The organism is Maribacter aquimarinus (assembly GCF_047345505.1).
Taxonomy (GTDB): domain Bacteria; phylum Bacteroidota; class Bacteroidia; order Flavobacteriales; family Flavobacteriaceae; genus Maribacter.
Map to the genome: position 1 here is coordinate 1 of NZ_JBLFEO010000023.1, position 57,671 is coordinate 57,671.

The 57,671-nt window shown below is 48.2% G+C and carries 35 protein-coding genes and 1 tRNA gene (1 of these 36 running past the window's edge); 19 read left to right on the plus strand and 17 right to left on the minus strand.

The window, feature by feature from the left end; all coding sequences use genetic code 11:
* Nucleotides 1-788: 788 nt before the first annotated feature.
* The gene (locus ACKWCC_RS14810) at nt 789-2,429 is read left to right on the plus strand and encodes a carboxypeptidase-like regulatory domain-containing protein (RefSeq protein ID WP_413996735.1); all 1,641 of its coding nucleotides are present in this window, start codon (nt 789-791) and stop codon (nt 2,427-2,429) included.
* Between the two features lie 219 nt (nt 2,430-2,648).
* Here ACKWCC_RS14810 and ACKWCC_RS14815 read toward each other — a convergent pair whose 3' ends face one another.
* The 5 genes from ACKWCC_RS14815 to ACKWCC_RS14835 all read right to left on the minus strand — a co-directional run bounded on the left by ACKWCC_RS14815 (nt 2,649) and on the right by ACKWCC_RS14835 (nt 7,359).
* Nucleotides 2,649-3,611 carry a 2-hydroxyacid dehydrogenase gene (locus tag ACKWCC_RS14815; protein WP_413996736.1) on the minus strand — a complete coding sequence of 321 codons (963 nt, stop codon included), beginning with the start codon at nt 3,609-3,611 and terminating at the stop codon, nt 2,649-2,651.
* 676 nt (nt 3,612-4,287) lie between these two features.
* Nucleotides 4,288-4,548: a UPF0175 family protein gene (locus tag ACKWCC_RS14820; protein ID WP_413996737.1), complete on the minus strand. Its 261-nt coding sequence runs from the start codon at nt 4,546-4,548 to the stop codon at nt 4,288-4,290.
* Nucleotides 4,549-4,692: 144 nt separating this feature from the next.
* Nucleotides 4,693-5,181 (minus strand): VOC family protein, encoded by a 489-nt coding sequence (locus ACKWCC_RS14825; protein WP_413996738.1) that lies wholly within the window; start codon nt 5,179-5,181, stop codon nt 4,693-4,695.
* A 4-nt stretch (nt 5,182-5,185) separates the two neighbouring features.
* A complete protein-coding gene (locus tag ACKWCC_RS14830) occupies nt 5,186-6,349 on the minus strand; it encodes a mandelate racemase/muconate lactonizing enzyme family protein (protein ID WP_413996739.1) in 1,164 nt (387 codons plus the stop codon).
* A gap of 125 nt (nt 6,350-6,474) precedes the next feature.
* Nucleotides 6,475-7,359 (minus strand): sugar phosphate isomerase/epimerase family protein, encoded by an 885-nt coding sequence (locus tag ACKWCC_RS14835; RefSeq protein WP_413996740.1) that lies wholly within the window; start codon nt 7,357-7,359, stop codon nt 6,475-6,477.
* Between the two features lie 352 nt (nt 7,360-7,711).
* Here ACKWCC_RS14835 and ACKWCC_RS14840 point away from each other — a divergent pair, with 352 nt between their 5' ends.
* Both ACKWCC_RS14840 and recQ read left to right on the plus strand, forming a co-directional pair.
* Entirely contained in the window at nt 7,712-8,044 is a 333-nt protein-coding gene (locus ACKWCC_RS14840; protein ID WP_413996741.1) for a single-stranded DNA-binding protein, read from the plus strand.
* A gap of 715 nt (nt 8,045-8,759) precedes the next feature.
* The gene (gene recQ / locus ACKWCC_RS14845; protein ID WP_413996742.1) at nt 8,760-10,850 is read left to right on the plus strand and encodes a DNA helicase RecQ; all 2,091 of its coding nucleotides are present in this window, start codon (nt 8,760-8,762) and stop codon (nt 10,848-10,850) included.
* A 227-nt stretch (nt 10,851-11,077) separates the two neighbouring features.
* On the opposite strand, the gene ACKWCC_RS14850 is transcribed toward recQ, so the two are convergent.
* The 3 genes from ACKWCC_RS14850 to ACKWCC_RS14860 form a co-directional block, all read right to left on the minus strand.
* The gene (locus tag ACKWCC_RS14850) at nt 11,078-12,700 is read right to left on the minus strand and encodes a Gfo/Idh/MocA family protein (protein ID WP_413996743.1); all 1,623 of its coding nucleotides are present in this window, start codon (nt 12,698-12,700) and stop codon (nt 11,078-11,080) included.
* Between the two features lie 145 nt (nt 12,701-12,845).
* Nucleotides 12,846-13,328, minus strand: coding sequence for a DoxX family protein (locus ACKWCC_RS14855; RefSeq protein ID WP_413996744.1), 483 nt, complete (start codon nt 13,326-13,328; stop codon nt 12,846-12,848).
* A 179-nt stretch (nt 13,329-13,507) separates the two neighbouring features.
* Nucleotides 13,508-15,145: a hypothetical protein gene (locus tag ACKWCC_RS14860; RefSeq protein WP_413996745.1), complete on the minus strand. Its 1,638-nt coding sequence runs from the start codon at nt 15,143-15,145 to the stop codon at nt 13,508-13,510.
* Nucleotides 15,146-15,638: 493 nt separating this feature from the next.
* On the opposite strand from ACKWCC_RS14860, the gene ACKWCC_RS14865 reads away from it, so the two are divergent.
* On the plus strand, nt 15,639-17,003 hold the full coding sequence (locus ACKWCC_RS14865; protein ID WP_413996746.1) for a TrpB-like pyridoxal phosphate-dependent enzyme: 1,365 nt from the start codon (nt 15,639-15,641) through the stop codon (nt 17,001-17,003).
* A gap of 209 nt (nt 17,004-17,212) precedes the next feature.
* On the opposite strand, the gene ACKWCC_RS14870 is transcribed toward ACKWCC_RS14865, so the two are convergent.
* The gene (locus tag ACKWCC_RS14870) at nt 17,213-17,698 is read right to left on the minus strand and encodes a hypothetical protein (protein WP_413996747.1); all 486 of its coding nucleotides are present in this window, start codon (nt 17,696-17,698) and stop codon (nt 17,213-17,215) included.
* 222 nt (nt 17,699-17,920) lie between these two features.
* Between ACKWCC_RS14870 and ACKWCC_RS14875 the strand changes: the two genes are divergently transcribed.
* Entirely contained in the window at nt 17,921-19,579 is a 1,659-nt protein-coding gene (locus tag ACKWCC_RS14875) for a solute:sodium symporter family transporter (RefSeq protein WP_413996748.1), read from the plus strand.
* 369 nt (nt 19,580-19,948) lie between these two features.
* On the opposite strand, the gene ACKWCC_RS14880 is transcribed toward ACKWCC_RS14875, so the two are convergent.
* From ACKWCC_RS14880 to ACKWCC_RS14895, 4 genes are all read right to left on the minus strand, one after another.
* Nucleotides 19,949-20,851, minus strand: a complete 903-nt coding sequence (locus ACKWCC_RS14880; protein WP_413996774.1) for a histone deacetylase family protein — start codon at nt 20,849-20,851, stop codon at nt 19,949-19,951.
* Between the two features lie 561 nt (nt 20,852-21,412).
* Entirely contained in the window at nt 21,413-22,684 is a 1,272-nt protein-coding gene (gene serS, locus ACKWCC_RS14885; RefSeq protein ID WP_413996749.1) for a serine--tRNA ligase, read from the minus strand.
* A 188-nt stretch (nt 22,685-22,872) separates the two neighbouring features.
* Entirely contained in the window at nt 22,873-24,192 is a 1,320-nt protein-coding gene (locus ACKWCC_RS14890; protein ID WP_413996750.1) for an HTTM domain-containing protein, read from the minus strand.
* A gap of 43 nt (nt 24,193-24,235) precedes the next feature.
* The gene (locus ACKWCC_RS14895) at nt 24,236-25,165 is read right to left on the minus strand and encodes a bifunctional riboflavin kinase/FAD synthetase (protein WP_413996751.1); all 930 of its coding nucleotides are present in this window, start codon (nt 25,163-25,165) and stop codon (nt 24,236-24,238) included.
* 53 nt (nt 25,166-25,218) lie between these two features.
* Between ACKWCC_RS14895 and ACKWCC_RS14900 the strand changes: the two genes are divergently transcribed.
* Nucleotides 25,219-29,001, plus strand: coding sequence for a reprolysin-like metallopeptidase (locus tag ACKWCC_RS14900; protein ID WP_413996752.1), 3,783 nt, complete (start codon nt 25,219-25,221; stop codon nt 28,999-29,001).
* Nucleotides 28,998-29,684 (plus strand): hypothetical protein, encoded by a 687-nt coding sequence (locus tag ACKWCC_RS14905; protein WP_413996753.1) that lies wholly within the window; start codon nt 28,998-29,000, stop codon nt 29,682-29,684. Before ACKWCC_RS14900 ends, ACKWCC_RS14905 begins: the two co-directional genes overlap by 4 nt.
* A 6-nt stretch (nt 29,685-29,690) precedes the next feature.
* Here the strand turns inward: ACKWCC_RS14905 and pth are convergent, their stop codons facing one another.
* The 3 genes from pth to ACKWCC_RS14920 all read right to left on the minus strand — a co-directional run bounded on the left by pth (nt 29,691) and on the right by ACKWCC_RS14920 (nt 32,262).
* Nucleotides 29,691-30,257 (minus strand): aminoacyl-tRNA hydrolase, encoded by a 567-nt coding sequence (gene pth / locus ACKWCC_RS14910; RefSeq protein ID WP_413996754.1) that lies wholly within the window; start codon nt 30,255-30,257, stop codon nt 29,691-29,693.
* 363 nt (nt 30,258-30,620) lie between these two features.
* A complete protein-coding gene (locus tag ACKWCC_RS14915; RefSeq protein WP_413996755.1) occupies nt 30,621-31,262 on the minus strand; it encodes a 50S ribosomal protein L25/general stress protein Ctc in 642 nt (213 codons plus the stop codon).
* A 58-nt stretch (nt 31,263-31,320) separates the two neighbouring features.
* A complete protein-coding gene (locus ACKWCC_RS14920) occupies nt 31,321-32,262 on the minus strand; it encodes a ribose-phosphate pyrophosphokinase (RefSeq protein WP_413996775.1) in 942 nt (313 codons plus the stop codon).
* A gap of 179 nt (nt 32,263-32,441) precedes the next feature.
* Between ACKWCC_RS14920 and ACKWCC_RS14925 the strand changes: the two genes are divergently transcribed.
* From ACKWCC_RS14925 to ACKWCC_RS14935, 3 genes are all read left to right on the plus strand, one after another.
* Nucleotides 32,442-32,522, plus strand: a tRNA-Leu gene (locus ACKWCC_RS14925).
* A 725-nt stretch (nt 32,523-33,247) separates the two neighbouring features.
* Nucleotides 33,248-34,435 (plus strand): aldose epimerase family protein, encoded by a 1,188-nt coding sequence (locus ACKWCC_RS14930; protein ID WP_413996756.1) that lies wholly within the window; start codon nt 33,248-33,250, stop codon nt 34,433-34,435.
* Nucleotides 34,436-34,551: 116 nt separating this feature from the next.
* Nucleotides 34,552-34,680 (plus strand): hypothetical protein, encoded by a 129-nt coding sequence (locus tag ACKWCC_RS14935; protein WP_413996757.1) that lies wholly within the window; start codon nt 34,552-34,554, stop codon nt 34,678-34,680.
* Here ACKWCC_RS14935 and ACKWCC_RS14940 read toward each other — a convergent pair.
* The gene (locus tag ACKWCC_RS14940) at nt 34,677-38,744 is read right to left on the minus strand and encodes a hybrid sensor histidine kinase/response regulator transcription factor (protein WP_413996758.1); all 4,068 of its coding nucleotides are present in this window, start codon (nt 38,742-38,744) and stop codon (nt 34,677-34,679) included. The genes ACKWCC_RS14935 and ACKWCC_RS14940 overlap by 4 nt on opposite strands.
* A 373-nt stretch (nt 38,745-39,117) precedes the next feature.
* On the opposite strand from ACKWCC_RS14940, the gene ACKWCC_RS14945 reads away from it, so the two are divergent.
* The 9 genes from ACKWCC_RS14945 to ACKWCC_RS14985 all read left to right on the plus strand — a co-directional run.
* On the plus strand, nt 39,118-39,948 hold the full coding sequence (locus tag ACKWCC_RS14945; protein WP_413996759.1) for an AraC family transcriptional regulator: 831 nt from the start codon (nt 39,118-39,120) through the stop codon (nt 39,946-39,948).
* Nucleotides 39,949-40,173: 225 nt separating this feature from the next.
* Nucleotides 40,174-43,170 carry a SusC/RagA family TonB-linked outer membrane protein gene (locus tag ACKWCC_RS14950; protein ID WP_413996760.1) on the plus strand — a complete coding sequence of 999 codons (2,997 nt, stop codon included), beginning with the start codon at nt 40,174-40,176 and terminating at the stop codon, nt 43,168-43,170.
* Between the two features lie 25 nt (nt 43,171-43,195).
* Complete coding sequence (locus ACKWCC_RS14955) at nt 43,196-44,785, plus strand: RagB/SusD family nutrient uptake outer membrane protein (RefSeq protein WP_413996761.1); 1,590 nt, start codon at nt 43,196-43,198, stop codon at nt 44,783-44,785.
* Between the two features lie 90 nt (nt 44,786-44,875).
* Nucleotides 44,876-48,226 carry a VCBS repeat-containing protein gene (locus ACKWCC_RS14960; protein ID WP_413996762.1) on the plus strand — a complete coding sequence of 1,117 codons (3,351 nt, stop codon included), beginning with the start codon at nt 44,876-44,878 and terminating at the stop codon, nt 48,224-48,226.
* The gene (locus tag ACKWCC_RS14965; RefSeq protein WP_413996763.1) at nt 48,210-48,797 is read left to right on the plus strand and encodes a hypothetical protein; all 588 of its coding nucleotides are present in this window, start codon (nt 48,210-48,212) and stop codon (nt 48,795-48,797) included. The genes ACKWCC_RS14960 and ACKWCC_RS14965 overlap by 17 nt, the downstream gene beginning before the upstream one ends.
* Nucleotides 48,794-52,144, plus strand: a complete 3,351-nt coding sequence (locus ACKWCC_RS14970; protein ID WP_413996764.1) for a VCBS repeat-containing protein — start codon at nt 48,794-48,796, stop codon at nt 52,142-52,144. The genes ACKWCC_RS14965 and ACKWCC_RS14970 overlap by 4 nt, the downstream gene beginning before the upstream one ends.
* 38 nt (nt 52,145-52,182) lie before the next feature.
* Nucleotides 52,183-55,446, plus strand: coding sequence for a VCBS repeat-containing protein (locus tag ACKWCC_RS14975; RefSeq protein ID WP_413996765.1), 3,264 nt, complete (start codon nt 52,183-52,185; stop codon nt 55,444-55,446).
* Nucleotides 55,446-55,841 (plus strand): TonB-dependent receptor, encoded by a 396-nt coding sequence (locus tag ACKWCC_RS14980; protein ID WP_413996766.1) that lies wholly within the window; start codon nt 55,446-55,448, stop codon nt 55,839-55,841. The genes ACKWCC_RS14975 and ACKWCC_RS14980 overlap by 1 nt, the downstream gene beginning before the upstream one ends.
* A 237-nt stretch (nt 55,842-56,078) precedes the next feature.
* On the plus strand, nt 56,079-57,671 hold the 5' portion of the coding sequence (locus ACKWCC_RS14985) for a beta-L-arabinofuranosidase domain-containing protein (protein WP_413996767.1). 543 nt of this gene lie beyond the right edge of the window; the window shows 1,593 of its 2,136 coding nt (coding positions 1-1,593); it begins with the start codon at nt 56,079-56,081; its stop codon lies beyond the right edge, outside the window.

Consider the following 57,671-nt stretch of genomic DNA (forward strand, 5'->3'; position numbering starts at 1 on the left):
GAACTATTTCCATCTCTATGGTATCTTTGTCGAGTACTTTGTACATGGGCTATGGGATTTATGTTTGGCGACACAAATGTCCGTAGCCCTATCTTTCGATCCAAAAAAAGTTTAAATCACTTCATAGTAGAGATGCGTTAAACCAAATTGATTCTTTCAAAACTATAACAAATATGGTACATACAGGAAGTTGTTCTATTAATTGATTTGATTTGGATATTTTGGAGAAACCCGGAAAGCATCAACACCGGATGATACCTATTTGGCCCACGTCCTCCCTTTGGTATACCGTTACCAGTTCTGCCAGCGCTTGGCCAGGTACAACGGCGACCCCGGTACAAGGCACCTGAACTGATAGAACCAGTTTGCATAGCTGCTATTTGCACAGCTGCCCGCCCGCAGCGGCCTGAGCGACATTTGCCACTGCCAGGTGGCACAAATATGGTGGTATGGATGCTCAACAAATCCAGGAGCTTAAGTGATTGCAACAAGAGAATCTTCGTTTAAAACAGATATACGCAGATTTGAGTTTAGATCAAACAAGAGCCCGATCAGAAGTCTTCCGGGAGGGTCATAACCAAGATCACCACACAAAAATCGCTCGGCTGGAAGGGTCCGAACCAAGGTTTTAACGATTTTTACAAAAAGGGCCAGCCCTTTTTGTAAAACAATTCCTTAATTTAAACACGGTGTGGAAAAGGGTAAGTCCTTGCCCTTGGGTTTACCAATGAGCCAAAGAACCAGCAAGTAAACCAGCGTTGGTCAGAACCATATAGGTTCATGCCGTTATGGACAACATTAAGAAAGGAGGGTTGGGCCAAATGAAAGCGACATCTACATTTTTTATGTTTTCAATCTTCTTGTTTCTTGTCACGGGCGCCATGTCTCAGCAAGACAAGGATTTCGTTTCTGGAGTATTAAAGGAAAAACACGGTCAAAATCCCATTCCCTTTGCCACATTGCGCTCAAAAGAAAAAGCCATTGGTGTGATAAGCAATCAAGATGGTGGTTTTCGCATCCCAAAATATTTTTTGGAAGAAGGCAAAATACTTGAAATTTCTTGCTTGGGCTATAAGACTCGCGAAATTGATCTATCCACTTTAAAATTAGGGGAACAAAACATCATTTACCTAGAGCGGGAAGCCATCACATTGCACGAGTCCGTTATTGTTGGCAAACGCAAAAATCCTCCAAGCCCACGTAAGATCATTAAGAGGGCTTTTGAAAGAATTCCCCAGAACCATCCAATTTCTCCATTTGGTTATGTTGGCTATTATAGAGACTATCAACTAAAAGATGGGGAGTATATTAATTTGAACGAGGCGCTCTTGAACATATGGGATAAGGGTTGGGCAACGAATGATTTAGAGGCTACGAAAATTCAAATTTATGATTACAAATCAAATATGGATTTTAGAAGGGATACCCTATCCATTAAGCCCTATGATTATATCTCTAGGGAAAAAGTAATTGAAAATGCTTATCTCTTTAATTTTGGTGGCAATGAGGTGAGCATACTCAGAATTCACGATGCGGTGAGAAATTTTAACGTAGCTACCTATTCTTTTGTGAACATACCGCAAAAGGGAATACTTAAGAACCATTCGCTCACTAGGCTTAGGGACAAATCCATAGATGGTGAGCCCATGTATGTCATCTCTTTAGAAAAATCGAACGCCGAACTTGACACTTCAGAATTTCAAAATGCGCCAAAAACCCCAAGGTATGGTGCAATTGGAAAAATTTATGTTTCTAAAATGACATATGCCATCCATAAATTGGAGTATCGGGTATTTGAAAACCACAGCAGTGCCCGCAGCAAGGCATCACCAAGGTTGATTTTTGAAGTTGATGTGGAGTACAAAAAACGCAATGATAAAATGTATCTCAATTACATTTCTTTCAATAACAGCTTTACGCTTCAAAAATCGCTCTTCAACATAGAAGAAATAAGTCTGGACAAAGAGCAAAAATGTTTTGATCTGCGCTTTAACAAATCGCCCGTAAGGTTCATCGATTGGTCCCAAAAAAATTTTTATGTACGATTTAAAAAGAGAAAGGTGAAGATAAAAAAAATGGAAGCGACCCCTAAAGGATACATGCTTTACCCGGATGTGGAGGTATTTAACGAAATACAAGAAGAGCTTACATCGCTGTATGGAGATAGTCAATATTTCCCACCCGATATTCTTGAATTTCAATTTGTTAATCTTACGGATGCCCATGGAAATGAAATAAATTCATTTTATTCCGAGGAGTACAAGCAGTATAGGGAGTTTTTTACCCAAAAAATACAAGAGCATAACGGATTGGATATGCCTGCCAACACCTTGATGAAAAAGGATGTTCCACTCTCATACGGGCAACCTATTTTTAAACCTACCAATTTTGATGAATTTTGGATGAATACCCCTTTGATTACGGAATAGTTTTACCCAAGGTATATTGGCAATGGTTGTGCCACGAATGTTGTGGAAACGAAAATGGTATTGTATTGGCCAGAGGTAGGACGCCAGGACATAGGACGAAAGACCAAAAATAGGTCCGATCACAAACACCGGAAAGCTAAGTTTCTAAAATTCTTGGAACCACAAATATAATGGTAGCACCTTGGAAATTAAGGTGTTGTTGGCCTGCCCCGAGCCAGTTTACAAGAAACCCAATGCCGCCCTATTGAAAACACAGTTTTCCTGGGCCTGTTCCCCACGCAAAAGCGCCAAGGTGTTTTCTACGGTTACCCGGCACATATAGGCGTAAGTGGTTGCCGTGAGGCTGCCCACGTGGGGCGTGATGTAGGTATTGGGATGTTTTGTAAGTGGTTCGCCGGTTTCCGGAGGTTCCACGGCCAGTACATCTGCCGCAAAACCCGCCAATTTTTTATGCTCCAAGGCGGTCACCAAGGCTTTTTGATCAATGATGCCGCCCCGGGCGGTATTGATCAGCAAGGCCGTGGGCTTCATCAGGGCCAGTGCCTTGGCATTGATGAGGTGTTCCGTTTCCGGGGTCAGCGGAAGGTGCAGGCTAATGCAATCTGCCGTTTTCAGTACTTTTTCAAAAGGGGCAAAAGCATAGGGGACATCTTCTTTTTCCGCACTCCAGTAGATAACCCGCATCCCCATGGCATGGGCAATGCGGGCCACCTTTTTCCCGATGTTGCCCATTCCCAAAATGCCCAGGGTCTTCCCGTGGATCTCATCTCCTTGGTAGCTGCCCCTTTGCTGCCATTGGCCTTCCTTTGCCATGGTAATGGCGTTGTACAGGTTGCGTTGCAAAACCAATAATAGGGAAATGGTATGCTCGGCAATGGTATTGGCGTTGGAGTTGGGGGCGTTTACCACTTTAATGCCCCGTTTGGTGGCTTCGGCCACATCAATGTTGTCCAGTCCCACGCCACAACGGGCAATGATTTTCAGCTCTGGCAATTGGGCCATCAGGGCCGCCCGCACCTGACCTTTGCCCCGGGTGATGATGGCATGGACGTCATTGTTCTTGATGGCGGAGGCCAGGCTCTCGGCATCAAAACCCGTGATGATTTTAACGTCTGCCGCACCTTCCAATAGGTGCATGGCTTCATCGGCAATGGTTTCCAAGAGGAGGATGGTGTGGGTCATGTCTTAGAATCTTTTGTGATATGGGGTTTGTGCGTTTTAAGGGTTCTTTTTAAGGCGAAAGGGTACTTGTCTTGTTTTGTTTGCAATTGGACTATGAATCGCTTTTAAAGATTTTCAGGTAACATCATTTTTTTTGGCCCGAATGGACTTCGACTGCGCTCAGTCTGACATTGCATTTAAGACGGCACGCCATCAGTACTAATGCCCATCTGAATTTCGGGCAAGTCAGGCCGTCCAAAACACCTATTCGAACAATTCAATCCATTGCCCTCTGATTTCAATACACCGAAAATGACCAAATCCAATCTCACTTCCCGTGGTACAGGGTGGCATCCTTGGTCTTGTAGCCCCTGAAATCGTTTCGGCCGGAGACGTAGATCCCTTCTTTGAACAGTTCGTCCTCGAATATTTTTGGGTCTATCTCGGCATCCGGGGCACAGGAGATCTCTATGGGATGGCCTTAGGATCTCAATGCTATCCAACCAATGTCGGAAATCCCCATGCTCATGGCACGCCCAAAATAAGCCAAAGATCAGTAAGGTTTTGGTTTGCGTATCCTTGGTTCATTGTTTTTTTCCAGTATGGCGTTTAGTAGTTTTAGCCCGTAATATCTTTCGTTTTTCAATAGTTTTTGAAAAAATGGCACCTGCATCGGCAATTACAAGTCCATTTTTCATCAATGTAATTTTTCGCTATCCTTTATAACGTCCTCTTCCGTTAAACTGGAAATGGAAATACTGTTTTTGGAGAGTTCTTTTTCAAATTCAAACCGCGATAATCCAGAAAGTTGACTGGCTTTACCGATGGTCAGTTTATGGGCTTTATAGAGCTGCATTGCCAAGATGAGTTTAATGCGGCTTTTTAATTCTTTCTCCGATTCGTTGAGCGCCAAAAGAATATCACTTGGAAAGTCAATTGAAATTGTCTGAATCGCCATAACGTCATGATTTTTAGTAAATGTAATGATTTTGCAAGCGCATCTGTTTCCGTAAAGGGTTTTGTGGCGCATTGTGCCATAAAATGATGTCCTTGTGGGTTTCTGATGCTGGCATATGAAGTGCATCATTGGGCAAGAAAGGGCTCACTTCCCGTGGTACAGGGTGGCATCCTTGGTCTTGTAGCCCCTGAAATCGTTTCGGCCGGAGACGTAGATCCCTTCTTTGAACAGTTCGTCCTCGAATATTTTTGGGTCTATCTCGGCATCCGGGGCACAGGAGATCTCTATGAGATTGCCCGATGGGTCGCGCACAAACATTTGTATGGGGCCGTCCGGTAATTGGCGTACGTGTCCCCACGGTTTTATGTCAATGACCCCAAGTTCCTTCATCCTAAAGAAAATGGCATTGATATCATCCACTTGCACACAGATATGTCCTCGGAAGGAGTAGCTGTCCTCCCATTCCGTAAGGTGCAGTTGCTGGGTTTCATTGAACTTGAAAAAGGCCGTGGGATAATCAAAAAGAAAGGCCGGGATGGGTTCCAGTCCCAGTTCGTGCTCATAGAATTTACAGGCTTCCTCCAAGTTGCTTACAATGAGGGCCACGTGGTTGATCTGAATTGCTTTTGCCATGATGTTATTGTTTAAATTCGTTTACAAAGTCCCAGTTCGGGGTCAGCCCTAGGCCCGGTCTGTCCGGTTCGGGGAGCATGCCGTTTTCGTCCACGCCTATGTGCTCCTCCACCAGGTCGTACATCATTGGGTTGCCCCCCAGGGAAAACTCGATCACATTGGCCGCTGGCGATGCAAAGGCCACCGATGCGCCCGCCATAAAGGAAAAGGCGGATCCCCAGCAATGGGGCGCCAGTTCCAGCTGATGGGTGTGCGCCAGTTGGGCCACGCGCATGGATTCGGTGATGCCGCCAATAATGGCACAATCGGGTTGTAGCACGTCCAGGGCGCGTTCGGCGATCAGGTCACGCACATCGAAGGCGGTGTATTCGCTCTCACCGGCCGCAATGGGTATATGGGTGCTGGCACGGACTTCTGCCGTGCCGATCTTATGGTCCGGATTTATGGGCTCTTCAAACCAGTAGAGGTTGCAATCTGCCACGCCCCGGCAGAACTGCTTGGCCTCCGGCACGCTAAAGGTGCCGTGGGCGTCGGTCATTAGCTTAATGTGGTCCGGCAGGGCTTCCCGTGCCGCTCTTACCCGCTCTATGCTGGCCTGTACGTTCTTGTCCATGATGCCCACCCGCATTTTTACGCCAGAAAACCCTTTTTTGGTGTAGGACAGCAATTGCTCCCCAATGGCGTCCGCTTTTGCCCAGCCACCACTGGCATAGGCCGGCATTTTGTCCCGGCAGCTACCTCCCAAAAGTTCCACCACCGGTGCGCCCAAGGCCTTGCCCTTGAGGTCCCACAGGGCGGTGTCTATGCCGCTCATGGCGGAAACGGTTAACCCGCGTCTGCCCAGAATGGGGAATTTTCTTCCCCGGGAAAGGGCGTAATGATCACGGGTGCCGTTATAGATATGTTCCCAGATCCTGGAAATGTGCCGGGCGTCCTTTCCCAATAAAATGGGCTTGATCTCATGTTCAATACAGCTCACGATACTGGCACAAGATCCCGAGGAGCCCACGGCGGCCTTCGCCTCGCCAAAACCCTGTAGGCCGGAATCGGTGGAGACCACTACCAGGGTCATGTCAAAATGGGTCAGCAGGCCATAATCCGAAAAATGTTGTTTTTCCTTGGGAATGGGGCATCGCAGCCAAAAAGCTTCCACATTGGTTATTTTCATACTTCTATTTTAGAATCAAGACAAGAGTCAAGACTAATTTATTTTAACTACCCACTACCCACTACCCACTACCCACTACCCACTACCCACTACCCACTACTTACTAAAAACCACCCCCTATCAACCTATAAAAAAGGCTTCAAGGTATCCACGGACCTTTTGGTTAACATGGAATAAAATGCTTCCGTTACCGCAGAGCTGCCGTGGTCCTGCAAAAACTTGAGCTGTTCGTCGCTGAGGCCAACCGGGGCCGTGTCTATGGAATTGGGATAGGGATTGGCGGGCGTTCTGTCCATGGGCGGGCAAAATTCCACCGAAAGCACATCGTCATAACCTATTTCATTGAGTGTCTGCATGATCCGTTTCCAGTCCAGATGGCCCATACCGGGCGCCATCCGGTTGTTGTCTGCCACGTGAAAATTTACCAGTCTCTTGCCCACCTGTCTAATGGTCTCGAACATGTCCGCTTCCTCAAGGTTCATATGGAAGGTGTCCAGGCACACCCCACAATTGGGGCCCACCGCTTCGGCCAGGGCCAAGGCCTGCGCCCCGCGATTGATGAAGTAGGTTTCAAACCTATTGATCGGTTCAATGCCAATTTTGAGTCCGTTCGCCTCGGTGTAGGCATAGACTTCCCTTACCCCTTCCACGGCCCATTCCCATTCCTCTTCGGGCCGTGCATCCGGGACAATTTTCCCCACGGTGGCCGGGACCAGGGAAATGACGGTGCCCCCAACTTCCTTTACCATTTTGGCAACATCCAATACGTACTGTACGGACATGGCCCGCTGCGCTTTGTCCTTGGCCAGCATGTTGCGCTCTTCCAGCATCAGCGTTACCGATCCCCAACATTGAAGGCCGTAGGTGTTCAACAGTGCCTGTACTACCTCGGGGTCATAGTTTTCCGGGGTGCCCTGCAGCTCCAAATGGGTGTACCCCATCGCGGCGATCCGTGCCATGGTGTCTTCCAGGGATTCGGCGCGCATCCAGTTGTGTATGGCTAATTTCATTGCATTTTCAATTTTTAGGTTTCACTGTTGGAAAGATACTTGAAAAAAGGGAAATGGCCCACGGATGGGCACGGGCGTTTTGGGCCGTTTGCCCAAGTTTGGGCCCTGACGTGGTACGGAAGTTTTGGGTATGATATGTTTTCAGGTCGAATTCAGAAGAAATATTTACATAGACCACATCATTTTAAAAAACTGATAATCAATTAAAAAAACATTTTTAAACGACAACAAACGAATACAAGTGAAAGTAATCATTTCCCAACCGACTCTTTTTTGGAACGGTTCCTATGTTTGCCCTGTTGCGTCAAAGCGGCGCCACAATCCAATAGTTAATCTTTTAAATCTTTGTATTATGAATGCTTTAAAGAACAGTGTACAGTTGATCGGAAACTTGGGCCAGGACCCAGAAATCGTGACCTTGGATGGGGGCGCAAAGCTCGCCAAATTTTCCATTGCCACGAGCGATAGTTACAAGAATGCCGCGGGCGAGAAGGTGGAAGATACCCAATGGCACAATATCGTGGCCTGGGGCAAGACCGCGGATATTGTGGAGAGCTATCTCACCAAGGGTAAACAAGTGGCCATTGAGGGCAAGTTGATGCACCGTTCCTACGAGACCAAGGATGGCCAAAAGCGCTACGTTACCGAAGTGCGCTGCAATGAGTTGCTGATGTTGGGGAAGTAGGGATTGCTTTGTCAGTCTGAGCGCAGTCGAAGACCTTGTTAGCAGGGATGGCGCTTCGACTGCGCTCAGCGTGACAGCCGGTCCCTTGCCGGTCATCAAGCCTTTGGGAGACCATAAACGGTTTTTTAGGTGGCGCACGGTTCTTCAAGAGGTGGGTTGCACTATTTTTTGTCAGTCTGAGCGCAGTCGAAGACCTTGTTAGCAGGGATGGCGCTTCGACTGCGCTCAGCGTGACAGCCGGTCCCTTGCCGGTCGGCAAACCTTTGGGAGACCATAAATGGTTTTTTTGGAGGCGCACGGTTCTTCAAGAGGTGGGTTGCACCATCTTTTGTCAGTCTGAGCGCAGTCGAAGACCTTGTTCGCGGGGATGGCGCTTCGACTTCGCCCAGCGTGACAGACGGTCCCTTGCCGGTCATCAAGCCTTTGGGAGACCATAAACGGTTTTTTAGGTGGCGTACGGTTCTTCAAGAGGTGGGTTGCACTATTTTTTGTCAGTCTGAGCGCAGTCGAAGACCTTGTTTGCGGGGATGGTGCTTGGACCGCGCTCAGCGTGACAGCCGGTCCCTTGTCAGTCTGAGCGCAGTCGAAGACCTTGTTAGCAGGGAGGGCGCTTGGACCGTGCTCAGCGTGACGGCATTTCCTTTGTCGGTCAGCAAACTTTTGAGGGATTTTTAATGGTTTTTTTGGTGCACGAACAATCCTTATTTTTACCCCTATGACAACCACCGTGGAAGAAAAGTTACTGCCCTTGTTAAAGACCCATTTTGGGTATGATTCCTTCAAGCCAAACCAATTGGCCATCATTGAAGACGTTTTGGCAAAAAAGGATGTATTGGCCATCATGCCCACGGGCGGCGGAAAATCGCTTTGCTACCAGCTTTCTGCCCTGGCCCTGGACGGTACGGCCGTTGTCATATCGCCCTTGATCGCCTTGATGAAAGACCAGGTAGATGTGCTTAGGGCCAACGGAATTGCAGCGGCCCACTATAACAGCACCCAATCCCAGGAACAGCAACAGGAAGTATTTTCCAGCCTACAGCAGGGAGCACTGAAACTGCTCTATGTGGCACCAGAAAGTTTGGGGGCCTTCCATTCCATTTTTGAGCGCATCAACATCAATCTGTTCGCGGTGGACGAGGCCCATTGCATCTCTTCCTGGGGGCACGATTTTAGACCGGCCTACACCCAATTGGGCAATTTAAAGGAGCGTTTCCCGAACATTCCCATCATTGCCCTTACCGCCACCGCGGACGATACTACCCAAGAGGATATCGCCCATCAACTCAAAATAACCGAAGGAGCACGCCACTTGGCTTCCTTTAACCGGCCCAACCTCTTTTTGGAAGTACGGCCGGCCCAAAACCGCATCAAACACATTCTGGAGTTTTTGGACGAAAGGCCCAATGAGAGCGGCATCATCTATTGCCTCAGTCGCAAGAGCACGGAGAAACTGGCCGAAAAACTACAGTTGGCCGGCTACGCGGCAAAAGCCTACCACGCGGGGCTATCTCCCTTGGAGCGCACCCAGGTGCAAGAAGAGTTCATTACGGACAAAGTGCCCATTGTTACCGCCACCATAGCCTTTGGCATGGGCATAGACAAGAGCAATGTACGGTGGGTGATCCATTACAACCTGCCCAAGAACGTGGAGGGCTACTACCAGGAAATTGGCCGGGGCGGCAGGGACGGCCTGCCCGCCCACGCCTTGCTTTTTTATAGTTATGCCGATGTGGCACAATTGAAACGCTTCATTGCCGAGAGTGAGAACGCAGTGGTGGAGCATGCCAAGCTCCAGCGGATGCAGCAGTTCGCGGAGGCCCTGAGCTGCAGGCGCATTGCCCTGCTCAATTATTTTGGGGAAGAGGTTGTGGAGGGCTGCGGCAATTGCGACATCTGCCTACGGCCGCCCGCGTATTTCAACGGCACCGTCCTGGCCCAGAAGATCCTCTCGGCCGTGGCGCGCCTCAAGGAACGGGAACCCATGGGCACCGTCATAGATGTCTTGCGGGGCGCGCGCAATGCCCAGGTGTACGATAAGGGCTATCAACACATAAAGACCTATGGCGCCGTTCCCGATGTTTCTTGGGCAGACCTGCAACAATATGTGGTGCAGTTGCTTAACCAAGGGGTGCTGCGCATAAACTTCAGGGAAGGCTCCCGGCTGGAGCTCACCCCTTTGGCCAAGGAAGTGCTCTTTTCCAAAAAGACCATTGAACTGGCGGTATTGGAGAAAGATGTTGAACGTAAAAAAGTGGCCCGCAGCGGGCGTGCCCCAACGGGGGATCTGTTCGAGAAGTTGCGGCTGCTGCGCCAACGCCTGGCCTGGGAGCAGAACGTGCCCGCCTATGTTGTTTTTGGCGATGCCAGTTTAAGGGACATGGAAGCCAAATTGCCCCGGAACGAATCCGAGTTCATGGACATCACCGGAGTGGGGCAGGCAAAATTGGAAAAGTATGCGGATGTCTTTCTAAGGGAAATCGCCGCCCACAAACCGGCCAAAAGGAAGTCTAAGGTGCCCACCCACCAACAATCCCTTCAATTGTACAGGGAGGGTTGCACCGTGCAGGAAATTGCCGAGAAGCGCGAACTTTCGGAGAACACGGTATATGGCCATTTGATGAAGGTGCATGCCGAAGGGGAGGAGCTGGACCTGCACCAGTTTTTGGGCAAGCAAGAACTGCTCGATCTGGAAAAGGCCAAGGAAGCCCTTCCGGATGCGCAGGGCCTACGTGAGTATTTCGAATTTTTTGAGGAAAAGGTGCCCTATTGGAAAATAAAACTGGGACTCTATCTCTTGGATCATTGATTGGCACCGCCAAAGGGTTTGATACTCCGAGGCTTGCCCCGAGGTAGTTTATTGAACCGGGGCCACGACCCATACCGTGTTGCCATGGAACATTGGCAGACGCATGCTTGGTAATGCCGCACGGGCCAAGCCCCAATAAAGATCTCAGTTGGCCTTCCTTGCCCAGCGGCCATAAAAAACCGCCCGTGCCATGCGTTGCAGGGCGGTCTTCATCAACGATCAAAAACTCAGCTCACCCGTATATATGCTTTACGGGGCGGCTCATTGGAGAGCAGAACGGCGTCCAGGTCCACCCCTTCCATAGGTTTTATGATTTGCTGTTCCTTGTCCCACTCAACGCGGCGCCCCAGTTTCCAGGAAACACCGGCCATATGGGCCGCAATGGCCTCTTCAAACCCCTCTTGTATGCCGCAGCTCACTTTGTCCCCGTTTTTAATGGCCCCCAACCATTCGCGCAGGTGCAAAAAGGTGGAATCCACGCGCTTGCCGTTCACATAGGTCCACATCAGCCCCTTGTCCGCAAAGTACTGTGAGGTGGCAGAGGCTATGGCATCCGGGACATTGGCCCCTGGATCATACTGGTAAATGGGAATTGCCGGACTCATTTTGCCTTCTTCCAAAAGCTTGCCGTAGCGGGTGCTGGAACGGTCCGGCCAAATGGTGAGTCGGTTTCCGAGCTCCATGGTGGCATCGTGGCCCATTAAGATGGTGGGGCGGCTAAACCCATTGCCCAAGGTGGCACTGTAGCAGAAGGTCATGCCCTTTTCCTTGCCTTTCTTTTGGCTGCTGCCCAGGGTAAAGTTGGGGTATTCCATGTTCACTTGGAGCACGTCGGGCACGTTTCTGCCGTCATTGTGGGTATAGACCCCGCCAGAGGCCATCACGGATTCAGGAATGCCCATTTTTAGCACACAGTTTAAACGGTCATAGTCGTGGGTGAGCAGATCGCCCGAAAGCCCGGAGCCATAGGCCCACCACTTTCGCCATCTAAAGAAATGGTTTTTGTTGAAGGGCACTTCCGGGGCATTGCCCAAGAACTGTTTCCAATCCACGGTGCGTTCGTTGGCCTCTTCCTCTATGGTATAGTTCCAGGCCCCATTGTCATCGTTTCGGTTGGTATTGGTCTGTATCAGGGAAATATGGCCCAGGGTCCCCTTGTTAACGATGTCCTCCGCGGTTTTAAAGCTCAGGGTCTGCCGGTGCTGGTGGCCCACGGCAAAGACCGCACTGGAATTTTGGGCCGCTTCGCGCAGCGCATAGGTCTCGGCAATGGTGTGGCTCATGGGTTTTTCCAGGTACACGTGCACGCCGTTGTTCAGCGCCTCAATGGCCATGGGGGCGTGCCAGTGATCTGGGGTGGCTATGATCACGGCATCCACATCGCCACTGCGGAGCATGTCCTTATAGTTGGTGTAGCGCACCATGGCACTGTCTTCCGTGTTAAAGGATTCCAGGGCCTTTTCTGCACGTACGTCATAGATGTCGCAAATGCCCACCAAGGTCACGTTCAGTTTTTCTTGGTTGTTAAAATCCTCCAGTCCCGTATGTTTGGGGTTTTCCTCCTTTAGTTGTGCCATGCGTTCCTTCCATCCTTTAGTGGCAAAGCCCAGGGAGCGGCACAACTGTTCGCCGCGAATGCCAAAACCAATGATGCCCACCTTTATGGGGTCACCGCCAAGGCCCCCAAAGGCGTTGGGCAGGGAGGGCTGTATGTTCAGGGTCTCCAAAATTTCCGAGCGCTTGCGGGCCTTGCCCACGGTATTGGCTGCCCCGGCGTACCAGACGGCGCCCAAAATGGGCAGTCCGCCCAATCCTTTGATCAAATCTCTTCTCGTCCACTTCATGTCCATAGCTTCAAATTAATACATTTTACCATTCCTTACGAAGGCCAGTGTTTATGTTTTTTAGGTTGATGAATCATCGTTTCCATCACGGGCACCATGGCGGTGGCTCACTTTTTTTACTTTCCATCGGCAAAAAGTGCGGTGGCCATCATCACCCTTGAACCGTTTCCACCGCTTTCTTTTTTTGAAACACGGCCAATCCAAAATACTGCCCCGTGGGATAGAGAAAGAGCAGGATACAGGCCACCATCTCTATCAGGTTCTTGTTCACAAACCAATAATTGCCCTCCACGTTCACCTGGGGCAGCCCCGGGAAGGAGGGATGCGCCAAATAGTACATGGCCAACAACCCTATGCCCACAAGGGCGCCCACACGCTCATAGAGGCCGAACAACAAGGTAATGCCCACAATGACCAGGGCGGCCATGTTCAAATTGTTGATCCACGGCAAAACGCCGTCTCCCAGCATAAGGTTAAAAAGGGGTTTAAAAGGTCCTTGGGCAGAGGCCAGGTAGCCGTAGGCTGTCCAGCTGGGGTCATAGAGCTTTACCACCCCTTCGTACAAAAAGTGCCACCCTATGAGAATGCGCAATACGGTGACCGTGGTGGTTATTTTTTTGTCTTTAGCGTGCATGATGGCAGTGGGTTTTATAGGGTTGTTCTTTAGGTTCCATGTTTTGTGCCGAAATCCTTTTGGCCCAAAACCTCCATAAAGATACCACCCAAAAGAAACATAATACCTGACATTCGTCAGCTTTAGGGGAGGTCTGTTTTTTAGGTGGATTCCAGTCGCCCGTGAATAGACCGGCAGCATTACAGAGCCAACTTTTGGCGGTAGTGTTTCTTGATCTGTCCGTTGGCCAGCAAATAGGGTATAAAGGCAACCACCGCTATCACAAATGGTAAAATGCCAAGAACCCCTTTATCCCGTGTCCAGAAATCCACGGGAGCAATATAGGGCATGGCATCCCTTAGTTTTTTCTGTTCCGCTATTTTCGCGAGCTTCCGAACGTGTATGATCTGAAAACTTGGCGCTTGGTTCTGCTGGGTCTTATTGCTACGGATAAGGGCCATATCCTGGGTGTCCATCGGTTTTTGATGCTTAGGCCTAAGGCAGAACAGATGGCGATCGCCACAATTTCGTGGGGTATTGATCCTATCTTCAGGCATAAGGATAAACGGAATGGGTAAAAAATGGGACGCAAAGGCCACATCAGGTTGAAAGCGATCGCCATAACTTCTAATTTGCTGTTCCAAAGTGGCATCGTCCACACCCAACAAACTGGCCTTCGCCTTTTCCCGCATGGCCTCGGATACGTCCGTGCTTTTGGCAATGGCCCCACTGATCGCCCTACGGTAGTCTTCCAAGATCTTGGCCGATGCCGGCCTGTGCCCCAGCAAAACGCCCGGTTGCACCTGAGATGCCCGCATGATGATCTTATACTCTTCCACCGTAAGTAGGAACGGACGGTTGTTGTGGCCGAAACTGACATCAACATAGTCAAACGGTTCGGTGGGTCTCAACACCTGACGTCCATAGGTGCTATCTTCCGTAAAAAGGGGCAAACCGCGTTCCGCAAGCGTTTCGGCATCCATGGCTTGCCCCAAATTCAATTCCGCTTCCAGGTGCATCACCGTGTTTTCAAGGGCTTGTGCCTCTTTATTGTTGTTTTCCAGTTGAGTGGCAAGGTAAATGGACCCAAAAATGCCCACAATGGCAGCTACGAAAGCGAAGGCCAACCAAAAATGATGTCCCCTGATAAGCGGCAATCCCTGTCTTACATCTTCCTTAACGCTGAGCGGCCCGCAGGAAAGTGCTTGGTATTGGTAGTCTTGAAAGCGGCTCATTTTTGTGCCTATGTTTCTTATTCGGTACAGATAGCTAAAGGCGGTATTGGAGGCATCTTTACGCCTTACGGCCCATAAGGATAATTTTGGCAGCAGTTCTCCATCTTTGAATATGGGATAAATGTAGGGTTGCCAGTGCGGGGGTATTTGAAAGTGGGTATTGTTGAGTTTGTACACCTTTTCGGTATGGTCCACAGGGTCTATCTGAATTCCCAATTGTCCCGAAAGTTCCACCGCCTCCAAATGCTTTAGGGACAACCATATTTTTGTCCGTTTTGGGTAGCGTTTCCACGTTAAGGCGATAAAGCCCAAGGAGAGCAGTATGGGAATTCCAAAGCGTACCAAACCGGATAGTAGGGGCGACGAAATCAATGTGCCCAGAGAAATCCCGATCAGAAGCAATAGGCCCAAAAGAATTGAAAATACAATGGCCAAATAGGAAACATAGTCTAGCAAGGCCAATATCCGAACCCAGTTCGATTTTCGAACGTAGTGCGTTTCATCTTGGGTAAGGGGTCGTGTTTGCCCCACCTCGGCTTCTGCCGTGGTTATGAAAACAGAAAAGCTATCCCTTGTTTTTTCAGGGTTTGGGGGTTCTGTCATGGGGTGGGTGGTTCTTCTGTTTCATTATGTGGTTAAAAAGCAGAACCCTTAAGATAATGGTTGCTCCATAAAATTTGCAAACGTTAGGATTAAGGCTGTAATTGACAATAAAGAGGAATGAATGTTATTGGAAAAATTAATAGGGTTAAGATCCTTTTATTCATTTTATCTAAAAAAAATATAATCCAAAGATAGTCGTAATTACCCTGGGATAAAAAGTGGTGCCCACCCAAAACCAAAGGGCAAGGGGTTTGTAAAATACCAACTTACTGCACTACCTTTACAGACGTGCAAATCACCATCACAAAGATAGGGCCCGCTGCCGCGAACTGTTGAAAGGGGGCCCCGTAAATGGCCATGCCCAAGGCAAGGGATGCGCAATGACAGCGAACGCTTTGGATGGGGATGCCGTGAGCCGGATCTTTTGAAATGCACCATTGGCGCTGGCCAAGGGCTGGCTTGCCCAACGGATAAATGGAACAAACCAAATGACATGAAGAACAGAAAAATTATTTTGAGTGAAAGGGAAATCCCGGAAAAATGGTACAACATAGTGGCCGATATGCCCAACAAGCCCCTGCCGCCCCTGCACCCCGCGACCAAGGAGCCCATAGGTCCGGAAGCCCTTGGCCCGCTGTTTCCGGAGGAGTTGATCAAACAGGAGGTTTCCACGGAAAAATACATTGACATCCCCGATGAGGTGCGCAACATCTATTCCATCTGGAGGCCCACGCCCCTCTACCGGGCCTATGGACTGGAAAAAGCCCTGGACACTCCGGCCAAGATCTACTACAAGTACGAGGGTACCAGTCCCTCTGGCTCCCATAAGCCCAATACCGCGGTGGCCCAGGCGTACTACAACAAAAAAGAGGGCATAAAGCGCATTACCACAGAGACCGGGGCGGGCCAATGGGGAAGTGCCCTGGCCTTTGCCTGCAACCATTTTGACATGGAGTGCGAGGTCTATATGGTAAAGCTCTCCTACCTGCACAAGCCCTACCGCAAGATCATGATGAACACCTGGGGGGCAAAAGTGTTCCCGTCCCCTTCCAATGCCACGGAGGCAGGACGGAAAATTTTGGCCCAAGACCCCGATACCACCGGTTCTTTGGGCATTGCCATCTCCGAGGCGGTGGAACGGGCCGCCACCAATGACGATACCAAGTACGCCCTTGGGAGTGTGTTGAACCACGTGAAACTGCACCAGACCATTATTGGCCAAGAGGCGGTGGCCCAAATGGCCAAGGCGGGCGATATGCCGGATATTGTCATTGCGCCCTTTGGCGGTGGCTCCAACTTTGCCGGACTCGCGTTTCCCTTTCTGCGGCTCAATTTTGAGGAGGGCCGCAACATCCGCTGCATTGCCAGCGAGCCCACCTCCTGTCCCAAGTTAACGCGTGGGGTATTTCGGTACGACTATGGGGACACCGTGGGCATGACGCCCCTGTTGCCCATGTACACCCTGGGCCATAATTTTGTACCGGCCCCCATCCATGCCGGCGGGCTCAGGTACCACGGGGCCGGGGTCATTGTGAGCCAGTTGCTCAGGGACAAATTGATCGAGGCCGTGGCCCACGATAACCTGGAAGTGTTTGAAGCCGGTATCACCTTTGCCCGGGCAGAGGGCATCATCCCGGCTCCCGAGGCCACGCACGGCATTGCCACCGCCATTGATGAAGCCAATAAGTGCAAGGAAGAAGGGGTGTCCAAGACCATCCTGATCAACCTGTGCGGGCACGGTAATTTTGATATGAAGGCCTATGAGGATTATTTTGCCGGCAACATCGTAAAGCATGAGCTCACCTCCGAAGAAATAAACGCCTCCCTGGCCCAGTTGGATACCCCCACCATTGACTGAACGGTGGCCGGGGGCTGCCAATACGTGGCGGCCATACGGTCAGGAAAAAGCAGCAGGGAGAAGGTCTCACCAAAAAAAGGTGGGGCCTTCCCTTTTTTGGCCCCAAGAGGTTCCTTACGGATGCAACAGCATGGTTTGGATCAGCCTTGGACAAGGACCATCATCCTAAGAAGGGATTGTTTTCAGTACTTTTTATTTGTGGTATGGCCTCACTTGCAGCGTTCCAACAGCTCCCAGTAAATTTCAAACTCCCTGTGGGCAAGATTCAGGGCCTCGTGGGCCTTTACTGTTTTCTCTAGGGTGCCGTTCTTATAAAAAAACCAGGTTCCCGTGGGCGAATATTCACATTCCGTGCATCGTTGGGCCTGTATGATTTTCTCAATTTTTTGGTTCTCGTCAAAGACATGGGTGGTTTGGGTCACCACGGGGACACCTTCAAAAAAATCGCCGCTAAAGGAGTATTCCATTAGATTTTTGATGCTGCCGTCATCGTTAAAATGGTAATGGCTTCCAACGGGAAGGGACTGGGGCGTATCAAAGGCGCCGGTGTAGATGAGCCGTTGGTGCTCGTTGCGGATCAAGAGCAGGTACTTGTGGGCATCGTCCAAAGCAATTGTTTCTTTGGAATATGGGGCCTGCTGGGCAAAAGACCAAAGGTTTAAGCACAAAAGGAAGAGGCACGCCAAGGGTTTCATACTAACTTCTTTGAAGCTAAGGTAACAAGAAAAGAGCAACAGGTTTTGGTAGGGCAAGAACGCCTTGACCGGCTGTTCATTTCCTGGGTGGCATTGGGAATATTGCCCCATTAATTGGTCTGCTATTTTCGGAAGTCTTATATTAGACGGCCATTGGTGTTGTGCTTCTTTACGGCAGCGCTTTCACCGTAAGGCCCAACAGTAACCAAACAAGCTTTTTTTATGGATTTTTTGTCTATTTTTTCCTTTGTAGGTTTCACCGCCCTTGTGGCCGTCATTGCCTGGTACGCCACCCGCAACACCCAAAAAGGGTCTTCGGACGGTTATTTTTTGGGAGGTAGGAGCCTTACCGCGGGCGTCATTGCGGGATCCCTGCTGCTCACCAACCTATCCACGGAACAGATCGTGGGCCTTAACGGGAGCGCTTACAAGGACGGTCTCTCCGTAATGGCCTGGGAAACCTTGGCGGCCATTGCCATGGTGGTCACGGCCATCTTGTTGCTCCCCCGGTACCTCAAGGGCGGTATTACCACAGTGCCCGAATTTTTGGCAGATCGGTTCGATGTCCCTACCAAGACCCTTACCTCCGCCCTCTTCCTTACCGGGTATGTGGTGGTGCTGCTTCCCGTGATCCTGTATTCCGGTTCGGTGGCCATCAGTGGGATGTTCGATGTGCCCAGTATGTTCAACATTTCTGAAAAAGCGGCCTTGGTATCCTGTATTTGGGGCATTGGCCTTATCGGGTGCATCTATGCGGTTTTTGGTGGACTGAAGGCCGTGGCCGTCGCGGACAGCATCAATGCCATAGGGCTGCTCACCGGCGGACTGCTCATCCCCATTTTTGGTCTGATGGCCATTGGCGACGGCAGCGTGGTGGCCGGTCTGGAAAACCTGGTGAGCACCCATCCCCAACGTTTTGACTCCACCGGGGAGCCCGGGCAGGAAGTGCCCTTTTCCACCATCTTCACCGGGATGATGCTGGTACAGCTCTTCTATTGGGGCACCAACCAGCAGATCATACAAAAGGCCCTTGCGGCCAAAAACCTGGCCGAAGGCCAAAAAGGGTTGTTGTTGGCCGCCTTCCTGAAGATACTGGGCCCCATTATCTTGGTGCTGCCGGGCATGATCGCCTATCATCTGTTCGAGGGCAATCTCGCCACCAGTGACATGGCCTACCCGGAACTGGTGCGTGCCGTGCTTCCCAAGGCCATGGTGGGCTTCTTTGCCGCGGTGCTCTTCGGGGCCATTCTCAGCTCTTTCAATGGAGTGCTCACCAGCTCGGTGACCCTCTTTGGCATTGACATCTACAAGCAGCACATTAACAAGGACGCCCCGGAGCAGACCATTGTGAACTACGGAAAGGTATTTGGGGTCATCTTGGCCTTTGCGGCCATGTTCATTGCGCCCCTGATTGCAAACGCCGGCAGTCTTTTCAACTATTTGCAGGAGATCAACGGTATTTACAGCATTCCCATACTCACCATCATCGTGGTGGGCTACCTCACCAAACGGGTACCTGCCATTGCCGCCAAGATCGGCATCCTTTCCGGTTCCCTATTGTACATTTTGAGCCAGTTCATCATGAAGCCGTATTTTGTGGAAGCTGCGCTTGAGAAGGCAGCGGCGACGGGCATTACGGATGCCAAGGAACTGGCCATGGTAGAGGCCGATGCCTATCCGCATTACCTGCATGTCATGGCCATTTTGTTCGTCTCCAACATTTTGATCATGCTGTTCATTGGCCGTTTGCGCCCCAGAAAGGAACCCTTTGAACTGGAATATACCAAACAGGTGAGCATTGAGCCCTACAAGTACGTAAAACAGGTGGGCCTTGCCATTACCCTGGTCGTGGTCTGCATCTACATCTATTTTGCCAAGTAGGGCAAAGCGGGCATTTGGAAGCTTTACGGTCTTTTTTATGTTCCGTACCGAGAGGCTGAGCAGAATCCTCTTTTCAAATACAAATAAGCGATCGGTTTTGGTGTACAGCGATGTGCCTGCTGACCTTCACGAGCCACGCACTGCCACGGGATCACCTACGGATCTTAGAACGGAAATTGAGGGAATACGATAGTTGAAAAAAGGCCCGAAAGGGCAAAACACACCTATGCCCAAAACGGGCGGAAAAAGCACCAAAAAGTAGTGGACGGCCACAATAGAACGGTAGTCCGGCCCCAAGGTTGTCCGCGGTAGGATGCACTACAAAAAAAGCACCTTAAACCCAAAATAGGCACGGTCTTACGGTGCTCCCTAGAAGTAGATTTGCTGTGCCAGCCTAAAGGTGTTGGCGTGGGCGTTTACAATGGTCTTGATGTCCGGGGAATACCCACCTCCCATACTGCACTGCACGGGGATGCCGTGGCGGTGGCAGGTTTCCAGCACCACCGCATCGCGCTCCTTGCAGCCGGCCACGGAAAGGCCCAAGGTGCCCAATTTATCCGTGGCAATGACATCCACACCGCAAAGGTAAAAGATGAAGTCCGGGCGCTGTTCCGCGATCAGGCGCGGGAGGGTCTTTGTAAGTTGGGCAAGGTAGGCATCGTCCCCGGTGCCTTTCTCCAGGGGAATGTCCAGGTCGGATTTTTCTTTTCTGAACGGATAGTTGGCCGCCCCGTGCATGCTAAAGGTAAAGACCGTGGGATCACCGGCAAAGATCTCTGCGGTGCCGTTGCCCTGGTGCACGTCCAGGTCCACCATCAGTATTTTTTTTGCCAAATTCTTGGCCTGTAGGTAACGTGCGCCAATGGCTTGGTCGTTCAGCATGCAAAAGGCCTCCCCGCGATCGCTATAGGCGTGGTGGGTGCCCCCGGCAATGTTCATGGCCACCCCGTGCTCCAGGGCAAATTCGCAGGCCTTGATGGTGCCGTCCGCAATGATGCGCTCCCGCTCCACCAGGGCTTCCGAGAGCGGAAAACCTATTTTACGGGCCGCTTTGGGCGGTATCTTCATGTTCACGAGGTCATGGAAATACGCGGCATCGTGCACGGCCAGGATGTGGGTGTCATCGGGGATGTGGGGCTCAAAAAAATTGGCCTCCTCGCAGCTGCCCTCATACAGCAACTGCTTGGGCAACAGTTCGTACTTCAGCATGGGGAACCGATGTCCTTCGGGCAGGGGATGTTTGTAAATGGGGTGAAAGGCAATGTGCAGCATAGGGAACAAAGATCCGTGTAAACGCCCATAAAAGCAATTTTGGCCATCAAAATTAAACCCGGATTATGCATTGGACTTTTGTAATGAGGGTGCAAAGGCCAATAAAATCAAGACTTTTGCGATTGAGGCATAGCCACCGCTATGGTGATTGAGCGAAAGTCAGCGCAGCGATTGATTTTGCAGGTATTTGTGACCGTAATAAAACTTCTAATGCATAATCTGGGTTAAAGGGTTTTGGGTGTTTTGTTATACATCGGGTCCGCAATGGGGCTTGTTTGTACTTTTGATGGCACAGGGGTCATTGGGAGAATTTCATCCTTTACCGGCGGATTCTCAATTTTATGGCGAAACTCGAATGTCCCAATACGTCCCAAGGATTTAACCACGCAGGATATCCCCCTGGAAGACCGAATTGGTGACCAAAAAAAATGAACTTGAAGCACACCAGATGGGCACTGATTTTGAGGTTTTTAAAGGTCTCCCGCAGCTCACGCGGTGACCGCAGGAAAAAATCAGCGATATCGGCGGGAGAAAAACAAAGTAAGCTTTTCCGCCAAAAGATCAATCGATCATCTCAAACCCACAATAGGGCACCAATGCCTCGGGAATCTTGATGCCGTTCTCCGTTTGGCAGTTTTCCAGGATGCCGGCAAGGACGCGGGGCAGGGCCAGGGCACTTCCGTTCAGGGTATGGGCCAGGTGCCGCTTTCCCTCTTTGTCCTTGAAGCGCAGTTTTAACCTGTTGGCCTGGTAGGTCTCAAAGTTGGACACCGAGCTTACCTCCAGCCAGCGGTCCTGGGAGGTGGAGAACACCTCAAAATCATAGGTAAGGGCCGCGGTAAAGCCAAGATCGCCCCCACAGAGGCGCAAAATGCGATAGGGAAGCCCCAATTCGCGCAAAATTTCCTTTACGTGGGCCACCATCCCGTCCAGGGCTTCGTAGGACCGATCCGGATGTTCCACTCGAACAATTTCCACCTTGTCAAACTGGTGCAGGCGGTTCAGGCCGCGCACATGGGCGCCGTAGCTTCCGGCCTCCCGCCTAAAGCACGGGGTATAGCCGGTATAGCGTATGGGGAAATCGGCTTCGTTGAGCATCACGTCCCTGAATAGGTTGGTCACGGGGACCTCTGCGGTAGGGATCAAGTAGAGGTCATCGGCCGTCACATGGTACATTTGGCCCTCCTTGTCCGGCAATTGGCCCGTGCCAAAACCAGAGGCCTCGTTCACCAAATGGGGCACCTGTATTTCCGTGTAGCCGGCAGCTGTGTTTCGGTCCAGGAAATAGGCGATCAGGGCCCGTTGCAAACGCGCGCCCTTGCCCTTGTACACGGGAAAACCCGCCCCGGCTATTTTAACGCCCAGCTCAAAATCAATGATGTCGTATTTTTTTGCCAGCTCCCAATGGGGCAGGGCCTTGCTGCCCAATTGGGGCACCTTGCCCTCGCTGAGGACAACTTCGTTGTCCTCTTCCGAGCTTCCGGCCACCACGGAAGGGTGCGGCACATTGGGGATTTGGTAGAGCACTTGCTGTAGGGCCTCGGCGTGGGCATTGAGGTCTTCCCCAAGGGTTTTGGATTCCTCTTTTAAGGCGCTTGAGCGTTCTTTCAGGGCATTGGCCTCTTGGGCCTTACCGGTTTTGTACAACACGCCAATTTCCTTGGATAGCTGGTTGGACTCGGCCAAAACGGTATCCAGTTGGGTCTGTGCGGCCCTTCTTTTTCCGTCCAGTTCCAGTACTTTGTCCAAGAGCGCTTGGCCATCGATGTTTCTTTTTTTAAGGGCGGAAACAATGCTTTCCTTTTGCTCCCGAATGGTCTGTAACTGTAGCATGCTGGTTCATTTAAACCGCCAAAGTTAAGACAATCCTTTGTTTTGTAAGGTACATTGCCCACAAAGGTGGGCCTTCTGAAGACGGTGGGCCGCAGCGGGCGCACATGGCCGGGCCAAGGGTGTTCCCTGGCGCTCTTTGTGTGGTGCTTTGGGTGCGGGCCGCCCCGCCGATGAGGTTGCCCACGCCGTTATTCCCATGGGGTGGGCAAGATCCAGTCATGATGCCGCCAAGGGTCCCACGGTGTGTTGGCCAAGTCCGTTTTGGAGTCTATGAAAGGGGCATAGGGCCTGCCATTGATGCTCACTTTGGAGTTTTTAAGGTAAACGGACACCTCCTTGCCCTCCTTGGCATGTTCCCGCTTTAGGAACTGGGCAAACTGCCAAGCAAAATCAGGATAGGCAAAGACCTTTCTTTGTTGGTTTTTGGTGAGATATTGCCCGGGGGCGATGACAAGGGTGTCCGCACTGTTTTTGGGCACCACCAGGAAGGTGCCCTTGCCCTGCCGGCTGCGCAGCATCATGCGCCAGCTGAGCCTGTGGCCTTCCTCCGTCCAGAGTACATCGCCCTGCAGCACATGGTGCCGCAGCGGCAATAGGAACTGCACCGCAAAGTAGAGCGAAAGCACCACCACAAAGCCCTTGTGGTAAGAGGGCACTTGGACCTTTTGGTCTGTAAGGGAGGCCGATTTTTTAAAGAAAACGTTCCTTAGTGTCCGGGGCTCAAAAAAGAACACGCAAAAGGCCAGGGACAGGTAGGGGAAGATGCCAATATGGAACACCACCGAATTGAACAGGTGAAAGAAAATGGAGCAGATAAAGGCGAACCGCCGGGTGGGTTTCCAAAGCAGTGCCGGCACAATGAGCAGATCGAACAGAATGCCCACCGTGCCTATGATCTTATGTGCCCAGGGTTCTTGCAGGAGCGGCCCCAGCACCGGGTAGTTGGCCCGGGGGCGCATTAAGATCTCGATCATCCCAAAATCCAGCCAATCGCCATAGAGCTTGGCCACGGAGGCGTACACATAGACAATGAGCAACTGCAGCACCACGATCCATTTTACATAAGAGTGCATGGTGTTGGAGCGTAGGGTGGGTTTTTTTTTGGCATCCACGGAATGGCTGGCGTGGGCCGGAAAGAAGCACATAAGGAGGGACACCAGCACCAACAGGTAGTAATGGTTGTTGTAGGCCGTCTTTTGCATCAGGTAAACACCGGTCCAAAGCAGGGTAAAGGCAACGATACTGGCCCGGTACCGGTAGCCCACCGCAATGAACACCCCCAAAAGGCCCATCACGGCAAAATAGAGGTACATCCCGGTGCCGGGCAGGGGGCGCAACCACTCAAAATCAATGAAAGGGAAGGCGTATTGGGTCTCGGCCAGGTTTCTCCGCACCCAGCCCGTGGCAATGGCCCCAAAGGATTCCAGGGCCACCAGAATACCAAAGAAGATCCGGAACAGGATCAGGGCGGCATTGTCCACCTTGGTGTAAAGAAACCGCTCAAGCATCGTACATACCCTTGGTTTTATCTCCGGAAAGTGTTAAAAAGGATCACCGTTGGCCCAAGAGTTCCAAACAATGTTCCTTGTCCAGTGCCAACTGCTTTTTTAGGCCTTCGACCGAATCGAACTTTTTTTCGCCCCGCAATCTGCCCATAAATTCAACCCGGACGGTCTGGCCGTACAGATCGCCCTCAAAATCAAAAAAATGGACTTCAATGGTCTTTTCCTTCCCGTCCACGGTGGGGTTAAAGCCTATGTTCATCATCCCGTGCACCGGGTTGCCGTTCAGTTCGCTGGAAACCAGGTAGGCGCCGTTCATGGGCACCAGTTTGTAGGTCTCGGGCACGTGGATGTTGGCGGTGGGGAATTGGAGCTTCCTGCCCAGGCCCTTCCCGCGTTGCACGGTACCGCTCAGCATATAGGCATAGCCCAAATAGGCATTGGCGGTCTGTACATCGCCCTCCATCAACGCCCTTCTGATCTTGGTGGAACTCACGGACACCTCCTTTATCTCCTTGGCGGGGATTTCCTCCACTTTAAAGTCATAACGCTCGCCAAAGGCCATAAGGTCATTTATGTCCGCGTTCCGGTTTCTTCCAAAGCGGTGGTCATAGCCTATGATCACTTTTTTGCACCGCAGTTGCTCCACCAGGACATCGCTCACAAATTCCGTGGCCGTGAGCCTTGAAAATTCCTGGGTAAAGGGCTGTACCAATAGGATGTCCAGGCCCATTTGCTCCAGGATGGCCGTTTTTTCGGCAATGGTGTTCAGCAGCTTTATGTCCGTGTCCTTTTGCAGCACCATGCGCGGGTGCGGAAAAAAAGTGAGCACGGCCGATTTGAGCTGGGCCCCTTTGGCATGGTTTATGACCTTTTCCAAGATGGATCGGTGCCCAACGTGAACACCATCAAAAGTGCCAATGGTAATGGCTACGGGATGTGCTGCCTGGTATTTGGAAATGTCGTGTACGGTGAGCACTGATGGTGGAAAATAAAAAGACTTATCTTTGATTGCTAATAAAACGCCACTGAATGGTCGTAAAATTACGTTTAGTTTTTTCAATTACCATACTATTTCTCACCTTTTCGGCGGTGGCGCAGCAGAACCTATGGCAAGCCACCCCGTTCAAGAACAAGGAACGGGTACAGGCACTTAAAAACTGGCAGACCTCCAAGGCCAGCACCTTTGTGCTCAATGAAGAGGCGTTCCGATCTGGTTTGCCGGTGGTGGGAAGCGCAGGCCCAGTGGAGAAAAACATCCGCTTTCCGAACGGCGAGGGCGGCTTCTTCACCTTTAAGGTCAGGGAGTCTTCCATTCTTGCCCCGGAACTTGCCGCCAAATATCCACAGATACGATCGTACAGGGGCGTTTCTGTCAACGAGCCCGGCAAATCGGTACATTTCAGTGTTTCCCATAAGGGCGTCCAGGCCATGGTGCTCGGGGGCACGCCGGAAGACGGTACACTGTACCTGCAAAAGTCCAAAAAGGGGCATTATGTGCTCTATAACCGAAAGGATCGCACCGCCAACGCGGAAAGGTTGGTGTGCAAGACGGAACAGATGCTCGCGGCGCGGGGCTCCAGCACAACCCCCACCGCCAAGCTCATTGATGACGGCACGTTACGGACCTACCGCGTGGCCATATCGGCTTCGGGCACCTACACCCGCTACCACGGGGGCTCCAAGGCAGATGCCCTGGCGGCCATCAATGCCACGATGACCCGCATCAATGCCATTTTTGAACGGGACCTGTCGGTGACCTTTGAGCTCATTGCCAATACGGACGAGGTCATTTATCTAGATCCGCTCACCGACCCCTACACCAACAGCCTGAGCACGGAGGTGCAGGCCACACTAACGGATGTGATCGGGGAAGAAAACTATGACATTGGCCATCTGTTTAACCAAGAGGACAATGCACTGGACGGCAATGCCGGCTTCATTGGTTCGGTGTGCACGGACAATAGAAAAGGGAGTGCATACGCTACGTTGGGCACCCCCGAGGGCGATGTGTTCGATATTGACCTTGTGGCCCATGAAATGGGACACCAGTTTGGGGCCAACCATACTTTTTCGCACAACGGGGAGAGCACCAATGTCCAAGTGGAGCCCGGCAGTGGCACCACCATTATGGGCTATGCGGGCATTACCGGGGTAAACAACGTGGCGACCAACAGCGATGATTATTTCCATTACAGCAGCGTGCTCCAGATCCGCGATTTCTTACAGACCATTTCCTGCGGACAGGCCGTGCCCACCGCAAATACACCGCCCACGGTGGTGGATGTCCCGGACCACATCATTCCCAAGGGCACGGCTTTTGTGTTGGAGGCGCAGGCCACGGACCCTGACTCCCTGGACGTGCTCACCTATACCTGGGAACAGATAGACAATGGCATTGTTACGCGTGCCACCTTTGGCCCCACCAATCCCACCGGGGCCATGTTCCGTTCCCTACCGCCCACTTTGGCCCCGTTTCGGTATTTTCCGCGGCTGGAGCGGGTCTTGAACGGGGAGCTGGTGCAGATCGGGCCCAATATTGGGGATGCTTGGGAAACGGTGCCCACCATAGAGCGCGACCTTAATTTTGCCGTGACCGTACGGGACAATTCCCTAAATGGTGGCCAAACGGTGGCCGATGAGGTCAGGGTCTCGGTCACCAATTCTGCGGGCCCTTTCTTGGTGCGGTCCCAAGACAGTTTGGTGAACTATGTGGCCGGATCGGTACAGACCATTTCATGGGATGTGGCCAATACCAATGTGGCCCCGGTCCTGGCCCAGGAAGTGGATATCTTTTTGTCCTTGGACGGCGGCCTTACCTTTCCCATTGCCCTGGCACAAAATGTTCCCAATGATGGCAGCCACGATATTGTGGTTCCCGGGGTGGAGACGGGCACCGCACGCATTATGGTAAGGCCCAGCAACGCCATTTTTTACGCCGTGAACGCGGCCAACTTCAGTATCCAGGCCTCGGAGGTGGTGCTCAATTTTCCTATGTTGGACTATGAGGTCTGCTCCCCGGACAGCCTGTCCATCGATTTTGACTATGAGACCTATTTGGGCTTTATGGAGCAAAGCGTTCTCAGTGTTCCCTCCCCGCCTCCCGGACTGGGGGTGCTGTTCTCCCAGGACACCGTTTCGGTGGACACCACGGTAACGCTGTCCTTATCCAACATTGAAGCCCTTCCGGTGGGCAGCTATCCCATAAATGTCAGGGCCAGCTCACCATCCTCCGTCAAGGAGCTTACCTTGCAGCTCCGGGTGCTGGACACCGTTTTTGGCCCTGTGGAGCTGCTGGCGCCCGTGAACGGGGCAGTGGATATTTCCAAAGATCTGCTGCTGGAGTGGGAAGATGGCCCCAATGTTACCTTTTATGACGTGGAAGTGGCCACGGACTCGCTATTTGTCAATGTGGTGGAGACGGCCACGGTACCGATCACCAGCTACCCGCCCAACAATTTGGAGAACGATGCCTTTTATTTTTGGCGTGTACGGCCCAGTAACAGTTGTGGGACCGGTATTTTTGGCCCGCCCAACAGCTTTACCACCATACCCTTTAACTGTGCCGTGAAAGCGGCAGATGACCTTCCGGAGAACATCAGTGCCACCGGAACCCCTACCATTACCTCCAAAATGGCCTTTTTTGAGGATTTGCCCGTGGCAGATATCAATGTAAACCTGGACCTGGACCACACCTTCCTGGCCGATCTCACCATAAGTCTAACCTCTCCCGCCGGAACCACGGTGGTGCTGGTGTCCAGTTCTTGTGGGGACGCAAGGAACATCAACGCCGTGTTCGATGATGATGCCCAGGCTTTTAGTTGTTTTGCAAACCCTGCCATCAGTGGAACGGTGAGGCCCTTGGGATCCCTGAGTTCCTTCAACGGGGAGTCCCTATTGGGCGAGTGGATCTTGGAGGTGGTGGACAATGCCCCTTCGGACGGGGGCACGCTCAACGGCTTTTCCCTGGAAGTCTGTGTGGAGGGCCAGTTTAGGCCGGATGCGGACAATGATGGTGTTTTTGACGATGGGGACGACCTCTGTTTAAACACGCCCCTTGGCCAAGAGGTGGATGCCTCCGGATGTGCGGTGTACCGTTTCCCAAAGGAAAACTTTACGGTGACCTTGGAAAGTGAGTCTTGCCGCAATGCCAATGATGGGCAGTTGCAGATCACCCCAAAATTGATTTTGGACTATGGCATTACGGTAAGCGGACCCGGTGTGGATGCCGAACAGGCCTTTACGGATGGCTATACCCTTTCCGATCTGGGCGATGGCAGCTACACCGTTTGCATTACGGCCATGGACGGGGACCTGGTCTATGAGGAACAATGCCTGGAAGTGGTGATCTCCCAACCCGAAGCCCTCAACGTTGCCGCCAAAGTGGCCACGGACGGCCAAACCGTGGTACTGGACCTGAGGGGGGCGGACCTGTACAACGTGGAACTGAACGGTATCACTACCCAAACCAGTGAACAGCAGCTGCGGTTGGCCCTTAAAAATGGGGTCAATTTCTTGAAAGTAACCACCAATAGGGCATGTCAGGGCACTTTTGAAGAGCAACTTCTGGTTATGGGCGCGCCCATGGCGTTTCCCAACCCGTTCAATGAGGCCACCACCCTGTACGTAGCGACCTCGGACGCCCAATTGAACCTTGCCATTTTCAGTTCCGATGGCAAGCTGCTGCGGCAGGGAGACCATCGCTTGCAGAACGGTTCGGTGCCGCTTGATTTTGGCCGTTGGCCTTCAGGGCTCTATTATATTAGGTTCACGGGCCGCTCGGTGTCCGGTACCGTTAAAGTGATCAAGAGATGAAAAAGATATTCCCATTGTTGCTCTGCGTGCTTGCCCTTGTTATGGGGTGCCGGAAGAAATCGCCCCCAAAGCCACCCGAGGCCGTACAGCTGGTCTTTCCGGAGCGCAACAGTGAGTGCACCGAGGGGCAGCGCCTTGGGGCCAATACCACGGAGGTGGAGTTCCGTTGGCAGGCCGCCGAGCATACGGACACCTATGAGCTTCGGGTCACCAACACCAACACCAATACCGTGCAGACCATAAACACCCAAAGCACTTCGGCCAAACTGCCCTTGACCAGGGGCGAGCCATTCTCCTGGTTTGTGCGCAGCCGAAATGCCCAGGTCACGGAGACGGCGAGCAGTGCCACCTGGCATTTTTACAACCAAGGCTCCACCACTACCTTTGCCCCCTTTCCCGCCGGCATCGAATCACCCGAAATGTCCGAAAGGGTCTTTGCGGACATCAACAACGAGGTGCTCCTTACGTGGACCACGGCCGATCTGGACAATGATATTGCCAATGTCCAGGTGTTCCTTTCCACGGAAACCACCGCGGGCACCCTTCTAAGGGAGCTGCCCGCCCGGGCCGTGTCCCTAAAAGTGGACGTTGCCAGCGGCACGGTGTACTATTGGCGCGTTGTGGTCACCGATCGTGAGGGCAACGTCAGTGATTCCGGGATCTACAGTTTTAGGGTCATGTAGGCCAGGTTAGGTATTGTTGTATTGGTTCATGGTCCTGGCCAGGCCCTGGAGCACAAAGGAGGTGACCACTTCGGTGCATTTGCTTAGGCGCTCTTCCATCTGGGCCAGCTCTTCCCCGTTCCATTTTCCCAGCACGTGATCCACTTGCCCGCCCTGGCCAAAATTGGCCCCAATGCCAAAGCGAAAGCGGTTGTACTTGGTACCGCCCAACACCCGCTGTATGTCCTTAAGGCCATTGTGGCCGCCGTCACTGCCCTTGGCCTTGATGCGTATGGTGCCGTAGGGCAGGTTAATGTCGTCCGTAATGACCAGCACATGCTCCAGGGGTATCTTTTCCTTTTCCATCCAATACTTTAGGGCCTTGCCGCTCAAGTTCATATAGGTGGATGGCTTTAGGCAGAGCACACTGCGCCCCTTTACCTTAAAACTGCCCACATCGCCCAGGCGAAGGGTCTGGAAGCTAAAGTCCTGGGCTCCGGCAAGGGCGTCCAAGACCTTGAAGCCAATGTTGTGGCGGGTCTGGGCATATTCCTCCCCGATATTGCCCAGGCCCACAATCAAAAATTTTTTCATACTATCAGGTTCATCTAGAACACGGTTGGAAAACCAGAGCGACTTAAGGTACTGCAGCACGTTGCGGTTTTTAAATGGTACACTTGTACCCTGCAAAGAAATAAAAATTAAGCGATAGCACGAAGTCGGATGTGGGCGTCATTGGCCGATCTGGAATGGAAGGGCCATTTTAGGCTGGGGTGGACCGTAGAAAGGGGCAATATCATTTCCAAATTGAAATTCAGCCCATATATTGATGTTTTTTAGAAGCTCAAAAAAAAAGAATTCAACTTCATTGGTCGGTTTCCAAAGGGGAACTGTTAAAAAAAAGCATCCCAAAATGAACTTGGGATGCTTTTGTTGTCCTTAAAGGGGGCAACCGGTTTATTCCTGGGCCGTACCTTCGGCTGCTTCGCCTTCGGCGCCCTCTGCGGCAGCACCTTCTTCTCCTTCTTCCTCTTCGTCGTCTTCAACAACCGCCGCACGGGCCGTCATTACTTGGACCACAACCGTGGTTTCTGGGTGCAAGATGGTAAAATCATCGTTCAGTAGGGTCTCCACGGAGATGTTCTGGCCAATTTTGAGTTTTGAGATGTCCACATCAAAGAAATCGGGCAGTTTGTCCGGCAGGGCCTTGATGGCCAATTTTCTTTTTCGGAACAAGAGGCGTCCACCGTTCCTGACCCCTGGTGAGTTGCCCTGCAAACGCACGGGTATGTTCATGGTCACCGGCTTGTCATCGAACAGCTGGTAAAAATCAACGTGCAAGATGCGGTCCGTGACGGGGTGGAACTGAATGTCTTGCATAACGGCCCTTACAACCTCGCCGCCATCGAGCTCAATGGCAACGGTATGCGCGTTGGGAGTGTACACTAGGTCTTTGAACGCCAGTTCTGGTGCTGAAAAGTGCAATGGCTTATCCCCTCCGTATACCACGCAAGGAACCTCTCCAGCATTACGTAGGGCCTTCGTTGCCTTTTTGCCCACGCTTTCTCTTTCTGATCCTTTAATTGTAATTGACTTCATTATGTATGTTAAAGATTAATATTCAAACATTGGTTTTGCACTGTTCCGTGCGCCTTGGCTACATTAGGAACTTGGAGGAGATGGAGCTGTTGTTGTGCACGCGGTCCATGACCTCGGCAAACAGGTCGGCACAACTCAGCACCCGCACCTTATCGCTCTTGATCTCAATGGGAATGGAATCGGTGATGATCAATTCCGTTAATTTGGATTTTTCAATTTTCTCGTAGGCACCACCGGACAACAGGCCGTGGGTGGTAATGGCGCGCACGCTCTCGGCACCGCGTTCCATCATCAGGTCTGCCGCCTTGGTCAATGTTCCGGCGGTGTCCACCATATCGTCCACCAGTACCACGTTCTTTCCCTGTACGTCCCCTATGAGTTCCATATGGCTAATGATGTTGGCCTTGGCCCGTTGCTTGTAGCACACCACCACGTCGCTTTCCAGGGCCCTGGAATAGGCATAGGCCCTTTTGGAACCGCCCATGTCGGGAGAGGCAATGGTAAGGTCCTTGAGCCCCAAATTCTTGAGGTAGGGCAAAAAGAGGGTAGAGGCAAACAGATGGTCCACCGGTTTTTCAAAGAACCCCTGGATTTGATCGGCGTGCAAGTCCATGGTGATGATGCGGGTGGCACCGGCCGTTTCCAACATCTTGGCCACGAGTTTGGCCGCGATGGGCACCCGGGGCTTGTCCTTACGGTCTTGCCTGGCCCAGCCAAAGTAGGGCATCACCGCCGTGATGTGCCGTGCCGATGCCCTTTTGGCGGCATCGATCATCAACAACATCTCCATCAGGTTTTCCGGTCCGGGATGGGTGGAGCCAATGATAAAGATGCGGGCCCCACGAATGCTTTCCTCGTAGGAGGGCTGGAACTCCCCGTCGCTGTAACGCGAAAAGACAATGTTGCCCAGTTTGGCCCCATAGGCCTTGGCGATCTTCTCTCCGAGTGCTGTACTCTGTGTACAGGCAAAAATCTTGGGTTCAGGAACTTGGTACGGCATCTGAATGAAATTGGCTTCCCCCTGCACCAGGGAGATGGAACACCCCTGATTTCTAAGGAGGTGCAAATTTAGAAATTAATTTGTCTCGCTAAAGGATAATTGTTGATAATTTTGATGTTGAAAAGAAAATATTTTTTAATTTTGCCTTCCGTTCAAAAGGCGTGAAACCCTTTTGGTTTGCTCGAGTGGCGGAACTGGTAGACGCGCTGGATTCAAAATCCAGTTCCTTTGGAGTGTGGGTTCGATTCCCACCTCGAGTACAAGTAAAGACCTTCCCGTTTCGGGGAGGTTTTTTGGTTTTGGCGGGTGTGGGTTCCCCCGAGGCTTCGGGGCCACCTCGAGTACAAGTGAAGACCTTCCCGTTTCGGGGAGGTTTTTTTGGTTTTGGAGGGTGTGGGTTCCCCCGAGGCTTCGGGGCCGTCCCGGGTACTTGAGAACCTTATTAATCAAATGATTTTCATGGTTTTGTGCTTTTAGAAGTGACAGTTAAGTGACGGTTTTTTTAAAATTTGGCTTGTTAAACATTATTCCAGCTAATTTTATGAAAGTACAGAAATTTAATTTCAACGTTCAGGCCCCATATTCTCGTCATTGTTACTTTTTTATGAGAAGGATGTCGCAAGTTCCGATCCTGCCACCTCTTGCACTTATAACCATGGTCACCTCAAGAAACTGAAGCACTCTTCTTGGTCGCTTGTGTTAAACAAGAATTTCACTTTTCAGTTCAACGGGATTAAATTTTAGTAACTGTGAATTATATGCTGATTAATTTGGCTAGCTTAAATGAATGCACGATTTTCAACAATATTGCGGCTATTTTGAACTAATGTGTCCTAGTGAGTAACCATGTTCTATTGTATTTTTAAGAAATTTAAAACGCCATAAAATCTACTCCAATGAAATCAGCCATAACATTTCTTGATACCAACCGAGATATTCTCTGGCGAGTTACATTTGACCGTTAAAAATTATAAAATCTGAACAGATGAAAAGAATGATAAACTTGTCGGTTCTACTTTTAATAATACTGACCACTATTGCCTGTAAGGAAAAACCGCATAATAAAACAACTGAAAACGAAGTAATTCTGGAAACAGAGCGCATAAGTAAAGAAATTGACCCATCTAACTTTAGGTCCCAAATTGATGGAAAAGAAGTTGGTCTGTACACCCTAATGAATAAAAACGGGCTGAAAGCCACATTTACCAATTACGGCCAGCGCCTGATCTCCCTTTACGTGCCCGATAAAAATGGGGATTTCGAGGATGTGGTACTCGGGTTTCCTACTCTGGAAGGATACATCAACGCCGATGAAAAATACTTTGGGGCGACCATCGGTCGGTATGGCAATAGAATCGCAAAGGGCAAGTTTACCTTGGACGGGAAGCAGTACGAACTGGAGACGAACAACGGCGAAAACCATTTGCACGGGGGTGAAAAGGGCTTTGAAAGTGTTGTCTGGGATGCGAACCAAATATCCGATAACGAAATCGAGTTTACCCGTACCTCTCCCGATATGGAAGAAGGTTATCCCGGTAATCTGGAGGTCAAGGTAAGCTATTTATTGACGGATGACAACGAGCTGAGAATAGACTATGAAGCCGTGACTGACAAGAAAACACCGATCAACCTGACCCATCATTCTTTTTTCAACCTACGAGGCGAAGGCGATGGTACGGTCGACGAGCATATTCTGATGATCAATGCCGATAAATTTACGCCGGTGGACGCAGGACTTATCCCAACTGGGGAGCTTCAAGAGGTGGCTGGTACTCCGTTCGATTTTACTAAGCCAAAACCCATCGGCCAAGACCTTGGGGTAGAGAACCAACAATTGAAGTACGGCGGAGGCTATGATCATAATTTTGCATTGAAGGATGCGCCTAAGAATGAAGACGGTCTGGTCTTGGCGGCCAAGGTCACCGAACCGGAAAGTGGACGTGTCATGGAAGTGCTGACCGATGAGCCGGGACTTCAATTCTATGGCGGTAACTTTTTGGATGGCGGGGTGGTCGGAAAAAGCGCGAATCCATACATATTCAGAGGTGCGTTCTGTCTGGAGACCCAGCACTTTCCCGATGGCCCCAATCAGCCTGATTTCCCCAATACTATTTTGGAACCTGGGGATACCTATAGTTCAACCTGCGTGTATAAATTCAGTACGCAACCGTAAAGCCATATAAATGGATAAGGTGTTTAACAAGTTGAGTTTTACACTTTTATTGTGCCTTTTTATCGGAATGCCCGGACCTTATGCACAAGACAGACCGTACCGAAACAAATAATCTTATGGATGACATGCTCGAAAAGGCCTCTGAGATGATAGCGTTATACCAAAATTGGGCGGATGAAATCAATGTTTTACCGTGGGACGAAGTGCTCGAAATCCGCGAGAAGAGACGCCAGAAAAACCCTTAGTAATCTTGGTTTTGCAGGGTTTCTTTTTTTGCAAAAGAAGTAGGTGTCAATTGAAAATGTTTCTTGAAGACCCTGCTAAAATAACTGGGTTCGTAACCGGTCATATAGGCAACTTCCGAAATTGAATAGCCTTCTTGCAAAAGTATTTTTGCTTTTTCCATACGTATTTTTTTGATGAGGTCCGAAGCGCTGCTACCTGTTATTTTCTTGATTTTTAAGTGCAATAGGGATCGGCTGATTCCGGCAAGTTCCGATAGTCTCTCTATCGTGAACCCCGGATCTTCATAGTGGGCCTCAATCAGATCGGTGATCTTTAAGAGGAATTCCCTGCTTTGATTGTTTTTTGGAACATGGCCCGATTCTTTTTTAAGAATGCCAGAATAGCGTTGTTGTAGATTATTGCTCGACTCTAACAGGTTGTTGACCAATAAATCAAGCTCCTTAAGGTTAAAGGGCTTGGCCATAAAGGCATTGGCGCCCATTTCCAATCCATCCAGCTTATCTTGTTCATTGGTTTGGCCGGTAAGCATAAGAAAAGGCACATGGCTCGTCTTTTTCGATTTCTTGACCGCTTTACAGAGCATAAAGCCGTCCATATTCGGCATACGAACATCGGATATGATAATATCGGGTGCGGTCTTTTCTAATTTCAATAATGCCTCTTTTCCATCTTTGGCTGTAATTACCTTGTAGTCGGCCGAAAAATGCTTGTGCAAAAAGGTCAACAACTCACGATTGTCCTCAACGAGCATTAACGTAAATTCTTTGGGTGTCGGTGCTTCATCCAATTGATTTGGTTGGTTATGTTCAACGATTAAATCTACCGGTATATCCGCATTCTTGTTTCCATGGATCCTGTTCACTTTTTTATCCTCGGTCAATTGTAGTGTCAAAGGTAGTTCTATTGTAAAAGAGGTGCCTTTCCCTCGGGTACTTTTATAGGCCATCGAACCGTTCAGAAAAGCCACCAAGCTTTTTACCAAGGCCAACCCGATCCCTGATCCGGTTTTTTCTCTCTTGGAATTATTTTGGAACGGTACAAAGAGGTTTTCGCGATCTTCTTTTTTTATACCGCTACCCGTATCTTTGACTTGTATTTTTATAAGACCTTGATTTTTGGTTTGGGTAGCTATTTCTATGGAAATGCCTAGTTTTACTTTGCCATAGGGTTTTGTGTTCTTTACGGCATTCGAGACCAAATTGGATACGATCGTCTCTAACTTTTCCGCATCAAAACAGCATTCATATTTCTCGACGTTCGTTTTAAAGGACACCTGAAGGTTCTTATGTCTAAACAGGGGGTCAAAGGCATAAAACGTATCCTTTAAAAAAACAACGATGTCGCCCTCGCCCAGCTCCAATGTTGCATGATCTGTCTCCATTTTTCGGAACTTTATCAATTGTTGGACGAGGTGGTGCAATTTTCGGGCACTCTGTTTTACCGAAACAAGACTACTATGGTTTCCGGTAAAAGATGACTTCAGGGAGAGTTCTTCGATTGCGGCGATGATCAAGGTCAACGGGGTTTTGAACTCATGCGAAATAAAGGTAAAGAAGTTGAGCTTGTGCTGGTTGATTTCCTTGATTTTGTCGTTTTCAATTCGTTCCAACTGTACGGCTAAGTTCTTTTTTTGGATAAATTTTAGAAATCGGTAGTAACCATAAACGGCCAAAAGAAATACTAATGTGTAAATGGCAAATGCCCAGGTTGTCTTCCAAAAAGGTGGAAGTATCGTTATTGCCAGAGTTCTCTGAAAAAATTTTTCTCCGACCGTATTGGCGTTGCTAGAACTACGAAGATGAAAGGTGTATTCGCCATGTGGCAGATTGGTATAAGTGGCCGTGCGCTTGTTTCCCACATTGATCCAATCGCTTTCATATCCTTCCAAGTAATAAGAATAGGAATTGTCGCCCTCTGAGAAATAATCCGTTTTCGCGAATTCCAGGGTAATGGCGTTTTCATTATGCTTTAAGGTTAAGGTATCCACTTTGTCAATATGGGCCTTCAAGGGTGATTTGTCGCCTATTTCAACTTCCTTGTTAAAAAGTTTCAGCCCCGTAAAATTTATATTCGATGATTCGATAGGTGTATTTAGGCTGTCCGGATGAAAATAAGTAAGTCCATTGACCGACCCAAAGTACATCCATCCCTCTTTATCCTTAAGAAAGGACTTGTAATTGAATTGATTTGAAGACAGCCCGTCAGATAGGTAGTAGTGCTCGAACGATTCATTTTTCGGGTCATAAAAATTCAATCCTGAATTTGTGGAAACATAATATCCTTTATTGGGGGCTTCCAGAATTCCGTAAACTGTATTGTTGGATAGCCCTGCTTTCTTATCGATAATACGAAAGGACTCGGATGAGGGTTCCCATTTCATTAGACCGCCCCCATAAGAACAAAACCAAAGTTGACCCTGTTGGTCTTCATAGGCACCAATAATTTCATTGTCGGAAAGGCCGTTCTTTTCGGGAACGTCCGTTGTATAATTGAGCACTTTTTCTGAATTTGCCATTACCCTATAGATTCCTGATTTAGAGGTACAGATCCATAAGTCCTCGTTCTTATCCTTTAACAGGTCGTAAACAAATACATTTTCGAAAGTTTCGGGGGTATAGATGGAAAACGAATCGGTTTGGTAGTCATAAATATTGAGTCCGTATTGGGTGCCTACCAATAGCTTGTTCTCTTCGAGCTGTAAAAGGGAATAGACATGATCGTTGGATATGGAATTGGGGTCGTCAGGTTGGTTTTTAAAGACCGTAATAGTACCGTTCGTAGGGTCGTATCGATTAAGGCCGCCCAAGAAGGTGCCTATCCAAATGTACCCTCTACTATCTTCTAAAAGGGCGTGGACATTGTTACTGCTGATCGATCGGTTATCGCCGTTTTGATGCTTTAGGTAACTGAATGTATTTTTATTCTTGTGGTAAATCGTAATTCCACCATCTTCCGTTGGGACCCAAAGGTCGCCATTGCGCAGCTGGATTATTTCACTGATCGCTTTTCCGCTTAACGACTCATTAAATTCGTTGGGCAACATTTTAAGGAAACCGGTTTTTACGGGTTTCGAATAATTGAGACCACCAAAATAGGTGCCGATCCACATAATGTTTTCGGTGCTTCTGAACAGGCTATGTACGGCCTTGTCAGACAGACTGTTGGGCGTATCGTAGAACGATTGACCGTAGTGCTCACTAGTTCCTTCGGTCTTGTCGTGAACAAAAAGACCGTATTCTGTTCCTATCCACAGCTTATTGTTTTCGTCTTCGGAAATGGCCCTTACCACATTGGCTTCCAGTTGATTAGGTAGTTTGGAAAAGGATACGTGCTTAAATTCATCTTCGGTTGTGTCATATTTGAAGAGGCCCTTAAGTGTGCCAAGCCAAACCGTACCTTCCTTATCCTTGTATAGGGTAGGTTTTACATAGTAACCACTCAGACTAGGCGAATTGGTTCTTTTAGGGTACTCATATTCTTTAATCGTTTCCCCTTGTCCGTTTATTAGGAGTATTTTATCGTCCGAGGCCAAAAAATATACATTGGCCTTATAATCACAAATGGCCCTGACATTTGTCCTGCCGATTATATTTTCTATACCGAATCCCTCATCAATTTTGAAAAGGCCATTTCTACTACAGATAAAACCAAGACCACCCGTAGATCGATAAAGATTGTTGACAAAACCTATTGAACGATCGGAGCCTTCTATCATTTTGAAGCTGTCAAGAGTATAATTGTATATATATAGACCGTGATTGGTTCCGATAAAAAGAGTATCCCCGTTAGACAACAATGAGGTAATCTGGGTAAGCCCGGATCCAATCTCACTGTTATGATAGGTTTTTACTTCATAACTGTTATAACTATCCAAGCCCTCACCCGTCGCAATCCAGATTAGACCCTTGTCATCTTGTTCAATGTCTGAAACAAAACTATGTGACAGACCTTGTTCCGAGGTGATCTTAAAGATTTCGCGCTGCTGTGAAAAAACCAAAACGGAGCAATTCAGTACGAGAATACCAACTATGGACTTTTTACAAGTTCGAAGGACCGCTTTCATGTGGCATATAAATTAAATAGGCACTGGGGTTTAAAAACTTAAACCGTGAAGATCAAAGTGAATTTTTAGACAAATATCCTAGAAATTTAAACTAAACTACAAAAAATATTTTCGACAATAGGCTAATCTTGTGTAACGGAAAAGATATCTATTCTCTTGAGAACATTGTATTTAATCTATTAGAGGGTCTTTAAAGATTGCTTTTTCGAGTAGGATATTTGTAGAAAGACCATTGAATAATTTGATTATCCTAAAAGAGTATGATATGTAAGGCATGTTTACATTGAGCCAGTACTATAAGATTGTACAAGAATTGCATTTAAGTTAACGGACCATAGCAATGAAAGTTTATCCTTTTGAAATCCCGAAACCCATGAACGAGAATTTGGTCGTTACGCAGGATCTCGAAGGCTCATTTTACAACAAGCTTCATGTGCACAAGGAAATACAGATAACCTATATCGTCAAAGGTAACGGTAGCCTTGTTGTCTGGGACAGTGTGCATTCATATGTGTCGGGCGATCTTTTTGTCATAGGCAGTGATATTCCACACGTATTCAAATGTTTTGATGGCTGCAAAAACTCCCATAGAATATCAATATTCTTTACAGCTCAGACTTTTGGTGCCGATTTTTTCGAGATCGAGCAATTGGAAAGTATAAAAGCCTTTTTCTCTTTAACTCAAAATGGTTTTAGGTTAACGAACTACAAAGCAGATGTTGGCCAAATTATGAGGAGTATTCCTGTTGCCGACAAGTTTAAAAAATTCTTGATGTTTCTTGAACTTATCGAAAAATTATGTAGATATGACAAGGAAAGATTGACAAATTTCATTTCAACTCAAGGCATTTCTAGTAGTGAGGGCAATAGAATGCGCGTGGTTCTCGATTATGTGATGGAAAACTTTAGAAATATCATAACCCTAGAGGAAATAGCCGAGGTGGCCTGTATGACCCCGAACGCTTTTTGTAGATTCTTTAAAGAGCGTACGAATAAGACCTTTTTTTCTTTTCTTATCGAGATGAGAATAGAGCACGCCTGTCACTTGCTAAAAGAAAACAGAGATTTATCGGTAGCCGGTGTCTCTATCGAATCGGGGTTTAAGTCGATTACGAATTTTAATCGAAAGTTCAAAAAATGTAAGGGAATGACACCTTCGGAATACGTACAAAATACAAGCATCTCGCTACAGTTTGCGAGCTAGGTGCTGCGATAACCTTGGTTTTCCATATTGGGGTCTTGAACCTGCACTGCGATGCCGTTCGGCACTAAAAAGAGAACATAAGTCTGTATGCGCTAGACCTTATAGGCTTATATTATTTTATCATAACACTATTTTATCCTGATGAAACTATTTTCTTTTTAGGGCATTGTACAGTGAGTATATTCACGGTAAAGAATACGGAAAAACCTAACGAAACTAAGAGCAATGGAGAATATGTTTAAAACTTTCGATCCGGTTATCAAAAGAATGGCTTTTTGGATAGCCTTGTTCTTAGCTGGAACACCTATGGCCTTCGGGCAAGTAATGACCATTACCGGTAGCGTAAGCGATGATCAAGGCCAACCCATACCAGGGGTAAGTGTAGTGGTCCAGGGCACGGCTACGGGCGTAGCCACTGATTTTGATGGAAACTATGTTATAAGTGCCAATCCGACAGATGTTCTGGTCTTTTCATATATTGGCTTCACTACGCAAGAAGTGAACGTGAACAATCAGACCACGGTCAACGTTACCCTTCAAGAAGACGTGGCCCAGTTGGATGAGGTTGTCGTGGTGGGCTATGGTACTTTAAAGCAAAAGGAAGTGACCAGTGCCATCATCAGCGTAAAGGAGGAGAGTTTCAACAGAGGTAACCTGAACAGCCCCGAACAATTACTGGCGGGTAAGGTCGCAGGCTTGACGGTTTCGAAACAAGGCGGTAGCCCAACTGCTGGATCGACGATTCGCTTAAGAGGTTTAACCACTTTTGGGGCTAATACCGAACCATTGATAGTGATTGATGGTGTAATCGGCGGCAGTCTTAACAATGTAGATCCCAACGATATAGCTTCAATCGATGTCTTAAAAGATGCTTCCGCTGGTGCCATCTATGGGACCAGGGGTAGTTCGGGGGTAATCATCATAACCACGAAATCAGGTACCACCCAACAAAAACCGCAGTTAGACTTGAATGTTTACAGCGTATTGGAAGAAATTGCCAATTTGCCGAAAACCGCAAGTGTCGAAGATTTTTTGGCGAATGGAGGCCAAGACTTTGGCACGAGAACCGATTGGATGGACGAGACCACCCGTACCGCTATGACCAACGTGTATAATGCGGCCTTTTCGAACAACATCGGTGGCACTTCGTATAGGGCTTCCGTCAACCTTCGCGATATTGAAGGCATTATACAAGACCAAGATGTGAACGCCTTGAATGCAAGGGTCAATCTTTCGCAGCGTTTGTTCGATGATCGTTTAAGATTAACGGGCATAATATCCTTTACAAGAACTAATTCCAATTTGCAGGATGAAGGGGCCTTGCGTCAGGCACTGTTGTGGAATCCCACTGCACCGGTTTTTGAAACACGACCCGAAGCAGATTTGGGAAGGGACCCAAATAGATTCGGGGGCTATTTTGAAACGGAGGAACAATCGGTTTTCAACCCGATAGCCATGTTGAACTTGAATACCAGGGAGCGTAAGGATAAACGTACCTTGGCCAATTTCAAAGTAGATTACGAGCTGGTAGAGAATTTGACGCTATCCGCCAATTACTCCTATCAAGTGACCAGTAGATTGGAAGGATTCTATAGCAACTCCGGTTCCATTACGGGTGCAGGTCGAGGCCTTGAGGGCGGCGAGCGTGTCGGTGGGCGTGCAGAACGTGTGACTTTTGACGAGAGCGATCAATTGTACGAGTTTACCGCCAACTACTCAAAGACCTACGGAGATTTCAACTATACAGTTCTTGCGGGTTACGGTTATCAAGAGCAGCTCTACGAGGAGTTTTGGGCAACAAACACAGATTTCATTACGGATAGCGTTTTGTGGAACGATTTGGGACTAGGTCTCGGATTGTCTAATCCGGGTGGAGCCGTTGCGGGCTTAGATTCTTTCAAATCAGAAGCACTGCTAACATCGTATTTCGGCCGTGCCAACCTGAGTTATAGCGACACCTACAACCTTGCGGCTAGTTTCCGTAGGGAAGCTTCTTCGAGATTTGGTGCCAACAACAGATGGGGTAATTTTTGGGCCTTGAGCGGTAGTGTCAATTTGGACAATATTTTTGAAATCGACAACGTAGAAATACTGAAGCTCAGGGCAGGTTATGGGGTTACCGGTAATACACCGGTAGAACGCTATGCTTTTTTGGAAACCCTTGGCGCCGATCCAAATAATCTTGGATTTGTTAACGGTCAGTTTATTCCTGCCGTCGAGCCCACATCGAACCCCAACCCAGATCTAAAATGGGAAGAAAAAGGCGAATTCAATGTTGGTCTGGATTTCTCCATTTTTGACAACAGAATATATGGATCATTGGACTATTTTAATAGGACGACTTCCGATTTGTTGAATACCATAGATGTGCCAAGTCCGCCCAATTTATTTCCTAGGACTTTGGTCAATTTAGGAGAGTTGGAAACCAATGGTTTTGAAGCTCAAGTAACTTTTGGTTTGTTCGATAAAGAAGACTTCACTTGGGATTTCGGGGTCATCTTCGATACCAATGAAACGAAATTGGTAAGGTTCAATAATTTGGAGAGTTCTGAATTTTTGCTCGAGAACCTGGGCACCCCTGGGTTTAACAACTTGTTGGCGACCAGGGTAAAGGAAGGTGATGTCATCGGAAATATCATGGCACCCCAATTTTCCCGTTTCAACGATGAGGGCAAGGCCCTTGTCTTTGCCGCGGACGGTACCGAAGTATTGGCTTCCGAGGCTTCGCCCGATGATTTTGTGGTGGCCGGAAACGGACTACCGGATTTCAGCCTAAGTTTCACGAACACATTTACCTATAAGGATTTTGACCTCAACTTTTTATGGCGTGGCATTTTCGGTCATAGCTTGGCCAATTTGCCCGCGGCCAAATTGGGGCATCCCGTTCGGGCCACACAGTTTCGGTATATCCAGCCTGATTTTTTCAACCCTGCCGATACCGACGATAGCGCATGGCATACAGAATATGTCGAAGATGCCTCGTTTCTGAGACTGGACAATATAACCCTAGGATATAATCTCAATGTGAAGAACCTTGGGGCATTTTCGAAACTCCGGTTTTATGCCACAGGTAACAACCTGATTACCATTACTGGCTATTCAGGTGCGGATCCCGAACCAAGATTTACGGGAAACACGGGTATTTTAGCTCCGGGCTACGATCGTTTGGCCAATTTTTTCCCGACCCGTTCCCTAACCATAGGTATTAACGCTACTTTCTAAACTAATGAAAACTAAAACGCAAACGATGAAAAATAGAATAATAGTATTAGTACTGTTGTCGGCTTTTGTGCAGCATTCATGTAGTGATATCGAAGCGGATGTGTATTCCGAAATCACACCGGAGACGTTCTATCAGACGGATGTTCAATTGGCCGCAGCCGCCGCTTCTGCTTATACCCCATTGTACAGTTATTGGGGAAGTTTTGAGGAGCAAGACATTACCACCGACCAGTCTACTTGTCCGATCAGGGTAAATGGTGGTTGGAACGACGGTGGATTATGGCCCCGTTTGATGGAGCACAACTTCAACGAGCGTGATTTCGTTAATGGCGAATGGAACCGCTATTTCGGTGGTGTTGCGTCCTGCAATCGTTTGATAGAGATTTTTACCGAAAATGTGGGCGCCGATGCACAGATCAATTCTGAGTTGCGCGCGCTTAGGGCATTCTATTATTTCAAATTATTGGATCTTTTTGGTAATGTGCCCATAGAGACCCGGTTTGCCGAGGCCGACCCGGCACCACCACAATCGTCCTCAGCTGAGGTTTTTGCGTTTGTGGAGCAAGAGTTGCTCGAGAGCATCCCGAACTTACGGGAAGAAAAGAATATCGAGACCTATGGTAAAGTCAACAAATGGGTGGCCTATACGGTATTGGCCGATTTATACACCAATGCAGAACGTTTCGGTGCCGGAGCACATTATCAAGAAGCGGCCGATGCCGCGAATGCCGTAATCAATAGCGGAACGTATTCCTTGGAAGCTGGTTATTTTAAAAATTTTAGGGTAGATAACGAAAGTTCCAATGAGAACATTTTTATCATTCCTTTTGACAAGAATACCGCGCGGGGCCTCAATATATGGTCGGGTGCCCTGAACCAATCGGCAAGACCTTCTTTTGGATTGGTCGGCCAGCCATGGGGCGGATTTAGCATACAGGAAGACTTTTACAACGCCTTTGAGGCGGATGACAGACGTAGGGGTATGTTTATTGTGGGTCAGCAGTATACCATCGACGCCGAACCTACATGGACCGACACGGATGGGTTTTTTTACAACAATCCGCAACCTGAGTTCGAATTGATAGACTGTACAGAGGATTTCAATAGGGCACTTCCCGAAGAATTGGCCGAGAAACCTATCGACTGCAACATATTCATTACTCCCGAAATTTCATTGACAACGGCTAGGGGAATTGCCTATTACCGAGAAGGCGCCAGATATGGTAAATATGAAATAGAATTGAACTCGGGCCAGCGTAACTATTCCAACGATTTCGCCATCTATCGATTTGCCCACGTACTGTTGATGCGGGCGGAAGGTCTCTGGAGAGCCGACAACGGCAGTGCAGAAGCCTTGAACCTCGTAAATCAGGTGAGGGAAAGAGCAGGCCTGCCCGCACTTACGACACTTACCGAGGACGATTTATACTGGGAACTTAAAAAAGAATTGGCCATGGAAAATCATGCAAGACCTATTACGATCCGTTTCGGTCATTGGGAAGATGCTTGGTTTTTAAAGGAGGCCAACCCTGGTGAAACACACAAAAGATTTTATCCAATACCTCTAGAACAGTTACAGTCCAATGTGAACCTAACGCAGAATCCGGGATATTAGAATTTGTTAGTTTTTTAGTTAGTTTTAAAATTGAAGAGGGGCGGGTTCCCTCTTCTTTTTTAACTAGGGTTTTAGTAATTTCATTGGTGTATGCGACTGGTTTTACTTTTAGGTTTTTTCATTGGGATAGCCTCATGTAAAGAGGGGAAAAAACCTTCGGCTGGGATAACCGTTTTCGAGTTTTTGGACGCTTCGGCATCAGGTATTTCATTCAATAACCAACTGGAATATACCGAAGACTTCAACATCTATCTCTACAAAAGCTTCTATAATGGCGCTGGGGTTGGTATGGCAGATTTTAACAATGACGGTCTTCAAGATCTATTTTTTTGCGGCAATCAAGTCGATAATCGACTCTACCTGAATTTAGGGGATTTTAAATTTAGGGATGTCACCGAAACTTCAAGCGTAGCCAGTCAAGGTGCTTGGAGCACAGGGGTCAGCATTGTAGATATCAATGCCGATGGATGGATGGATATTTATGTATGCAAAAGCGGAAAGCCCGATAGCAAAAACAGAAAAAATGAACTATTTGTACATACAGGAAAACTAGATGCCTCAGGAAACCCCATATTTGAGGAAAAGGCCAACGAATGGGGAATAGATGATCTGGGCTTTTCCGTGAACGCCACTTTTTTTGATTACGACCAAGATGGTGATCTTGACATGTACCTTTTGAACAATTCCATCAATCCTTCGGAAGTGGTGCTGGATGCGAAAAAAGGATTGCGGGAGATATACGATGCAGACGGCGGCAACAAACTGTACAAAAACATTGGAAATCGTTTTGTCGATGCAACTAAAGAAGCCGGAATTTATGGCAGTGCCATTGGCTTTGGCCTAGGTGCCTCGGTCGGGGATGTGAATCGTGACGGCTGGCCCGATCTCTACGTTGCCAATGACTTTTTTGAAAAAGACTACCTCTACTATAACAATAAGGATGGTACGTTCAGGGAAGCTTTGGAGCGCTCCCTGAACGAGATAAGCCAAGGGGCCATGGGCGTCGATATTGCCGATTTGACCAATGACGGTTGGCCAGAGATCTTTGTGACCGAAATGCTTCCGAATGGCCATGAACGGCAAAAGACAAAGGTGCTTTTTGATGGTTGGGACAGCTACGCGCTGCGATTGCAAAATGGATACCATCGGCAGTTCCCTAGAAATACCCTTCAGCTGAACCAAGGCTTGAAGCCCTGGGACAGTATTTCAACCTTTAGCGAAGTCTCCCGCTTTGCCGGAACCGCTGCCACTGAATGGAGCTGGGGCGTACATATGCTCGATCTGGACAACGATGCCCAAAAGGAAATATACGTGACCAATGGTATCGTCAAAGATCTGTTAGATCAAGATTATATCGATTTTTACAACAATGCCGATCAACTGCGTAAAATGTACCAAGAAAAAGGAGCGGTAATCAAAGAACTTGTCGATAAGATGCCTTCTTCGAAGGTTTCCAATTTCTTGTACAAGAACGACGGAAATCTCTGTTTTCATGATCTTGCCGTGGATTGGGGCCTGGGCACTCCCTCTTTTTCCACGGGTGCAGCTTTTGGCGATCTTGACAATGATGGCGATTTAGACCTTGTAGTGAACAATTTGAACGCACCCCCCTTTTTGTATCGGAATACGACCAAAAAGAACTTTTTGAATTTGAAGTTGATGGGAGATAGGCAAAATAAAGATGCCATCGGAAGTCAAGCTACAATTTACGTCAATGGTCAAATACAATATCAAGAACTATTCCCGGTTCGTGGTACCATGTCCACTATGGACAATCGCCTGAATTTTGGCGTAGGAAATTCTGATCAGGTGGACTCGCTGGAAATTCGTTGGCCAGATGGTGGATATACTGTTTTGCATGATGTGGCGGCCAACCAGTTTTTAAAAGTCGGCAGAACTAAAGTCAAAATTACGGAACGGCCGTCCAGAAATGTTAAGGATGATGTTAACGTCTTTATGCTAAAGGAAGTCACTGATGCTAATTTCGGTTTTCAATTTGCCCATCAGGAGAATGCCTATTTGGACTTAAATCGGGACAAACTACGCTACAATTCCATTTCAAAAGAGGGCCCCAAAATGGCCTTGGCGGATGTTGATGGCGATAATGTTATGGATGTGTTTATTGGAAATGCATCCGGCAGTTTAGGTATGTTGTATAAGGCTTCAAAAATCCAGGGATTTAGTTCCCACGGAGACCAAATTTTCGAGAAGGATAAACAAGCGGAAGATGCCGGAGCTGTTTTTGTAGATGCGGACAATGACGGCGATCAGGATCTGTTGGTGGCCAGTGGAGGTTACGAATACCCGTCCAGCAGCTTTGCCTTGGCAAATCGTTTGTACTTGAATGACGGAAAGGGTAATTTCAAAAAATCGAATCAGGTCATTCCCAGTGGGAAACTCTATGATACCTCGGTCATCCTTCCGGCCGATATCGACAATGACGGAGATATGGATTTGTTCGCGGGTTCAAGAACGCAACCATTGGCCTATGGAGTGCCTGCGCCCAGCTTTTTATTACAAAATGATGGGGCCGGGAATTTTTCGGACATTACTAAATCGCATGCCCAATTCTTTGGTGAAATGGGTATGGTCACCGATGCCGCTTGGTTCGATTATGACAATGACAATGACCAAGACTTGGTCGTGGTGGGCGAATGGATGCCCATTCGATTATTTGAAAACGATGAAGGATTTTTCACCGAAAAAACGAATGAAAAAGGATTGTCGGCAACAAATGGATTATGGAATACCTTGGAGGTTGCTGATTTGGATAATGATGGGTATCCTGACTTGATCGTTGGCAACCTGGGCAAGAATACCTTTTTTAAAGCTTCCGATGAAACGCCTTTGACGCTGTACGTGAATGATTTTGATGCCAACGGCCAAATTGACCATGTGCTGGGCATATATGAAAACGGCAAGCTATACCCGATGGCCACCAAAAAGGAGATGACGGCCCAAATGCCCTATCTGTTGAAGAAATACCTGAAACATTCCGATTATGCAGATCAGACGATTCAAGATATCTTTACTCCTGAACAATTGGAGAACGCTATTAAACTGATCGTGAACCAAACGGCTTCCATGGTCTTTTGGAACAATCAGGGTGTCTTTGAAGGTGTTACTTTACCATTAGAGGCGCAACTGTCGTCAATCTATGCCATTTTGCCCGTCGATTTGAACCAAGATGGATATCAAGAATTGGTTCTGGGCGGCAATCTTTTTACGGCCAAACCGCAAACGGGCACGTATGATGGTTCCTGCGGGTTGGTGCTTAAAGTTATGGCCGACAGGACTATTAAAAGTCTTTCCCCGGCCCAATCGGGCTTTTATGTTAAAGGCCAGATCAGGGATATAAAATCCGTTTCCATCGGAAACAAAGAACTAATATTAGTTGCCAGAAATAATGACGAGATCAAAGTATTTGAAAAAAATCGCTAGGGTTTCCCTTGCCAATTTATGGGTCATCGGCATTACCGCATTGGCCTTGGCCTGTAACGGGAAGCCGACCCTTGCGGAAGTAGAGGCGGAGGAATTGGCCCGGAATGTGGCGTTTGACAGTCTTTTTTACGGTCTCCATTTTGGAATGACCATGCAAGATTTCTACGACCATAGCTATGATATGAACCAAGAAGGCATTTTCTTTCAGAACAATATGAATGTGGAAGTGATCATCCATTATGACGAGGATTTCAGCTCGCCCGTTGATTTTGTCTTTTTCCCAGACACTTCCTATCCCACCATTCAAAAGGTCGACGGCTATATGATGTTTCGGCAGTGGGCGCCCTTTACAAAAGAATATCCTGCATCAAAACTACAAGAGGAGCTAAAGGAAAAAATGGAAGAATGGTACGGTGGCCGTGAGTTCATCAAAATCGAGCATCCGAAAGGTCATTGGCCGTATGCCTATGCCAAGGTGGACGGCAATCGAAAAATTGTATTGTACCGTTCTTTTGACGATCAAAAAGTGGAAGTGGTTTTTGAGAACCTGAACGCGAAGCATAAAGAATGAGAAGAGTAGTTCCATATCTGGCGCTGATTTGCAATTTCCTTTTTTTATCCTGTTCGGAAAATAACAATTCTGGGTGGCAAGCCCTTTTTGAATTGCTTCCTGCGGAAAGAACGAATATTGAATTTGAGAATACCCTCACCTCCACCAACGACTTCAACATATATCGATACCGTAATTTTTACAACGGTGCGGGTGTGGGTCTTGGAGATGTCAACAACGACGGACTCTTGGATATCTATCTGTCCGCGAACATGCAACCCAACCAACTTTATATCAATAAAGGGGATTTTGTTTTTGAGGACGTTACCCAAAAGGCAGGGGTCGCTGGCCAAAGGGCATGGTCCACCGGGGTTTCCATGGTCGATATCAATGCCGATGGATGGTTGGATATCTATGTCTGCAATTCGGGCGACGTTGCCGGGGATAATAAGCAAAACGAGTTTTTCATCAATAACCAAGATGGAACCTTTACCGATAAGGCAGAAGAAATGGGCTTGGCAGACAAAGGCTTTTCCACCCATGCCGCTTTCTTTGATTATGACAAAGATGGCGATTTGGATATGTACCAATTGAACAACTCCTACCGATCGATAGGAAGTTTTAATCTACGGGAAAACGAGAGGCCCGTGCGCGATGCCTTGGGCGGCGATAAGTTGTATCGGAACGAAAATGGCAGATTTATCGATGTCAGCGAAGAAGCGGGTATTTACGGCAGTGTCATCGGTTTCGGTTTGGGGGTGGCTGTTTCCGATTTCGATAAAGATGGTTGGCCAGACCTTTATATTTCCAATGATTTTTTTGAACGCGATTATGTGTATATGAACAATGGCGATGGCACTTTTCAGGAAGCTTTGGAAGAAATGATCAATTCCACCAGTTTGACCTCGATGGGTGTAGACGTGGCAGATTTGACTGGCGACGGTTATCCCGAGATTTTTGTGAACGATATGCTCCCGGAAACCGATGAACGCTTCAAAACGGCAATGACCTTCGAGAATTGGGACAAGTACCGGCACAATCTCAACAATGATTATTACCATCAGTTTACCAGAAATACGTTACAATTGAACCATGGCCCGATAGGCGAAAAGGGCCTGAAGTTCGGTGAAGTGGGCAGACTGGCGGGTGTTGAGGCCACCGATTGGAGCTGGACCGTGCTTCTTAACGACCTGGACAACAACGGCGAGAAGGATATCTTCATTACCAACGGCATGTATCAGGATATTCTTGATCAAGATTTCATCCAGTACATTGCGAATGAAGAAGTAGCGCGGATGGTCATCAAGGAAGAGGGTGTGGATTACAAGAAACTCATCGACCTAATCCCTTCAAAATTATTGTCGAATTATGCGTATTCGGGGAATGGAAATCTTGATTTTTCAAATGTTACCGCTGAATGGGGTTTACAAACCCCCGCCAGTTCAAGTGGTGCCGCTTATGGAGATCTGGATAATGACGGGGATTTAGATCTTGTCGTAAATAATGTCAACCAACCCTTATTTATTTATAAAAACCATACCGATAAGGTAGAAGCGAATCACAATTTTCTAAAAATCCGTCTTTTGGGCAACAGCGGAAATACCAATGCCATTGGGGCCAAAATAACACTAAAGGCCGATAATAAGCTTTTTTACCAGGAGCAATTTCTGAATCGGGGCTTTCAATCCTCAGTAGATCCACGCATACATTTCGGATTGGGAAACCTGTCCAAAATCGATACCTTGATCGTAGAGTGGCCTTCCGATAAGCAAACTTTATTGACCGGTGTGGATGTTAATCAAAATTTGGATATAAAGGAGTCGGATGCAAAACAGATAAAAATCCATCCAAGCGAATATCAAAAACCGATTTTTGAGGAGTTGACCATAAATCCTCCTTTGAATTTCAAGCATAAAGAAAGTCAGTTTGTCGATTTTAATCAAGAACGTCTGATCTACCATATGAATTCTACCCAAGGCCCAAAAATATCCGTGGCCGATGTTGACCAAGATGGTCGGGAGGATTTTTATATCGGTGGGGCAAAACATCAGGTCGGGCAATTGTACTTGGGGAAGGGAGCTATTTTTTCAAATTTTCGGCAAGAGGCATTTTCCAAAGACAAGGAGTCCGAAGATGTACGGAATTTATTCTTTGATGCCGATGGTGATGGTGACAAAGACCTCTATGTGGCAAGTGGCAGTAGCGAATTTGGCACTTCTTCTTTCGCTTTGGTAGATCGCCTGTACTTTAATGATGGAAAAGGAAATTTTGAGAACTCGGGCCAATCGCTTCCCGTGACGACACCGCAACATACTTCGACGGTAAAGGCCTCCGACTTTGATGGCGATGGTGATTTGGACCTTTTTGTAGGCACTAGAATGAAAAACAACAGCTACGGGGTGCCCCAGAGTAGTTTCTTGTTGCGGAATGACGGTACGGGCCGATTTACCAACGTTACCGAAACCCAAGCCAATGAACTTTTGGGTATAGGTATGGTAACCGACGCACTTTGGGCGGACAGGGACAACGATGGCGACCAAGATCTTCTGGTCGTTGGGGAGTGGATGGGCATTCGAATGTTTGAAAATAATGGTGGATTGTTAAAAGACATCAGCGAAGCTGTCGGTTTACAGGACACTTCCGGCTGGTGGAATACGGTCATAGCTTCGGATCTGAACGGGGATGGGATCCCTGATTTCATAGTAGGTAACCACGGTCTCAATTCGAGGTTCAGGGCTTCCAAAGAAAAACCTTTGACCTGTTACATCAATGATTTTGATGGTAACGGCTCGGTCGAACAGCTCATTTGCCAGTACAACGGAGAGAAACAATACCCCATGGTATTGCGCCATGATTTGATTGCCCAATTGCCCCATCTGAAAAAGGATATATTGAAATATGCCGATTACAAGAACAAGACGATGAACAATCTATTTTCCGAGGAACAGTTGCAACGATCGATCATACATGAAGTAACTGAATTACGGAGCGGAGTACTGTTAGGTAACGAGGACGGCGCCTACAGTTTTGCCCCGCTTCCAAAGGAAGCACAATACGCGCCCATATACGCGCTTCTATCCAACGATTTCGATGGGGATGGTGTTGCCGACCTATTGGCCGGGGGCAATTTGTACCATGCAAAACCGGAAGTGGGCAGATATGATGCTAGTTATGGGGTTTTGTTGAAAGGAAACGGCGATGGCAGTTTTACGACTTTGCCGATGCAAAAATCCGGCCTCGTTTTCGATGGAGAGGTAAGAGACTTGAAAATCGTGAAAATGGATGATAAGGAACTTCTGGTCGTGGCCCGAAACAATGATGCCCCGCAAGTATTTAAGTGGGGCCGTCAAAAACAACAAGATTTATGATAGAAGGCAGTAGGAGCATAGGGCAGTTATTTTTGATTTTGTTGGGTATTACCCTAGCCGTTTCCTGTGAATCGAAACCTGACAAACGATTTACCGAACTGAGTCCGCGTAGAACCAATATCGATTTTTCCAACACCATACAAGAAACGGAAGAATTCAACATTCTCGATTATCTCTACTTCTATAATGGTGGCGGAATCGCATCAGGGGATATTAATAACGATGGCCTTCCGGATCTTTATTTCACTTCCAACCAGGGCAAGGATAAATTATATCTGAATCAAGGCGATTTGGAGTTTAAGGATATTACGGAAAGCGCAGATGTCGGCGGGGAAGCTGGAAACCATAAATGGACAACGGGTGCCACAATGGTCGATATCAATGCCGATGGTTGGTTGGATATTTATGTTTGTGAGGTCAACGGCTATATGCAACTTACGGGAAAAAACCGTTTGTACATCAACAACCACAACCTAACCTTTACTGAAAGCGCAAAGGAATACGGCTTGGATATTGCAACATATTCCCAACAACCGGCCTTTTTTGATGCAGATCAAGATGGCGATTTAGATCTGTTTCTTCTTAACCATGCAGTACACACCCCCGATTCTTACCAAAAATCGGAAATCCGTAAGTCAAAGGATGTCCTCGCAGGAGACTTGTTCTTCATCAATGAGAACGGGCGTTTTCGTGACGCTACCGAAGCTTCGGGCATTTACAGTGGTCCAATGGGCTACGGACTTTCGGTCAATATTGCCGACATCAACAACGATACCTATCCGGATATTTATGTGGGCAACGATTTCCACGAAAATGACTACCTCTATTATAACAAAGGCGATGGAACTTTTGAAGAAGCGATCACCCAATCCACAAAGCACAACAGCACCTTTACCATGGGTGCAGATATCGCCGACTACGACAACGATGGCTGGTTGGATATTTTTACCTTGGACATGAAACCGGAGGATGAGGTAATCCAAAAACGTTCCGCCGGGGTAGATGCGTATGACGTTTATAATTATAAATTGAACTTTGGGTACCACTATCAATATTCACGCAACATGTTGCAACGAAACAGCGGTAGTATTTTGGACAGTACAAAAGTGGTCTTTAGTGAAATCGGGCAATTAAAGGGCATAGCGACCACGGACTGGAGTTGGAGTGCTTCCTTTGCCGATTTGGACAATAACGGTTTTAAAGATTTGTTCGTGACCAACGGTATTCCCCGACGGCCCAATGACCTGGATTTTGCCAACTATACGGCCAATGAAGTGGAATTGGACAGTCTTACCGCGATGGAAGGTTTGGCGAGAATGCCCGAAGGTGCGGCATCGAATTACAGTTTTGCCAATGAAGCGGGAAGTTTTGAAAATGTTTCCGAAAGTTGGGGGATCAATAAAAAAGGTTTTTCTAATGGCGCATTGCCCATTGACTTGGACAATGATGGGGATCTGGATCTCGTGATCAATAACCTGAACGAACCTGCTTCTATATATAAAAACAATACGATGGAGCTGGGAGGAGCAAATTATCTCAACATTCAATTAGCGGGGCCAAAAGGAAATCAAAATGGGATCGGTGCAAGGGCCTTGGTTTTTTCCAACGGTAAAATACAGTTACAGGAAAACAAACTTACTTCCGGGTGGCTCTCAAGCAGAAATTCAGACATATTGCATTTTGGCTTGGGAGTTGGTGAAAAAATTGATTCCGTACAAGTGATCTGGCGCGCTGGCAAGGCACAGACCATTGTGAATGTGGAAAAAAACTCCTTAGTAGCTGCTAAACATGGCCTGGCCAAGCATAGGCCTTACAAACGAATTCGAGCTGACAATTTAATTTTTAAGGATATGACCGCCATATCGGGTATAGACTTTTTGCACCGTGAAAACGACTTTGACGATTTTAACCGTGAAAAAATGATACCCCATCTTTTGTCTACCGAAGGACCAAAGATGGCGGTTGCCGATGTAAACGGCGATGGTCTGGACGATTTTTATATCGGCGGTGCCAAAGGACAATCGGGGGAACTGTACCTGCAACGGCAAAATGAAAAAACACTGTTCAAGAAAAATAGCCCGGCTATTTTTAAAGAACAATGGGTTCATGAGGACACCGATGCCGTCTTTTTTGATGCAGATGCCGATGGCGACCAAGATCTCTATGTGGTCAGTGGCGGTAGCGAACTTTTCAAGGGCGAGGGTTTGCAGGACCGGCTTTATTTGAACGATGGCGAGGGAAATTTTTCCTACGACCCGAAAAACCAATTACCGAACACCGAATTCAACGGTTCCTGTGTTGTGGCCTTTGATGCGAATGCCGATGGACTGATGGATTTATTTGTCGGAAACAGATCATATCCCACTAAATACGGACTTCCTGCGGCCAGTAAGTTCTTTCTGAACAGAGGTCAAGGGAAGTTTGCCGATGCCTCCATTTCGCTTTTAGAGGATAGGGGAAGTATAGGCATGGTCACAGATGCGGTGTGGATCGAAAATGAAAAGGAATTGGTAATCGCGGGCGAATGGATGCCGGTGACCATCTATAGTTTTAAGGAAGGCAATATCGAGCGAAAAAAATTGGAAAATACTTCAGGTTGGTGGAATGCTATTGAATTTGCCGATTTGAACAATGATGGAATTCAAGAAATACTTCTCGGTAATTTGGGGTTGAACACGAATATGCAAGCATCCGTTGAAGAACCTATGGATTTGTATGTTTACGACTTTGACGGAAACCTAAGTACGGACCCCATAATTTCCTATTACAAGAACGGAAAACGCTGGCCCTACGCTAACTTAGATCTTCTCGCCCAACAGATCGTGAACGTAAAACGAACCTATCGCACCTATTACGATTATGCCAATAGTTCCTTTTCCGAAATTTTTCCCGATGAGCAGTTGAACAAAGGGTATCATTCCCAGGTTCAGACCTTGGCTTCGTCCTATTTAGAATCTGCAAATGGAAAATATGTTCTAAAACCATTGCCCGAATCGGTTCAGTATGCCGCTATCAATGGTTTTGTTTCCGATGATTTTGATAACGATGGGAATACAGAGGTGATAGCCGTGGGCAATTTTTACGGAAATCAACCCTCAATGGGGCGTTCCGATGCTTCATACGGTAGTTTTTTAAAGGTTTCCAATGATTCTGTGTTGGTGGATGTACCTTTTGCCACATCCGGATTTGCAGTGGATGGTGAGGCGAGGGACATCAAAATAATGAATGGTCCTGAAGGGAAAAAATGGGTGCTGGTCAGTTTTAACAATCGGGGCATTAAACTCTTTCAATCGAAAAATTGATGCGAAACATAATCACGGCAATGATCCTTTTTCCACTATGGCTCTCCTGCAAAGGCGTCGCGATCGAAAGCCCACAAAAATCCCCGGAAAAAAAAGCCACGGCCCAAAGTAATTTGACCTTGCTTGACCGTTTGAAGAGCGTATCGGGAATTGCCGTGCAGCGTGGTGGGGTGGTAGTAAGGGGGCAGGTTGGCCAGCGAAGTGGGGCAACGGCGGCGACCAAACCTCTATTTGTGGTGGACGGACAACGTATCGGGAACGATATCGGAATAGTTCAGGGCTTGGTGGATACCAACGATATTGTTTCGGTAGAAGTTGTCAAAGGGGCGGCGACCGTAGATTATGGACTACAAGGGTCGGGCGGGGTAGTCCTTATTAAAACAAAGAAGAATTAGATTGTAAAGGTATCGAATGGCCGCTAACACTATATTAGTAAGTTGTCGTAGTATTTTACCACAAATCAGAGACGCACAATCGTTTTCTTGGAATCTTTTCGGCCTTGGCTTATATTTAAAATACCGGTGAATAAAGTAGTGCCAATTGTCTACAAGGCATTCCTAAGGAAACCATTTAAAACGATGACGGCAAACCTTAAAATAGTTAATCTCGATTATCGAGTAAAACCTAATATAATGAAAAAGTACATACTATTGGTGGCTGTTGTGTCAACCTTGGTTTCCTGTAAAGAAGGCCCATCAAAAAACGCGACATACAGTACAGAAAAATCCCACGCACTTTACCTTCAAAATAGGTCGCCCTTAAGGCCCAATGCGTATTTAGAACTTCCCTTGGGAAGCACAGCACCAGAAGGTTGGTTAAAAGACCAGTTGCAACGAATGGCCAATGGCATGACCGGTAAACTGGATAGCATATACCCAGAGGTGGTGGGCCCAAGGAACGGTTGGCTAGGAGGCGATGGCGATGGCTGGGAACGTGGCCCGTATTGGATCGACGGATTACTTCCCTTAGCCCATATTCTGGATGATGAAGAGCTAAAGGCAAAAGCTCAAAAGTGGGTTGAATGGACCATCAACAACCAAGCCGATGATGGATATATCGGCCCCGTTCCCTTTGAAGAAGAACCTGAACAACAACCCGGGTTGCAACGCGGAAAGCGAAAAGACTGGTGGCCCAAAATGGTCATGTTAAAGATATTGCGCCAATATTACAACGCCACGGGCGACGAACGGGTGATAGAAACACTCACGAAGTACTTTAAGTACCAATTAAGCGAGTTGCCAAAACGTCCTTTGGATTACCTTACGCTATGGGCCAATCGGCGTGGCGCGGACAACCTACAGGTGGTGTACTGGCTTTACAATATCACGGGAGATGATTTCTTGTTAGATCTGGGGGAAACCATACAGGAGCAGACCTTCCCGTGGACCACCGTTTTCAGCAATGGGGAGAATTACAACGATCCGGTGACACCTTGGCATTATACAAAGCTTAAGCGATACCCCTTTGACACTAGCGAAATAAACAATCTGACAGTCTCCAAAATTGGGGGCATACATACCGTGAACTTTGCCCAAGGCCTAAAAGCCCCGATAATCTATTATCAAAAGGACACCGATGAAAAGTATGTTGCTGCCGTAAAAAAAGCACTCAAGGACATTAAAAAATATCACGGGCAACCTCAGGGAATGTACGGGGGTGATGAACCCCTACATGGGCCCAACCCCGTGCAAGGTGTGGAGTTCTGCTCCGTTTCGGAGGAAATGTTCTCATTAGAAAGCATGTTGACAATCACAGGGGATATGGAGTTTGCCGATTTGCTCGAAAAGATCACCTACAATGCCCTGCCGCCTCAAGCATCTGACGATTATATGTCGCGCCAATATTTTCAGGCGGCCAATCAAATCGAGATCAGCGATCGATTGGAAACCTCGTTTCAGACCAACTCACATAAGGGTACCGATTTTGTGTTCGGCACACTTTCGGGCTATCCCTGTTGTACCACCAACATGCACCAGTCGTGGCCCAAATTTGTGCAAAACCTGTTCTATGCTACTCCTGATCGCGGGGTTGCTGCACTACAGTACGCTCCGGCAACGGTGCGCATGAAAGTTGCCGACAGTGTTGCCTTGCGAATTGTGGAAACCACGGGATTTCCATTTCGAGAATCGGTCGTTTTTGATTTCGAACTAGAAAAAAATGCGAGTTTTCCGTTTCATTTGCGTATTCCGGCATGGACAAAAAACCCTTCGATTACCGTAAACGGC

What these genes read in the sequence shown, in the direction of transcription:
- ACKWCC_RS14810 (WP_413996735.1), top strand. Translation starts at nt 789, where the DNA reads ATGGACAACATTAAGAAAGGAGGGTTGGGCCAAATGAAAGCGACATCT.
- ACKWCC_RS14815 (WP_413996736.1), bottom strand. Translation starts at nt 3,611, where the DNA reads ATGACCCACACCATCCTCCTCTTGGAAACCATTGCCGATGAAGCCATG.
- ACKWCC_RS14820 (WP_413996737.1), bottom strand. Translation starts at nt 4,548, where the DNA reads ATGGCGATTCAGACAATTTCAATTGACTTTCCAAGTGATATTCTTTTG.
- ACKWCC_RS14825 (WP_413996738.1), bottom strand. Translation starts at nt 5,181, where the DNA reads ATGGCAAAAGCAATTCAGATCAACCACGTGGCCCTCATTGTAAGCAAC.
- ACKWCC_RS14830 (WP_413996739.1), bottom strand. Translation starts at nt 6,349, where the DNA reads ATGAAAATAACCAATGTGGAAGCTTTTTGGCTGCGATGCCCCATTCCC.
- ACKWCC_RS14835 (WP_413996740.1), bottom strand. Translation starts at nt 7,359, where the DNA reads ATGAAATTAGCCATACACAACTGGATGCGCGCCGAATCCCTGGAAGAC.
- ACKWCC_RS14840 (WP_413996741.1), top strand. Translation starts at nt 7,712, where the DNA reads ATGAATGCTTTAAAGAACAGTGTACAGTTGATCGGAAACTTGGGCCAG.
- recQ (WP_413996742.1), top strand. Translation starts at nt 8,760, where the DNA reads ATGACAACCACCGTGGAAGAAAAGTTACTGCCCTTGTTAAAGACCCAT.
- ACKWCC_RS14850 (WP_413996743.1), bottom strand. Translation starts at nt 12,700, where the DNA reads ATGGACATGAAGTGGACGAGAAGAGATTTGATCAAAGGATTGGGCGGA.
- ACKWCC_RS14855 (WP_413996744.1), bottom strand. Translation starts at nt 13,328, where the DNA reads ATGCACGCTAAAGACAAAAAAATAACCACCACGGTCACCGTATTGCGC.
- ACKWCC_RS14860 (WP_413996745.1), bottom strand. Translation starts at nt 15,145, where the DNA reads ATGACAGAACCCCCAAACCCTGAAAAAACAAGGGATAGCTTTTCTGTT.
- ACKWCC_RS14865 (WP_413996746.1), top strand. Translation starts at nt 15,639, where the DNA reads ATGAAGAACAGAAAAATTATTTTGAGTGAAAGGGAAATCCCGGAAAAA.
- ACKWCC_RS14870 (WP_413996747.1), bottom strand. Translation starts at nt 17,698, where the DNA reads ATGAAACCCTTGGCGTGCCTCTTCCTTTTGTGCTTAAACCTTTGGTCT.
- ACKWCC_RS14875 (WP_413996748.1), top strand. Translation starts at nt 17,921, where the DNA reads ATGGATTTTTTGTCTATTTTTTCCTTTGTAGGTTTCACCGCCCTTGTG.
- ACKWCC_RS14880 (WP_413996774.1), bottom strand. Translation starts at nt 20,851, where the DNA reads ATGCTGCACATTGCCTTTCACCCCATTTACAAACATCCCCTGCCCGAA.
- serS (WP_413996749.1), bottom strand. Translation starts at nt 22,684, where the DNA reads ATGCTACAGTTACAGACCATTCGGGAGCAAAAGGAAAGCATTGTTTCC.
- ACKWCC_RS14890 (WP_413996750.1), bottom strand. Translation starts at nt 24,192, where the DNA reads ATGCTTGAGCGGTTTCTTTACACCAAGGTGGACAATGCCGCCCTGATC.
- ACKWCC_RS14900 (WP_413996752.1), top strand. Translation starts at nt 25,219, where the DNA reads ATGGTCGTAAAATTACGTTTAGTTTTTTCAATTACCATACTATTTCTC.
- ACKWCC_RS14905 (WP_413996753.1), top strand. Translation starts at nt 28,998, where the DNA reads ATGAAAAAGATATTCCCATTGTTGCTCTGCGTGCTTGCCCTTGTTATG.
- pth (WP_413996754.1), bottom strand. Translation starts at nt 30,257, where the DNA reads ATGAAAAAATTTTTGATTGTGGGCCTGGGCAATATCGGGGAGGAATAT.
- ACKWCC_RS14915 (WP_413996755.1), bottom strand. Translation starts at nt 31,262, where the DNA reads ATGAAGTCAATTACAATTAAAGGATCAGAAAGAGAAAGCGTGGGCAAA.
- ACKWCC_RS14920 (WP_413996775.1), bottom strand. Translation starts at nt 32,262, where the DNA reads ATGCCGTACCAAGTTCCTGAACCCAAGATTTTTGCCTGTACACAGAGT.
- ACKWCC_RS14930 (WP_413996756.1), top strand. Translation starts at nt 33,248, where the DNA reads ATGAAAAGAATGATAAACTTGTCGGTTCTACTTTTAATAATACTGACC.
- ACKWCC_RS14935 (WP_413996757.1), top strand. Translation starts at nt 34,552, where the DNA reads ATGGATGACATGCTCGAAAAGGCCTCTGAGATGATAGCGTTATACCAA.
- ACKWCC_RS14940 (WP_413996758.1), bottom strand. Translation starts at nt 38,744, where the DNA reads ATGAAAGCGGTCCTTCGAACTTGTAAAAAGTCCATAGTTGGTATTCTC.
- ACKWCC_RS14945 (WP_413996759.1), top strand. Translation starts at nt 39,118, where the DNA reads ATGAACGAGAATTTGGTCGTTACGCAGGATCTCGAAGGCTCATTTTAC.
- ACKWCC_RS14950 (WP_413996760.1), top strand. Translation starts at nt 40,174, where the DNA reads ATGGAGAATATGTTTAAAACTTTCGATCCGGTTATCAAAAGAATGGCT.
- ACKWCC_RS14955 (WP_413996761.1), top strand. Translation starts at nt 43,196, where the DNA reads ATGAAAAATAGAATAATAGTATTAGTACTGTTGTCGGCTTTTGTGCAG.
- ACKWCC_RS14960 (WP_413996762.1), top strand. Translation starts at nt 44,876, where the DNA reads ATGCGACTGGTTTTACTTTTAGGTTTTTTCATTGGGATAGCCTCATGT.
- ACKWCC_RS14970 (WP_413996764.1), top strand. Translation starts at nt 48,794, where the DNA reads ATGAGAAGAGTAGTTCCATATCTGGCGCTGATTTGCAATTTCCTTTTT.
- ACKWCC_RS14980 (WP_413996766.1), top strand. Translation starts at nt 55,446, where the DNA reads ATGCGAAACATAATCACGGCAATGATCCTTTTTCCACTATGGCTCTCC.